The sequence below is a fragment of the Pseudarthrobacter sp. 01T43 genome (assembly GCF_056398665.1).
The window spans coordinates 114,227-169,139 of the sequence record NZ_JBFTPV010000001.1 but is presented as its reverse complement, the minus strand read 5'-3'; the positions used below and the strand labels follow the sequence as shown (position 1 = coordinate 169,139).

Below are 54,913 nucleotides of genomic sequence, written 5' to 3'. Positions count from 1 at the left end.
GCAGGCTCCCCGGATCTCGGGGTGCCTGTTGCGAAGGGCGTGCCTGCCCGGCGGACGGAAATCTGTGCGGCTTTAAGCTGCGGCGAGCTCTTCCTGGGTTGCCTTTTCGCGTGCTTCGGTGAGGTAGCGGGCGTACGCGGGGAGGGTTAGGAAGGAGGGGAAGTCCTGGCTGAGCGTGACTTCTTCGAAGATGTCGCGGGCATCCTCGAAGCGGTCGCCGTCGAAGCGTTCCAGGCGTGCGAACTCTTCGTCAAGCAGCTCCTCGATCCAGTGGTGGGTGATGATTTCGCCGTGGTCGGTGATGGCGGACGCGAACATCCACTGCCACAGCTGCGAGCGGGAGATCTCTGCGGTGGCCGCGTCTTCCATGAGGTTGTGGATGGCCACTGCGCCGTTCCCGCGGAGCCAGGACTCGATGTAGCGGATGCCCACCTCGATGTTGTTGCGGATGCCCTGCTCGGTGATGGTGCCTGTCGTGGCGGCCACGTTGATGAGGGCGCGGTCATCGGGGGTGACGTCCTCGCGGGTGCGGTCCAGCTGGTTGGGCTTTTCGCCCAGGATGGCGTCGAACACCTCGCGGCAGACCGGCACGAGGTCCGGGTGGGCCACCCAGGAACCGTCGAACCCGTCGTTGGCCTCGCGCGTCTTGTCGGCACGGACCTTCTCGAAGGCGTTGGCGTTGGCGGCTTCGTCCTTGCGGTTGGGCACGGCTGCTGCCATCCCGCCGATGGCCATGGCGCCGCGCTTGTGGCAGGCACGGACCAGCTGTTCGGTGTAGGCGCGCATGAACGGCTGGGTCATGGTCACCTGGGCGCGGTCCGGCAGGACGAACCGGGGGCCGCGGGTGCGGAAGTTCTTGATCAGGGAGAAGATGTAGTCCCAGCGGCCGGCGTTCAGGCCGGCGGCGTGGTCGCGCAGTTCGTAGAGGATCTCCTCCATTTCGAACGCCGCGGTGATGGTCTCGATCAGCACGGTGGCGCGGATGGTGCCCTGCGGGATGCCGAGCAGGTCCTGGGCGAGGATGAAGATGTCGTTCCAGAGGCGTGCTTCGAGGTGGTTCTCGATCTTGGGCAGGTAGAAGTACGGGCCCTTGCCCTGGGCCAGGAGGCGGCGGGCATTGTGGAAGAAGAACAGGCCGAAGTCCACGATGCCGCCCGCTACAGGGGCGCCGTCGATGATCATGTGCTTTTCGGGCAGGTGCCAGCCGCGGGGGCGGACCACGATGGTGGGCAGCTCACCGGCCGGGCGGAGCTTGTATTCCTTGCCCTCCGGACTCGTGAAGTCGATCCGGCGTTCCAGCGCACCCGTGAGGTTCAGCTGGCCCTTGATGACGTTCCGCCAGGTGGGGGTGGAGGAGTCTTCCATGTCCGCGAGCCAGACCTTTGCGCCGGAGTTCAGGGCGTTAATGGTCATCTTCTGGTCCACCGGGCCGGTGATTTCCACGCGGCGGTCCTCGAGGCCCGGGGCCGGGGGAGCGACACGCCACGACGGATCGTTGCGGATCCCTTCGGTCTCGCGGAGGAAGCGAGGGTCCTGGCCGGCTGCGATGTCGGCGCGGCGGGTCCGGCGTGCCTGCAGCAGCTCCTGCCGTCGCTCCGCGGTGGCCCGGTGTAGCCTTGCGACAAACTCCAAAGCATCCGGAGTAAGAACCTCGTCCTGCCGGCAAATGGGCTGCGCGGTGAGTGTAATTCCGTTAATAGTGAAGCTGTCAGTGAAGGTGTTCATGGGAGTTCTCCTTGAATACCCCGTTGCTCTATCACTTTTGGTCGTCAAAACAGTTGAATGGGGACCAAAAGTGATAGAGCAACGGGTGGGGAAGGGGGAAAGTTTTAGTGGAACTGGCCTTCTTCGGTCGATCCGACCAAGGCGAGGGTGGACGCGTTCGGGTTGAGCGCGGTAGCAATGTCGTCGAAGTAGCCGGTGCCGACTTCGCGCTGGTGCTTGGTCGCGGTGTAGCCGCGGGATTCGGAGGCGAATTCCTTTTCCTGRAGTTCGACGTAGGCGCTCATGCCTTCACGGGCGTAGCCGTGGGCGAGATCGAACATCGAGTAGTTCAGGGCGTGGAAGCCGGCCAGGGTGATGAACTGGAACGTGAAGCCCATGGCGCCGAGTTCACGCTGGAACTTCGCGATGGTKGCGTCGTCCAGGTGCTTGCGCCAGTTGAACGACGGSGAGCAGTTGTAGGAGAGCATCTGGTCCGGGAAGTCGGMCTTGACGGMYTCGGCGAACTTGCGGGCSAGTTCGAGGTCCGGGGTGCCCGTYTCCATCCAGATCAGGTCGGAGTACGGGGCGTAGGCCTTGGCGCGGGCGATGCAGGGTTCAATGCCGTTGCGGACCTTGTAGAAGCCTTCCGGGGTGCGAACTGGCTGTCCCCCTTCGCGGAGGAYGAATTCCTGGTCGCGSKSRTCGACGTCGGAGGTGATCAGGGTGGCTGCCTCGGCGTCGGTGCGGGCGATGAYYACSGACGGSGTGCCCGCGACGTCGGCYGCSAGRCGGGCGGCGTTCAGGGTSCGGACGTGCTGCTGGGTGGGGATGAGSACCTTGCCGCCGAGGTGGCCGCACTTCTTYTCGGASGCGAGCTGGTCTTCCCAGTGCACGCCCGCAGCGCCGGCCTGGATCATGGATTTCATGAGTTCGTAGGCGTTCAGCGGGCCGCCGAAGCCGGCCTCGGCGTCGGCGACGATCGGCACCATCCAGTCCTCGACCGTCTGGATGCCCTCGGAGAATTCGATCTGGTCCGCACGGAGCAGGGCGTTGTTGATCCGGCGGACAACGGTGGGAACCGAGTTGGCCGGGTACAACGACTGGTCCGGGTAGGTGTGGCCGGAGTTGTTGGCGTCCGCGGCGACCTGCCAGCCGGAGAGGTAGATGGCGCGGAGGCCGGCCTTGACCTGCTGCACGGCCTGGTTGCCGGTCAGGGCCCCCAGGGCGTTGGTGTACTTGCCGGTCTTGTGTTCTTCGGTGAGCTGCTTCCAGAGCTTCTCGGCACCGCGGCGGGCCAGCGTGTGCTCTTCGGAGACACGGCCGCGGAGCTTGACGACGTCGGAGGCTGAGTAATCACGGGTCACACCTTCCCAGCGGGGGTTGGCGGCCCACTCGAGCTCCAGGGCGGCGGCCTGCTGTGCGGGCGTCTGCTGGGTGGGCTCAAATGCTGCAGTCATCGTTGATCTCCTTGATTGAGCTCCGGATTCGGTAGGTAGGAACCGCGCCTTTGCGGTTCCTACCGGCTTCTCCGGTGCGGTGTTTCTTTCCGTGATCACTACTTTTCCGCACTTCGAAGCACTCCAATAGGGGAAAATGCTGGAAAGAAATGCACTTCTTCGCGTATCCTCAAGAAATGTCGCCTGGAAGCTGGAATCGCGAAGTTGCGTCGCCGCCGTCGTCCGCCGCTGCCCCGGAACTGGACGTCATCAGCCTGGGCCGCCGCGTGCGGCATCTGCGCAAGCAGGCCGGGTTCACGCTCGATGACCTGAGCGCCGCCGTCGGGACTGCGCCGAGCCAGCTGAGCCTGATCGAAAACGGCAAGCGGGAGCCGAAACTTTCGCTGCTGCAGGGCTTGGCCGTGGCTCTCAACGTGAGCATCGACCAGCTGCTGGGGGCCGAGCCGCCGAGCCGCCGCGCGGCCCTGGAAATTGAGCTCGAACGGTACCAGCGCGGGCCCCTCTACGAGTCCCTGAATCTGCCCAAAATCCGCGTCAGCTCGCGGCTGCCGCTGGATGTGCTCGAAGCCCAGGTGGGGCTGCTGCACGAGCTGGAACGCAAGCTCAACGAGCAGGTGGCCACGCCGGAAGAAGCCCGCCGCGCGAACGGTGAACTGCGTGCCATGATGCGCGAGCGCGGCAACTATTTTCCGGAGTACGAAGCCGAGGCGCAGAAGGTGCTTGGTTTGGTGGGTTACACCGCCGGACCGCTCAGCCAGCACGTGATCGCCGATATCGCCGAAAAGCTCGGGTTCACCCTCCACCACGTGGGCGATCTGCCGCATTCCACCCGTTCAGTGACCGATTTGAAGAACCGCAGAATTTACCTGACGCAGAGCCAGCGGCAGGACCACGACCCCCGTTCGGTCCTGCTGCAGGCTTTGGGGCACTACGTTTTGGGGCACGAGACGCCCAAGAACTACGGCGACTTTCTCGCCCAGCGGGTTGCCACCAACTACTTCGCGGCCGCGTTGTTGTTGCCGGAGCAGGCCACGGTGGATTTCCTGCAGAAGGCCAAGACGGCCAAGGAAATCGCCGTGGAGGACATCCGTGACGCTTTTGCCGTGTCCTACGAAACCGCTGCGCACCGCTTCACCAACCTGGCCACGAAGCACTTGGGGATCACCACCCACTTCCAGAAGACCCACCAGAGCGGCATCATCTACAAGGCCTACGAGAACGACGGCGTGACGTTCCCGATGGACCATACCGGCGCCATTGAAGGCCAGCCGTCGTGCAAGTCGTGGACCTCGCGGGCGGTGTTCGACGTGCCGGACAAGTTCAGCGCCTACAGCCAGTACACGGACACGCCGTCCGGCACGTTCTGGTGCACAGCCCGCACGGAGCGTTCGGCCAGCGGCGAGTTCTCGTTGTCGATCGGGGTGCCCTACCAGCATGTGAAATGGTTCCGCGGACGGGAAACCACGGCCCGCGAGAAGTCCACGTGCCCGGACCCGAACTGCTGCAAGCGGCCGCCGGCGTCGCTGGCGTCCGAATGGGCCGGCAACGCCTGGCCCTCGGCCCGCGCCCACTCGCACCTGCTGGCCGCGATGCCGCCGGGCGCGTTCCCGGGAGTGGACGAGACCGAGGTGTACAGCTTCCTGCAGGCGCACTCAGGCAGCTGAACCCAGGACGCTCTCTCACTTAACGCGGGTTTTTTCCGGAGGCTCTCTCACTTTCTTGGGGAAAGTGAGAGAGCCCTTCGGGTTTCTCCACCCTAAGTGATAGAGCGTCCTGTCCGGGTCAGCCGGGTCAGCCGTGCAGCTCCCGGTAGGCGGCCGCGGCTGCGGGGTGGAGCGCCAGGCCCGGGGTGTTGATCAGCGACTCGGGGCTGAGGAACTGGACGCCAAGGCTGGAACGCGGGACCAGTTCGTCCGCGTGGCCCACAAGGATCTCCACGGTCTTCTTCACCGTGCGGGCGTCCGCGTCGCTCCGGCACAGGAGGAGGTTCGCCACGCCCACCGTCCAGACCGCCGGAATGCCCGGGTAGGCGCCGGCCGGAATCAGTACGCGGTCGTAGAAAAGGCCATGTTTGGCACGCAGCGCCGGAAGCAGCGGGGAGAGGTCCAGTAGTCCCAGGCCGGCGGCTCTGTGAGCAGCCGCAATGGCCGCGGTGGGCACGCCGCCGGACCAGAACAGCGCATCAACCGAGCCGGCCTGCAGCGCCGCAAGGCCCTCGTTGAGGCCGAGATTAAGCACGGTGACTGTACCGGCGGCTGCGGGGCCCACTCCGCCGTCGGAGGATCTCAGTCCGGCAGCCTCAAGCAGCCGGGGAGTGGTCAGCGACGTCCCGGACCCGGGCTCCCCGACAGCCACAGTCCGGCCGGCCAGCCCCGCAATGTCCAGGATGCCGCTGTCCCGCCGGACAACGCAGTGGACATAGTTCTCATAGACCTTCCCGACGGCGGAAATTCCGACGGCGGTTCCGTCGCCTGATGCAGCGCGCTGGGCCGCCGAGTCAGAGAGGGCGACGGCGAAAGTTGCCTTGCCGGAGAGGAGGAAGTCAAGGTTATCCAGGCTGCCACCGGTGGTCAGAGCGGTGGCGTGGCCTGCTACATCGTGGCGTTGCAGGGATTCCGCCAGCAGCCCGGCGAACTCCAGGTAGAAGCCCCCGGGTTCGCCGCCGGCCACGGTCACGGTGTCCGGCCGGTCGTCAGGGGTGCACCCACTGAGCACCGGAAGCAGCAGGCCGGTCAGGCCGGCCGCGAGACCGGTCTTGAGGGCTGTTCGGCGCGGGAACGCGGGTGATTCGAAGCGGTCAGCCATGGGATTCCTCCGGCCCCGGACCGGTCGCCGCAAGCGGGAACTCGAGGCGCGCGACCAAGCCGTGAGGGGAGGCGGCGGCCAGTACCAGGCGGCCACCGTTGGCCGCCGCCAGCTTGTCCACGATGGTCATGCCCAGGCCATTGCCGCGGGCCCCGCGGTTGCGGGGTGAGCGCCAGAAGCGGCCGGTGGCGGCTGCCCGTTCGTCGGCGGAAAGCCCGGGACCGTCGTCGGCCACTTCGATGCCCACCGCACCCGGACGCACGCGAACAGCCACTGTGATGTGAGCGCCCGGCGCGTATTTGATCGCGTTGTTAATTAATTCAGCAACCATTTGGGCAACTTCGGCGGCGTTGCAAGCGATGCGCTGCGCGGGTTCTGGCCCGGGCTGCAGCAAGATTGCTGCTCCGCTGCGCCGTGCGGCTGGTTCTGCCCGTTCGGCCTCGTCCTGAAGGACCGGGTACGGATCGATGGGGGCCTGCGCCCGGTCTAGCGGAGCGGGGGAATCGCCCGCCGGGCGGGCCGAGTCTTCACTGGCCCTGTGCTCCGCCGCCGCAAGCTTCAGCACGCCCTCCAGAAGCCCTTCCACATGTTCAAGTTCCGCCAGGACGCCGGCCGCCGCATCCTTCTGCCGGGCTGTCTGCAGTTCCAGCTGGAGCAGGTCGATCCTCAGCCGGAGGGCGCCCACCGGATTGCGCAGCTCATGGGATGTGTCAGCGATCAGTTGCCGCTGCGAGTCCAGGCTCTGGCTGACCGTCCGGGCCATCCTGCTGAAGGAACGGCTCAGTTCGCGCAGTTCCGGGGGCCCGGCCTCCGGAAGCTGACCGGTCCGGCCAGTGGCCTCGAGCTCCCGCACCGCGGAGTTCAGCCGATGGACCGGACGCAGCACCCAGCCGGTCACCCTGGCTGCAGCAAGGAGAAGCACCGCAGCGAGTGCGGCCGCTGCCAGGCCGACCAGGAGCCACCGTTCGCGCAGCTTCTGCCGGGCCGGGTCCAGATTCACCTCCAGCACCACCGCGCCCAGGACCTGGCTGGCACTCCCGAAGGAGCGCGAGAGCACCTCCGTGCCCGGTCCGAACGGCTGGAGCGGCGAAAGGCTGATGTCGCTGAGGTTCAGGTTGGCCCGGACCAGCGCCCCACCCACATCGGCTCTGTCCTCGCCCAGGCCGCCCGAGCTCAAGGTGCCCTGCTGGAGGCGGATCAGGACCCCTTCGCCGTAGAGTTCGGAGTACCTGTCCATCTCTGTCTGGAGTCCCGCGGAATCGCCTGCGGTGGCGGCATCGAAGGCCACCTGCGCGAACCGGTTAAGCGCCGTCACCCGTTTGATCTGGAGTTCCTGGGTGAGTTCCCGGCTGACGGACGCCAGGATGGCGGTTGAGCCGAAGACCACCATGAGGATGGAAAGCAGGCTCAGGATACCCAGGACGCGCAGCTTCACGCGGGGTCCGCCTCGACCCGGTAGCCGACGCCGCGGACGTTGATAATGAATCCCGGCAGTTGAAGCTTTGCCCGCAGCCCGGTCAGGTGCACGTCAAGGGCGCGGGAGGACGCTACGAAAGCGTCCCCCCACAGCGCGTCCAGGATCTGCTCCCGCGTCACCACTGAGCCGGCGTGGCCGGCCAGCAGGGCGAGCAGGTCGAACTCGGTGGCCGTCAGTGGCAGCTCCTCGGGACCGCGGGTCGCTACCCGCCGTTCGAGGTCGATCTCCAGGTCCCGCAGCACGATGTTCCGCTGCGGTGTGTCGAAGTGGCGGCCCGCGCGGCGGGTGACCGCTTCGATGCGTGCAAGCAGTTCAACGAGCTTCACCGGCTTGACGAGGTAGTCGTCCGCTCCGGACCGCAGCCCGAGCACTACGCTGCGTTCGTCGTCGCGCGCTGTGAGGATCAAGATGGGAACCGGCGTAACCTGGCGCAGCTTCCGCAGCACCTCCAGGCCGTCCATGTCCGGGAGCCCAAGGTCCAGCAGGATCACGCCGAATTTCCGATGGAGAAGCAGGGCATCGGCCCCGCGGGCCACCCGGGTGGGATTGTGGCCAGCGGTCACCACTGCTGCGGCGAGCGCGGAAGCCATGGCGTCGTCGTCCTCGACGATCAGCAATTCCATGGCCCGTTCCCTTTTCGTTGACTGGGCACCTGAGGACTGCCCGCTTTGGAGATTACCCCTAGCCCCCGGCGAAACCTAAGGAAGTGTTAGGAAATGGCCTCCCACGTAGGTTGTGCCGTGCATCACGCATAACTTGGATGAGGCCCTCGGCGTGTGCGGGGGACCGTCAACGTCGAGGAGGAACCATGGGCAACGTTGCCATGGACAGCAGGAAATTAAGCCAGGAAGCCGCGGCGCCGCAGCTAAGGAAGGTTCAGCGATGAGCACTCAGCAGACCGAAGTCCCGAGCGAGGCAGCCCAGACGCGCAAGGCGGTGGGCAACATCCTGAAGGGCTCCGCGGGCAACCTCGTGGAGTGGTTTGACGTCTACATCTACACCGCGTTTTCGGCGTACTTCGCGTCCCACTTCTTCAGCTCCGCAGACCCCCTGCAGGCCAACCTGGAGGCCATGGCCGTTTTTGCCGTGACCTTCCTGATGCGCCCGATCGGCAGCTGGTTCTTCGGCCGCTATGCGGACAGGAACGGCCGCAAGGCGGCCCTGACACTCAGCGTGACCATGATGTCCGCAGGCTCGTTTGCCATTGCCGTGCTCCCCACCAAAGACGTGATCGGGACCTGGGCGCTGATCCTGCTCGTGCTCATCCGGCTCCTCCAGGGGTTCTCGGTGGGCGGCGAATACGGCACCAGCGCGACCTACATGTCCGAAGCGGCCACCGCCAAGCGCCGCGGCTTCTTCTCCAGCTTCCAGTACGTCACGCTGATCGGCGGACAGATGCTGGCACTGCTTACCCTGGTGATCCTGGAAAGCACGATGGGCAAGGAAGCCCTCGGTGAATGGGGCTGGCGTATCCCGTTCGCAATCGGCGGTGTGGCAGCCCTTGTGGTCCTGTGGCTCCGGCGTTCGATGGAGGAAACCATCTCCGCAGAGCAGGCAGCTGCTGCCCACGTCCGGGTCGAGGGCGAGGCCCAGCCGGGCACCCTGAAGCTGCTCTTCACGAAGCACTGGAAAGCACTGCTGATCTGCATCGGCGTCACCCTGGGCGGCACCATGGCCTTCTACACGTACACCAACTTCACGCTGTCCTTCATGCAGAACACCAGCGGAATCCCCAAGGAGCAGACCTCGGTCATCAGCTTCTGGGCACTGTTCATCTTTATGCTGCTGCAGCCCGTCTACGGCATCATTTCGGACAAGGTGGGCCGCAAGCCGCTGCTCCTGTGGTTCGGCATCACGGGCGTTCTCTTCACCTGGCCGCTGCTCTCCACGCTGGCCGGCACGAAGGACCCCTTCATGGCCTTCCTGCTTATGATGGGCGGCCTGCTGATCGTCGGCGGCTACACCTCGATTAACGCCCTGGTGAAGGCCGAACTGTTCCCGGCTTCCATCCGCGCCCTGGGCGTCGGTCTGGGCTACGCGATCGCCAACTCGCTCTTCGGCGGCACCACCCCGCTGGTAGGTGCCGCCCTGCAGAAAGCCGGGCAGGTGGAGGTCCTGTTCACCTACATCACCGTAGGTATCGCCATCTCGCTGGTGGTGTACATTTTCGCCCTGAAGAACAAGAAGGCCACCCACCTGGACCGGGAACAGGGCGACGCCTGGAACGGTCCGGCCAAGGATGCGGACAAGGACAGGGACTTCATCAGCGCCTAGCGGCCATTGGGGGGAGACCCCCGGTTGGAAGAGCTTTACGTGATGTACGACGGCGGGTGCCCACCCGCCGTCGTACGCTCACCCCCACAACCCCCGGATCGCTCTCTCACTTTCTTGGGGAAAGTGAGAGAGCGATCCGGGGTTTCCTGCGTTAACTGAGAGAGCGTCCGGGGTTGGGTCCTGACGCGGGTTCAGACGGTGGGACTATATTGGCCCTGTCGGCTAATCAACCAGCCAGCCATTAACCAGTCAGCCCATCAACCTGATCGCGGGAGTGTGCACCATGGCCAAGGAAATCGCCACCCAGCTCATCGAACAGCTCCAGGCTGCAGGCGTGCAGAGAATCTACGGGATTGTGGGCGACAGCCTGAACCCCATCGTCGATGCAGTGCGGAAAACGGGAGGCTCCAAGGCCGGCGGCATCGACTGGATCCACGTCCGGCACGAAGAGGCCGCCGCCTTCGCCGCCGCGGCCGAAGCCCAGCTGACCGGAAAACTGGCAGTCTGCGCAGGGTCCTGCGGGCCGGGCAACCTGCACCTGATCAACGGCCTGTACGACGCTAACCGGTCCGGGGCCCCCGTGCTCGCCATCGCCTCACACATCCCCAGCAAACAGATCGGCAGCAGCTTCTTCCAGGAAACCCATCCGGACCGGCTCTTCAACGAGTGCTCGGTCTACTCGGAAATGGTCAGCACTGCCGAGCAGGCACCGCGCGTGATGCACAGCGCCATCCAGCACGCCCTCGGGCTCGGCGGAGTCGCCGTCGTGACGCTTCCCGGCGATCTCGCAGGGCTGGAAGCGACCGCAGCGACGCCCCTGCCGGCCACGTTCCGGCGCGCCACACTGACCCCCGACCCCGCCAGCGTGCAGGAACTGGCCGACGCGATCAACGACGCCGGGAAGGTGGCGATCTTCGCCGGTGCCGGCGTGGAAGGAGCCCATGCCGAACTGATCTCCCTCGCTGAACTGATCAACGCGCCCATCGGCCACTCGCTGCGAGGCAAGGACTTCGTCCAGTACAACAACCCCTTCGACATCGGCATGACCGGCCTGCTGGGCTACGGTGCAGCAGCCGAAGGGATCGAGGACGCTGACCTGCTCATCCTGTTGGGAACGGATTTCCCCTACGACCAGTTCCTGCCGGAAACCCGAACCGCCCAGGTGGACCGGGCAGCCCACAGGCTGGGACGGCGGACCGACGTCGACGTCGCAGTCCACGGCGACGTGCTGCCCACCCTTGCCGCGCTGATGCCCTTGGTGAAGCCGAAAAAGAGCCGCCGGTTCCTTGACCAGATGCTGAAGAAGCACGACAGGCTGATGAACAAATCCGTAGGTGCCTACACCCGCAAGGTGGAGAAGAAGCAGCCCATCCACCCGGAATACGCGGCGTCGTTGCTGGACCAGGTTGCCGCCGAGGATGCCATCTTCACCGCGGACACCGGCATGTGCAACGTCTGGACGGCCCGGTACATCAACCCGCTGGGCACCCGACGGCTGATCGGTTCCTACCTGCACGGCTCCATGGCCAACGCCCTGCCGCACGCTATAGGCGCCCAGGTGGCCTATCCCGGGCGCCAGGTCATCTCAGTATCGGGCGACGGCGGGCTGTCGATGCTGCTGGGTGAACTCATCACGGTGGCCGCCCACAAACTGCCGGTCAACGTGGTGGTCTTCAACAACTCCACGCTGGGCATGGTCAAACTTGAGATGCTGGTGGACGGGCTGCCCGACTTTGGCGTGGACGTGCCCGACGCCGATTACGCCGGCGTCGCGCGGGCGCTGGGGTTCCACGCCGTACGGGTCGCCGATCCTGCCCAGATCGAAGGAGCCTACCGCGCCGCGTTCGCCCATCCGGGCCCCTCGCTGGTGGAACTGATCACCGATCCTCAGGCGCTCTCGCTTCCGCCGAAGATTTCCGGCACGCAGGTGCTTGGATTCGCGACGGCCATGTCCAAGGTGGTCCTGAACCGCGGTGCAGGTGAGGCCGTCAGCATGGCCAGGAGCAACCTGCGGAACATCCCGCGGCGCTAGGCTCCGCCGGTTCCGAGCGCCCGGTTGGTCACGCGGGACCAAACGCGAGACCAAATCGATCGCAAAGCGTGACCCTGCCGGCATCGTCTCGCGCCGCCGTCGCTGTTTGACTGGAGAGTGGGCGGGTTCCCGCCCTTGTGCGCCGCGGGAGGCAACTGAAGTGTTTCGTTTACAGCGGTCGATGGCGCTCGGAGCGGTGCTGGCAGTGGCAGGGTGTGCAGCGCCTGCCCCGGCCCCGCCTGAACTCCTAACGGCCGACGGCGTCGAACGGGTCTATGTGGACCGGGCGGCTTACGCCGCTGAACTGCGCTCCTTCCGTGCTTCCTCGTTCGTCCTCGGCGAGGCGCTGCTGACCGACGGTGGCGACGGATCCAAAGGGAACGTGGTGTCCTCGCCGGGGAGCCTGCTGATTGCCCTCGCCATGCTTCGTGCGGGAGCGTCCGGCGGAACGGCGGCCGAGATGGACAGCGTCCTGCAGTTCCCCGCAGAGAAGCGCGATGAGGCCATGAACTCGGTTCTCCGCTCGCTCGAAAAGTTCGACGGCGACCCCGGCGCAGTGGACGAGGACAACCCGCCACGAAAACCGGTCATGCACGCCGCCAACGGATTGTTCGTGGACAAGAGCGTCCCCACCGGGGAGTCCTTCCTGGACACCCTGGCCCGGCACTATGGAACCGGCGTGTATCCCGTGGATTTCAGCAATGAGGGGGCAACAAAGCCCGCCATTGATGCCTGGGTGAACCGGAACACCGGCGGCCGGATCAAGGAAGCCCCCGCCAAGTACGACCCGCGCAACACGTTCAGTCTGCTCAATTCCTTGTATTTTGCCGCCGCCTGGCGCGCACCGTTTGACCCACACGACACTTCCGACCTGCCCTTCACAACAGCCGCGGGCGAGGAAATCGACGCGCCGGCCATGCACAACGAACTTCAGATGAAGTATGCGGAAGGTGCTGGCTGGCAGGGTGTGGACCTTCCTTATGCCGACGGTTTTGTTATGCGGTTGGTCCTGCCCGACGTCGCGTCCGGTCCCGCGAGCCGACCCGCCTCTGCGGCCTTCAGCGCGCAGAAGCTCACGGAAATCGCCGACGCCTTTGACGCTGCCCGGCTCGCGTCAGTGCAGATCCAGCTGCCGCGGTGGGACCGCAGGAGCAGTTTTGACCTGCGCAAGGTCTTCGAATCGCTGGGCCTCCGGAAGGCGCTCAACACCACGGAGGACTTTAACAACATCCAGCCGCAGATGATGATCACTCAGGCCGCCCAGGCTGCCAACATCACGGTTGCCGAGAAGGGCACGATTGCGGCCGCGGTGACCCAGATCAACGGAACGGCCACGAGCGCCCCGCCGCAGCCCGAGCGGACCATCGACTTCGACCGGCCGTTCCATTACCAGATCGTGCACGTTGAAACGGGCCTGCCGCTGTTCATGGGAACTGTCGCAGACCCGCGGTAGGCTCTCCCACTTTCCTTAGGAAAGAGAGCGTCCGGGGGCCGGGGGAGGAGTCTAGCGGGGGCCGCCCTGCCAGAGGGCGTCGAACGGGGCGCCGGAGGCGACCCTGTTCCGGATCCCGGCGGTGACAAAGTCCTTGGCGGTTCGGGCAGCCTCCAGTGGCGTGGCGCCCTTGGCCAGTTCCGCAGTCACTGCCGCGGCGAGCGAGCAGCCGGCACCCGATACGGCCACCTCGCCCACCTTGGGAGCGCTGAGGACTTCGAGGGTCTCGCCGTCGTAGTAGACGTCGAGGGCGTCCGGGCCAGCCAGCCGCACACCGCCCTTGGCGAGCACGGCGGCGCCGCTGAGCTCATGGATGCGGATGGCCGCCGCTTTCAGGGATTCGACGTCGGTGATCGCGAGGCCGGACAGCGATTCCGCTTCGAAGTGGTTGGGCGTGACGAACGTGGCAAGCGGCAGGATCTGCGCTTTCAGGGCCTGGTCCGTATCCAGCGCATGGCCCGGTTCCTGGCCTTTGCAGATCAGCACCGGGTCCAGCACCACGTTGCGGAACCCGCCCGCTTGCAGGGCGGTTGCCACGGTGCCGATGGTGGCCGGGCTGCCCAGCATGCCGATCTTTACGGTGTCCAGGACCGGCCGCCCGGGTTCCGAAGCCTCTGCCGACGCCGGACCGTACGCCGCCGTCGTGGCCTCCAGCTGGTCTGCGATCACCTGCTGGTCCACCGGCACGAACCGGTGGTTCCAGCTGTCCTTCGGGTCGAAGGAGACGATGCAGGTGAGGTTGGCGATGCCGAAGACACCCAGTTCCTGGAACGTCTTCAGATCAGCCTGGGCGCCGGCGCCGCCGGTGGCTTCGGAGCCCGCGATCGTCAGGACGACGGCGGGAGCAGCGGCGGGGGACTGGGTGGCAGTTGAAGCGAAAGTCATGGTTCCATCCTGCCATCCGGCGCGGCGAGCCCGCCGGGGATGACGCCGCTCAAGGATTCCGCGCCGTCGTGCGTGGTCACGAGGCGGACCACCGCCAACCGTCCGGCTGCCGCGCAGCCGCCCGTCCACAGGATCAGGCCCCACATGGTGTACCAACTGCCGCCCGTCAGGACGAGGAGCGTGACTAGTCCGGTGACCAGCCCTGCCCCGGCGATGGCCACAACATGCAGCCACTGGTCACGGACTGGCCGCATCAGGATCCCGGTGGCGAGGGCCAGCGGCATGCCGATCAGGAGCGCCGCTGGAATTCCAAAAACGTAACCGGTCGCCCCGAACGGAACACCAAACAGCGCCACGGTGATTCCTGCGCCGAGGAGGAAGGCGCCGGGGCCGAACGTCACGCGAAGCGGCCGCTTCACGACTTACCCTTGGCGATCGTGAGAAGCGCGCGGCCCAGCTCCGGCTGCCGGAAAATGAACCCGGCGTCGATCAGCTTCTGTGGCTGGACCCACCGGCTCTTCAGCACCAGTTCGGTTTCGGTGCGGATCAGGACTGCGCCCAGACGAAGCAGCCACGCAGGCGTGGGGATGCCCAGCCTGGCTCCGTAGGCCCGCCGGACCAGGCGCATCAGCTCACGGTTGTCCACCACATCAGGAGACGCGACATTCACCGGGCCGGAAATATCAGTCCGCGCGTGCAGGAAGCGGACGGCGCGGTACAGGTCTTCCACATGGATCCAGCTGAACTTTTGGCTGCCGCGACCCATGTGCCCGCCCAAGCCGAACCGGGCCAGTACGGCGAAGGGCCGGAATGCACCGCCGCCCGGGCCCAGCACGATGGCGATCCGCAGCGGAATTTTCCGTGTGCCTGGTGTGTCGGCCGCATCCAGGGCGGCTTCCCAGGCGCGCGCTACGTCCACGGAAAAACCGCTGCCGAGTTCGCCGTCGGACTCTGTTTGGGGCCGGTCCTTCGCGTTCCTGTAGATGGTGCCGGTGCTGGCGTTGAGCCAGGACGACGGCGGCGCCTGGCAGCGTGCCAGGGCGCGGCCAAGTGCCGAGGTGGTGGCAACGCGGGAATCGAGGATTTCCGCTTTGTTCCGCGTGTTGTAGCGGCAGTGGACCGACCGTCCGGCGAGGTTCACCAGGAGATCGGTGCCGTCCAGCACCCGGGCGATGGCGCCGTCGTCGTTCCAGCCTGCGGCGGCCGCTGTGTCCGCGGCGACCCGGCGGCCTATGGTGCGCACCGTCCAGCCGTCCTGCTCGAAGCGCGCCCGGAGGTACGTGCCGATGAAGCCCGAGGCTCCGGCGAGGACCACGGTGTTGGTCTTGGTCATTTGTTCCCCCATGATGATCAGTTGCGGATGCTGCGGCTCAGGCCGAGGACATCGTCCAGTACCTTGTTGACGCCCGGAATCTTTGCGAGCGAGAGTCCCCGGGCGATCAGCGGGACGGCGCCGTCCACCAGTTTCCGGGTGCGGCGCTGGCCTTCCGAGGTGTCGTAAACCCAGAACAGCGCGATCCCCATGTAGCCCAGCCAGAGGAGTTCGGGCAGATCCGCGCGCAGCTTTTTTGGCGCCGGCGGACTGGCGCCGTCCACTGCCGTCCGGAAGATGCCCAGCGAGGCTTCGCGGGCCGCCGTCGACTCTCCCGCAAAGGGATTGACGGGCGACGTGGGCCGGATGGCCGTGGCCAAGAAGTCGGCACCGAAGCGGTGGTAGGGCGCCATGGCGTCCAGGCCGGCGTGCAGCGTGGCTTTCAGCCGGCTGGCCAGGTCCTTCAGGCCTTCGAGGGCCTCGTCCGCCTTGGCTGCATGCTCGGCCTGCACCTGGACGTAGAGCTCCTGGACCAGATCATCCTTGGAGGCGAAGTAGTAGTACGCGTTGCCCACCGAGACGCCGGCCTCCGCCGCGATGGCCCGCATGGTGGTCTTCTCAAAGCCAATCTCGCGGAACATGCGCAACGCCACGTCCGCCAGGTGTTGCCGGGTCTGCTCGCTCTTGGCTGCCACTGAAATCCTCTTTTTGAACATGTTCAGAAATGAGTCTATCTGAAACTGAACGTGTTCAAAACCCCGGGGTCTGCTCCGGATGGGAGAATGGCGTGACAGTGCTAATACAGCCGGTTCCCCGCGCAATCTTCGGACAGCGCGGAAACCCGAGCGAACCACTCTGAACGGACACCCCCATGCCTTCCCCCTCAGGCCCCGAGGCCTTACCCATCGCCGCGCCGACTCGCACCCCCGCGAAATACGCCTCCATCGGCTCGCCGTACTTCGGCATGATGCTGGCTTTTATGGCCGTGGTGCTGATCCTGTCCAACATTGGTGCGGCCAAGGGCGTGGCGATCGGCCCGATCATCACCGACGGCGGCTTCTTCCTCTTCCCGCTGGCCTACATCCTGGGCGACGTGATCAGCGAGGTGTATGGCTTCAAGGTGGCCCGCAAGGCAATTTTCACCACCTTCGCCCTCTCGGTGTTCGCCTCAATCTGCTACTGGGTGATCATCGCGCTGCCCGGCTTCGACGACGAGTTCGGCGCAAGCAAGCAAGCGGCACTGGAGGGCGCCCTGGGCCCGGTTCCGCAGATTGTGCTGGCCTCGCTGCTGGCGTTCCTGGCCGGGCAGACCATCAACTCCTGGATCTTGGTGAAGATGAAGGCCCGCTCCGGGGAGAAGTCCCTGTGGGCGCGGCTAATGGGCTCGTCCGGCGCTGGCGAGTTCGTGGACACCCTGATCTTCTGCAGCATCGCCGCCTCCGTCGTCGGCATCATGGACTTCGGCATGTTCGTGAACTACGTGGTGGTGGGCTTTGTCTACAAGACCCTCGTGGAGTTCCTGTTCGTCCCCGTGACGTCCCTGGTGATCGGCTGGATCAAGAAGCGCGAACCGAGCTACGGCGTCCCGAGCGCTACGGTGACGGACGCCGCGGTGACGGGCGCCGCGTAGCTGCCGCCCGGCGTCGTCATTACTGCATCCATTGTTCCGTAACCGCCGTTTTGAGCCTTCAAAAGGGCGGTTACGGAGCAATGGATGGTCTGGGTCAGCCCTTCAGCGTCCCGTCGAGGAGGGCGCGGAGCTCGGTGAAGTGCCGTTCGGTGGCCTCGGCATGGAACATGGACGTGTCCGCCATCGTGTAGCCGTGCGGTGCGCCGGCATAGATCTGGTTGGAAGCCTCGAGCCCCGCGGCGTCGAGCGCCTCGCCGAGACGCGCGACGGCGTCGGCATCCATGCTCTGGTCGTGGTCAGCGTGGCCGAAGACAAACCGCGCCCGTGCCTTACCGAGTTCCAGATGCGGGCTGTCCGGGGTGTCAGCGGCAAGGCCGCCGCCGTGGAAGCCGCCGCACGCGACGACGACCTCGGGGTGGGCGGTGGCGGTCCGCACCGCGAGCCGGGCGCCCATGCAGTAGCCGAACGTTCCGATCGGACCCCGCGCAACGCCGTCGAGCGCTGCCAGCGCGGCGACCCACGCATCAATGTCCGGCAGCGCCTTGTCGGCTGTCAGGTGCCCAACCCGCGGGAACGCTGCCTTGCCGGCGGTGGCGCGGCCCTCGGGAGTGGTCATGTCCGTGTCCGTCGCGAGTTCCGCGGCGGTCCCGTCCCGGTAGAAAACGTTCGGCGCCAGGACCACGTAGCCCCAGTCGGCGATGCGCTGCGCCATTTCCTCGATGCGCGGACGCAGACCGAAGGCGTCCATGTACAGGATGACGCCCGGGAACGGACCGGCCCCGGTGGAGGGGCGGACAACAAGGGCTTCGGCGGGGCCTGCTGCGGCCGGGATCTCAATGAGCATTTGGTCAGGATAGCCGAGGCAACTGTGATCCGTGCTCAGGAGTAGTACTGCGCCAGGGTCTCGGCTTTGAACTCAAAGAAGTTGCCCGCCTCGATGGCCAGCCGGGCATCGTCCACCATCTTCACCACAAAGCGTTCGTTATGGATGGAGATCAGCGTGGCCGAGACCATCTCCTTGGCCTTGAACAGGTGGTGGATGTAGGCGCGCGAGTAGTTGGCGCAGGCGTAGCAGTCGCAGCCGTCCTGCAGCGGCCCGAAGTCGCGCTTGTACTTAGCACCGGAGAGGTTGTACCGGCCGGTCGGGGTGTAGAACGCGGAGTTCCGGGCCACCCGGGTGGGGGAGACGCAGTCGAAGGTGTCGGCGCCGTTCTCGATCGCCGTGAAGATGTCGTCCGGCTCCGAGATGCCCAGCAGGTGCCGTGGCTTGTCCTCCGGCAGCTCCTCGTTGCACCAGCGAACAATCGTGCCCAGGTTCTCCTTTTCCAGCGCCCCGCCGATGCCGTAGCCGTCGAAGTCCATGGCGCCAAGGTCCCGGCAGGCCTTCCGGCGGAGGTCCTCATATTGGGCGCCCTGGATGACGCCGAACAAGGCCTGATAGGGCTTCCCTGCCCGCTCCTCCGTCAGCCGGAAATGCTCGTCCAGGCACCGGAGTGCCCACAATCGGGTGCGCTCCAGTGATTCCTCCTGGTAGCCGCGGGAGTTCTGCAGGGTGGTCAGCTCGTCGAAGGCGAACATGATGTCCGCGCCGATCTGATGCTGCACCTGCATGGAGATCTCGGGGGAGAACCGGTGCCGGTCGCCGTTCAGATGCGATTTGAACCAGACGCCGTCGTCGTCGATGTGGGCCAGGCGTTCCTTCCCGGGGGCGACGGCGTCGTCGGGGCCGGACTGGTCCACCGATTTCATGTCGATGACCTTTTTGAACCCGGACCCCAGGCTCATCACTTGGAACCCGCCGGAGTCCGTGAACGTGGGCCCGGACCAGTTCATAAACGCGCCCAGTCCGCCGGCTTCGTCCAGGATGTCCGCGCCCGGCTGGAGGTACAGGTGGTAGGCGTTGGCCAGCAGCGCCTGCGCCCCAAGCTCCGCCATGGACTCCGGCAGCACCGATTTGACGGTGGCTTTGGTCCCGACGGCGATGAAGGCCGGGGTGCGGATCTCGCCGTGCGGGGTGGTGATGGTCCCGGTGCGGCCCAGGAACTCGCCGCCGTTCTCAGCGTGCTGGGCGGCCGACGGCGAACAGCTGTCGGCCAGACGGCTCCCTACGGTGAAGGAGAACCGGGACTGCGTTGCGGCGGACTGACCCCAAAGGGCCGTGCCAGCGGTGGCGGCAACGGAGTCAACGGGCTTGGAGTCAGCGGGCAGGGCGGAGGCGGGGTTGGCTGGCACGGTTCCAGTGTGCCAGCAAACAACGCCGAACCATCAGCGGGCCGCCTTCTGTGTGGGGTAGTTCTCAGTCCGCCAGCCGTCCCAGGACGTCTGGATGGACTCCAGTTTGTGGGCACCCAGGTCATACGTCGAGGCAATCACTATGGCGCCGCCGTCGGGCCTGATCTCCTCGATCACAGGCTGGTCCGCAACGATCAGGAGCCCGTCCCCGTGCTCGGCATAGCCGTGGACGGTGAGCCCCACCTGATGGTTGCTGCGGTACCAGACCTTGCCGGAAATCTCCTCGCCGGTGGCCAAGGTCAGCTGGTACGGTTCCCCCGGTTTGGGAACATCAGACAACCCCAGCTTTTCGATGGCGGAACCCGGACCGCCCGGCAATTCGAAGAACAGGGTGTGCCGGGTGCCGTGCGGGTGGTGTTCCAGTGCGAACCGGAGTTGCTGGAGGAAGGTCAGCCACCCCTGGGTGATGTCTTCGTCCCACGCGGCCCACTCGGAATTGTGGTCCAGGGCCGCGCGGGTGATGCTGACCTGGGTACCTCCGGACACCGGTTTCAGGTCAAAGACGTCGCCGCCGTTGGTGGTCAGGCTCGTATGGTCCGGGGCTTCGGTGACGCCCTTGCCAAAGTAGATCTGGTTGATTTCGGCCTCCAGCTCGTCAGCCTCCCAGCCGTGCCACTGGGCCACCTTGGCGGGTTCGCGCAGCATGGTCCAGACCTGCGGCGCATCAGCATTAATGACCACGCTCAGATTGTTCGTCATAGCCCGAATCTACAGCGCCGGCGCAGCCCCGGGTAGGGGCACTTTGCTCAGGCGCGGACGGCCTCGAGTTCGTTGCTGATGCGGCGCTGCAGCTCGCCGAGGCCAATCGTTTCGGACCCGCCGTGCGCCCGCAGGAAAAGCAGCGACTCCAGGCGCAGCAGCCGCCACTCCCGCTCGGCCTCGTGGTTGGAGTTATCGATCGAGCGGAAAATCTCTTTGTCGTACAGGTTGGGTTCGTTGAGGGACCGCTGGCGCACTTTGGCGTTCATGCGCGCCTTGAAGGGGTCCGTTTCCTGGGTCTCCGGCGTGCGCAGCAGCTTTTCGTAGACCTCGGCACGGTCTTCCTGCCGGTCCTGGCGGCAGATGTAACTGGACAATGCCAGGGACGCCTCCACCGAGGCCCACCGGCCCGGGTTGCCGTCAAACGGCAGGACGTTGAGCAGGTCCGCTACCGCCAGCGCGCCCTCAGGGTCCTTCAGCGTGACGAACAGTTCATGGGCGAGGTCGCTGAGGTCCTTCAGGCAGCTGCCTGACTTGAAATTGATGCCTTTAGCCAGTTTGTCCGCCAGCAGCAGCACACCCACGGCGTCCGGGTGGGCTTCGGCGGCGGCCTCCACCACAGCTTCGGGCGTGCCCTGCGGCTCCGGAATCCGCGCGAGCTCTTCCGCGGAGGGGCCACTCACCGCGGGCGGGATGGCAGGCTGGGGAGGTACGACGACGGCGGGAGCTGCCGGCGCTGCGCCCCCGGCCGTTGGGGGCTGCTTTCCGGGCTGTTCGTCGCCGCGCGTTTGTGTATCGAGGGTGTCCACGTCGTTCGATGCGCCTTCGGGCGCCTGCCCTGCAGTTCTTTCCCCTTCAAGGCCCTGCGCTGCCGCCGGAAGCAAGGTGACGCCGTCCGGCGCTGACTGACGGGCGACGTCGCTGACAGAGGTGTCCAAAATTCTTACCGTGGAGCCGGCCGCGATGCGGATGGTGCCGCCGCCGGTGAGGTTTGCCAGGACCACTGCCGGTGTGCCGAAATCGTCGGATTCAAGCTCGACCCGCTGGATTTCGGCGGTGCGCCCGCCATCGGGCAGAAGGAGCTGATCRCCGGAAGTCAGAGATCCAGCCTGCTGTTCGCTGTATTGCCGTGCGGCTGGGGTTTCGGTCATGGGGGTCCTTAAATTCTCTTGCGGTCCGCCCTACAGTCTACAAAGGAGGGCGCGCCAAGTCCGGGACGCCGGGGATCCCGCGGGCGTCAGAAACCCACTCCGGCAAAGGCCAGCGCCTGCCGGACCAGGGCGCCGCGGCCGCCGCTGAATTCGAGCTGCACGCCGGGGCTCAGCACTTCTTCGGGGGTCATCCAGGTCAGTTCCAGGGCGTCCTGGCGGGGCTCACACTCGCCCGTGACGGGGATGACGTAGGCCAGGGACACGGCGTGTTGGCGGTCGTCGGTGAAGCCGGTGTGGGACGGAGCCGGGAAGTATTCGGCCACAGTGAACGGCACCGGGCTGATAGGGAGCTGCGGAAACGCGAGCGGGCCCAGATCCTTCTCCATGTGGCGCAGGAGCGCGCCGCGGATGGTCTCCCGATAGATCACCCGGCCGGACACCAGCGACCGGATCATGTTGCCGTCTTCATCCGCCTGCAGCAGCGTGCCCACCTCGTTCACGAACCCCAGAGGATCCAGCCTGACCGGAACGGCCTCCACGTAGATCATGGGAAGCCTCCCGCGGGCTTCGAAGAGGTCTTCCTCAGATAGCCAGCCGGGATTGGGGTCAGGAGTGCGAACATTCATGGTTAAGTTCTACCCCATCGACACGTGCCGGTCGGCGAGGGGTGAGCTCTCAGCGTAAAGCGGCGCCCTGAGCGCCGGGACGTCACCCCTCAGTGGACCGATGCGAGATCCAGAGGGTGGGCGGGACATGCTGGGTGGAATTGGGGCCCGGGGCGGTGGTTGCTGCGCCGGCTGCGTCCGGGTTGGGGGCGTCCGGGTTGGCCACGTGCAGGGTCCGGCCGAATGCCTCCTCCGTTTCGGTGACCTCAAGGCCGGCCGCCGAGAGCCGGGCACGCAGGGGGCCCAGATCGCCGTCGTACTCAAACCCCAGGCCCGAGCGCGGGCCGCCCGACGCCGGGCGCACCATCAGCACGCCGCCGTTCTTCGCGGTAAAGTCAGCGGTTTCGTCGGCGTCCGGGACCGGACGGAACCGGGCTCCAATGTCCTGCAGGGTCATGGCGGCCGCGCCCGGATCTGCGGTGAACCAGACGCCGACGACGGTCAGGGCAGGGTCTGCGTCAGCGCAGTTGGCGCCGTGGGCGGCTTTGTCCGCCAGAAAGGTGAATCCGTCAGCGCCGGTGATGCGGCACGACTCGCCGTGGTCCGCAGTGATGAGTTCCGCGGTGGTCTTCCCTGACTCCTCCGCAGCCAGGCCGGTGCGCCGGGCAAACTCGGCCAGGTCGCCCACCTCAACGCCCAGGGCCGTGGTGCCGTCGTCGGGGGAGCCGGGCTCGGTGGCGTGGAGGGCAAGCCGGCCCGAACCGGCGTCGAACTCCCGCCACGGGCCGTGGTCAACGGTCTTGGCCAGGCCCAGGGCGGCAAGGAGCTCTTCCCATTTTTCCGGGCGGGAGGTGAAGTGGACGGGCCTGACACGCAGCATGGTGACTCCTCGAATCCGGGACAGCGAAGTTACCGCCATCATGCCACCTCTTGAAACCGCTGGCACCGTGCAGAATAGGGCCATGGCCATTGAACTTGAGGAACTGCTGGTTAGAGATGCGGCCGCGTGGCGGGCATGGCTGGAAGCCAACCACAAGGCAAGCCCCGGCGTGTGGCTGGTCCTCCACAAGAAGGGCGGAAATACCACCGAACTGGACTACGACGCGGCGGTCGATGAGGCGCTCTGCTTCGGGTGGATTGATGGCCAGGTCATCAAGCGCGACGCCGGGAGCTACAGCCAGCGCATGACCCGCCGCGGTCCCAAGAGCGTTTGGTCGGCCCGGAATGTGGGGCATGTTGCCCGGCTGGAAGCCGCTGGCCGGATGACCGACGCCGGGCGCGCCGCCGTCGAAAGCGCCAAGTCTGACGGCCGCTGGGAGGTGGCCTATTCAGGCCAGGCAGCGGCGGAAGTTCCGCCCGACCTGGCCGCCGCGATCGCCGCCGTCCCCGATGCCCAGGCCATGTTCGACGTCCTTACAGCGGTGAACCGGTATGCCCTGATCTACCGGACGAATTCGGTGAAACAGGTGGCCACGCGGGAACGGAAGATTGCCGGTTTTGTGGAAATGCTGGCCCGCGGTGAGGCGCCCTATCCGCAGAAGAGAAAACCCGCCGCCCCGCCCAAGTAGGTCGCAGTTGATGTCGTATTGAGGGCTCATAACGACATCTACTGCGACCTAGTTGGGTCAGTCATCCATCGGAAACGCGACTGCTTCGCCCACCACGCGCAGGCAGAGCTCCATGCCCGGCCGGGCGATGGAGGCGTTCCAGTGCCGGATGGTGATGACCTCGCCCCCGCCGGGGTAGCGGTGGTCCTTGCCATCAGCCAGTTCGGGGGGAACCGAGAGTTTGAGCCGCACGGTGGTTTCGGGGCCGAAGTAGTCGGTGTCCACCACCACGCCGCGGATGGGGCCGTCCTCGGCGATGCGGATCTGCTCGGGCCGCAGCATCAGCTGCACACGTCCCTGGGACGGCGGCCGGCGGACCGGGATTCCGCCCAGGGAGCAGGTGGCCAGCGACCCTTCCATCCACGCGTCGAGGATGACGGCGTCGCCCAGGAATTCGGCCGTGGCCCGGTCGGCGGGGCGGGTGTACACCACGAACGGGTTGCCGATCTGGGCCAGTTTGCCGCCGCGCATCACGGCCACCTGGTCCGCGAAGGACAGCGCTTCTGCCTGGTCGTGGGTGACCAGGATGGTGGTGACTCCGGCTTCGCTGAGCACTTTGGCCACTGCCCGCCGGGTCGCGACCCGGAGGCCTGCGTCCAAGGCGGAGAACGGCTCGTCCAGCAGCATCAGTTCGGGTTCACGGGCCAGGGCCCGGGCCAGCGCAACACGCTGCTGCTGGCCGCCGGACAGCTGGTGCGGGCGCCGTTTGGCCATGGCGGGATCCAGGGACACCATCTGCAGCAGTTCATTGATCCGGCCGGCCACCGCCCGGCGGCCACCGGCCAGCTTGGCCGGGTCCAGGCCGAAGGCCACGTTCTGGCCCACCGTGAGGTGAGGGAAAAGGGCGCCGTCCTGGGCAACGTACCCTACGTGGCGCTTATGGGCCGGGAGCCAGACGCGGTCGCCCGCCACCTTGACGCCGTTCAGCGAGATGCTGCCCGTGGCGGGGTGTTCAAAACCCGCGATGAGCCGCAGCAGCGTTGTCTTGCCGGAGCCGGACGGGCCCACAATAGCTGTGGTGCCGCCCTTGGCCACGGACAGGTTGACGCCCTTCAGCACAGCCTGGGAACCGAAGTTCTTGGTGACATCCGTAATCTGAAGGTGGCTGTTGGTGGAAGGCTCCACGGACGGCGCGATCCGCGGTTCCGGGAGGCGGGAGGGGGATTGTTCGGTCACTGTCCGGCCACTTTCTTGGACTGCTGGAAAAGGAGATAGGTCATGGGTGCGGAGAGCAGGATCATCAGCAGGGCGTAGGGTGCCGCGCCTGCGTAGTCGATTTCGCTGCTCTTGCTCCAGAACTCGGTGGCCAGGGTCCTGGTCCCGTTGGGCGAGAGCAGGAGCGTGGCGGTCAGCTCGTTGGCGATGGCCAGGAACACCAGGGCAGCACCGCCGGCCGCGGCAGGGGCAGTGAGCCGCAGCGTCACCCGGATAAAGGACTGAAGCGGGGGTTTGCCCAGGGCCTGCGCGGCTTCATCGAGTTCCTTCGGAGCCTGGGCCAAACCCGCGCGCAGGTTCACCAGCGCACGCGGCAGGAACAGCAGGACGTAGGCGGCCAGCAGCACCCCGGTGCTCTGGTAGATGCCGGGGACCACCCGGATGCTGACCGTAACAAACGCCAGGCCCACCACAATCCCCGGCAGGGAACTGGTGACGTAGTTGGAGAGTTCCAAGGACTTGCTGAACCAACTGGGGTGCCGCACCGCCAGGAAGGCCATCGGAAAGGCCACCACGGTGGTCACCACGGCGCCGGCCAAGCCGTAGCCCAGTGTGGCAAGCAGCGCGGGGAGGAACTCGTCCGCAGCCCAGATCGCCGGACCGCCTGCCGTGACCCATCGCATGACCAGGAAGAGGGGCAAGCCGAAGGCCAGTGCCGTCAGGGCAAGGAGGGCAAGCTGGGCCGGCCCCTGATAGACGTGCAGGGGCAGGCGCAGGGCCTTTGCCTGTGCGCCGGAGCCAACCCGGGCATAGCGGGCGCTGCCGCGGCCGCGGACCTCCACCACCAGCAGGATCAGGCAGAAGAACACCAGCACGCTGGCCAGCATGTTGCCCGCCGTACCGTTGAAGGTGGACTGGTACTGGATCATGATTGCCGTGGTGAAGGTGTCGAAGCGGATCATCGCGAAGGCGCCGTATTCGGCCAGCAGGTGCAGGCCCACGAGCAGCGCACCGCCGGTCATGGCGATCCGCAGCTGCGGAAGCACCACCCTGAAGAAAACCCGCCAGTTACCCAGCCCCAACGCCGCGGCTGACTGTTCGATGGCAGGATCCAGGCGGCTGAGCGTCGCCGCCGCGGGAATGTAGACCAGCGGGAAGTAGGAGAGCGTGGCGATCAAAACACCGGAGCCCAGCCCTTCCAGGGACGGCACGGCCGACACCCACGCGTAGCTGTTCACAAACGCCGGAATGGCCAGCGGCGCTGCCAACAGCACCGCCCAGATCCTGTGGCCACGCAACCGCGTCCGTTCCACCAGCCAGGCGCCACCAACGCCGAGGATGAGGCAGAGCGGGACAGTGATGAGCATCAGCAGGATCGTGTTGAGCAGCAGTTCGCCTACCCGTGGCCGGAAGATGAGTTCGACGGCGGTGTCCCACCCGGTTGCGGCCGTCATGTAAACGACGTACCCGAGCGGGATCAGGGAGAACATGGCGATCAGTACGGCCAGGATGGACACCGTGGAAACGCCGAGAGGCGGGCGGGGGCGCTTGCCCCGGCCCGCCGTCGTCGTGCTCCCCGCTGTAGGGGGAGCCGATAGATCAGAAGTCACAGAATTACAGGAGTCCTGCCTTGGTCATCATCTCGGTGACCTTGGCGGAGTTGAGCTTGGCGGGGTCCACGGTAGGTGCCTGCAGGTCCGCGATGGGAACGAGTTTTTCGTTGGACGGCACATCCGAGCCGATGGCGTACTCGAATGAGGTGCCGTTCTTGAGGACTTCCTGGCCCTTCTTGCCGGTGATGAATTTCAGGAAGGCCTGCGCCGCCGCTGCGTTCTTGGAAGTCTTCAGCACACCGCCGCCTGAGACGGAGACGAACGCGCCCGGATCCTGGTTCTTGAAGTAGTACGGCGTGACCTTGTTGGAGTTCTCGCCGGTCTTCGCCTGGTCGCCGTAGTAGTAGTAGTGGTAGATCAGCGCGGCATCGACCTCGCCGGCGTTGACTGCCTTCATGGCGGTGCTGTTGCCCTTGTAGGCCTTGTAGTTGTCCTTCATGCCCTTGAGCCAGTCGTCAGCGGCAGCCTCGCCCTTGAGCTCCAACAGTGCCGCGACGATGGCCTGGAAGTCGGCGCCGGACGGTGAAGCGGCCCACTTGCCCTTCCACTCCGGCTTGGCCAGGTCCAGCATGGACTTCGGCAGCTGGTCTTCGCTGATCTTGGTCTTGTCGTAGACCAGGACTGTGGAGCGGGCGGCGATGCCGGTCCACTTGCCGGTGGACGGGCGGAACTCGGCCGGAACCTGCTCGAGGGTGGCTTTGTCCACGTCGGCGAACAGGCCGGCGTTCTCCACCTGCGCCATTGCGGGGGAATTTTCGGTGAGGAACACGTCCGCCGGTGAGGCTGCGCCTTCCTGGACGATCTGGTTGGACAGCTCGGTGTCCGAACCCTGGCGCATGGTCACCTTGACGCCGGTCTCAGCCGTGAAGGCGTCGACCCATTCCTGGGTCAGGCTTTCATGCTGGGCGTTGTAGACGGTGATTTCGCCGGAGGCGGAGCCGGCAGAACCGGACGCGGAGCCGGTGGCGGCCGGGGTGGTGGACCCGCCGCAGGCGGTCAGTCCGAGGGCTGCGGTGGCGGCGATCGCGATGCCTGCCAGGGCGCTTTTGCGGATCTTCATTGAGGGCTACTTTCTGGGGAAAAAGTCTGTGGACCTGGGGTCCTGGCGAGCCGGGAGATCGGTGGCTCACTCGAGAAACTGTAGGTTAGCCAAACCTAAGATTCCAAGCGCTGCAGGCCTTAAGTGATCAGGATCACATGCATTACGACACTATTGCATGACCTAATTGCTTCAGGTGAAGATTCCTTAGCGTCCCGAATTATGCAAACTTCGTGTGGCCTAATCGGCGAAACATGACGGGCGGCCCCGCTGGCTATGCTGGCTTCATGCCTGAGCTTGCGTATTTCCTGCCCACGCTTGCGGGCATAGGCCTGCTGATGGTCCTGGCAGTTGCCGTCTTGCTGGCCTTCCGTGTGCCGTCCGCTTTTTCTCCTGCGCTCGCGATCCTCAGGGGTGCGGTCCAGCTGGCCGCCGTCAGTTTTGTCCTCAGCGGCGTCATTACGAATCCGTGGTGGGTTGCCGTTGGGCTGCTGGTGATGTTCACGGTGGCGACGGTCAGCGCCACCCGGCGGCTGGGCTGGAGCTGGGCCCGCCTCGGCCTGGTGGGCGGCTCCATGGCAGCCGGCATCACGGCCACGCTGCTGATCATTTTCGGTACCGGCGCCATCGACTTCAGTCCCCGCTATGCCCTGGCCATTGGGGGAATAGTGATCGGGAACGCGATGACGGTAGCGGTCCTGGCCGGCCGGCGGTTCGCGGAGACGGTCCATGATCATTGGGATGAGGTGGAGGGCTGGCTGGCGCTGGGCGCGACGCCGCGGCGGTCAACCCTGGACCTCGCCCGCCGTTCAGTGCACGGAGCCTTGATTCCGGCCACTGACCAGACCAAGACCACCGGCCTGGTCACCCTCCCAGGGGCCTTTGTGGGTGCCATCTTCGGTGGGATTTCGCCCCTGGAAGCCGGCCGCTTCCAGATCGTGGTGCTCGCGGCGATCATGGCCGCCGGCGCCGTCACTGCCGTCCTGGTGGTCGCCCAGCTCGCGCCAGTCAGGGTGCAGCCGGCCCTGCCCCGGTAACTGCAGGCCGATTAAGGCTGGCGGCGGCTTCCAGCACCATCCAGGCCTGCAGCTGGGTGGAAAGTTCGACGCCGGTGCCCGCCGGGTAGGTGGCGTCTGCCGGCTGCGCTGCGTGGATGGAGAAGAGCGGCCCGCCTTGAGTGCGCCGGCCCGCCCAGAACGCCTCAGCGGTCGCGTTAACAAGTTCGGCAGCTGTGGTGCGGGCGCCCTCCGGGAGCCTGGCATCGAGGGCGGCGAGCGCCAGGTAGCGGCAGAGAATCCCGGTGAAGAGTCCGCCGTCGCCCGTTCCGTCGCACCGGAGGATGCTGGTGCGGGTGTCCGGGGGGCTTCCGGGGACCCCTGCAGGGGCCGGGACGGTCAGGTGCGAGTCGACTGCCCGGATGACGGCGGCAGCCCGACTGAGGTTGGCCTCGCCGCCAAGCTCCAGCAGGGCGCCCAGGACCGGGCCTTGGTTGTATGTGTAAATGGTGTTCTCCACGCTAATTTCGCCGACAGCGTTGAGGCGTGCCCCGTCAACGTAGAGGCCTTGCGCCTGATCAAACAGAACGGTGTTGAGCCAGTCCACCAACCGCTGCGCCTTGGCCTGCTGTCCGGTCCGGGCGTAGTAGAGCGCCACCGGTGCAGTGGCCGGCGTGTTTTTGAAGTCCCGCTTCTTACTCCAGAAGGTCCCGCCGCCCAGGTCATTCGTGGAGGCGGCATCGAACTGCAGGGTCAGCGTTTTGCGGACGCGGGCATTGCGCCGGCTGCCCGGTTTCTGCGTCTCCTCGGCCAGGTTCTGCAGGCGGAGGGTGGCCAGTGCCAGCCAGGCCATGTCGTCGTAATAGCTGTTGACGATCGTGTTGGCGTTGCGGAGCCGGATGCCCGTGACCAGCCTGGACGCAAGCTTGCCGGCGCTGGGGTTGGCGGGGCCGTTGAACCTGGCCGCCGGCGTGGCTCCGTTGCCAAGTTCGCGGCGCCCGGCGTCCACCAGGCAGTCCAGGTAGTGCGCCTGCCACCAGTAGTGCCAGGGACCGAACAGGTTCTGAAGCCGGTTTGACGGCCAGCGGACCGCCCCGAGGTGGGTTCCCGGCAGGAACAGCAGCCGCTGGCCAAAGTGCGATGTCACCGAGCGGGCCGCCTCGTTCGCGCGGGCCTGCCAGACGGTGGGTGCCCGGCCGTCGGGTGCTGGGCTGGTGTCCGGCGAAGTCATGCGTACACCCTAGCGGGCGTTCACGGCGGCCTCCCTGGGCCCGTGCGAGAGTGCGGCAAGCCCGGGAAGGGGTGCGGCGCACGGGTATTTCAGTTAACATGCACTAACTAATGGTCGCCGCCGGCACGCCTGCGGGGCCGCATCAAGGAGGATGTATGGACGTCAAGGGTACGGTCGCGCTGATTACGGGCGGGGCATCCGGCCTGGGGGCTGCCACCGCGAAGCGACTGTTCGACGGCGGCGCCTCGGTGGTGCTGGTTGACCTTCCGTCGTCTGCCGGCGCGGCTTACGCGGCAGAGTTGAATGCCGGGGGTGCCACCGCCGCGGGCGGCGTCAACGGCGCCGGGCCACGGGCGGTCTTTGCTCCCGCGGATGTTACCAACGAAGCGGAAGTCCAGGCCGCCGTCGATGCCGCCGTGAACGTCGGTCCGCTGCGGATCGTGGTCAACTGCGCGGGCATTGCCACGCCCGGGAAGGTGCTGGGCCGTGACGGAGTCCTTCCCCTGGACGTCTTCAACCGCGTTATCCAAGTGAACCTTATCGGGACTTTCAACGTCCTCCGCCTCGCGGCCGCGGCCATGGTTGCCACCGAGCCGGTCAGTACGGACCTGGGCGGCCCGGAGCGGGGCGTCATTGTGAACACCGCTTCCGTGGCGGCCTTCGACGGGCAGATCGGCCAGCCAGCCTACGCAGCTTCGAAGGGGGCCGTCGCCGCCATGACCCTGCCGCTGGCCCGTGAGCTGGCGCGTTCGCTGGTGCGCGTAGTGACCATCGCCCCGGGCATCTTCGAAACGCCCATGATGGCAACCCTGCCGCAGGACGCGCAGGATTCGCTGGGCCGGCAGGTGCCGCACCCGTCGCGCCTTGGCAGGCCGGCCGAATATGCCAGCCTGGTGGCGCACATCGTCGACAACGCCATGATCAACGGCGAAACCATCCGGCTTGACGGCGCCATCCGGATGGGCCCGAAGTGAACGGGCTGCCAACCGCCGACTATTTCGCTTTTGAGTCCCTCCTCAGTCCGAAGGAACAGGCCAAACTGGCCGAGCTGCGCGAATTCCTCGCCACGGAGATCGCACCCTTCGCCTCGGACTGGTGGAACAAGGCCGAGTTTCCGGCGCACATCCTGCCCAAACTCGCCGCGCTGGAGCTGAGCACACCTGCCCAACGCGGCTACAGCAACCTCTTCGCGGGCCTGGTCATTGCCGAGATGACGCGCGTGGATACGTCGATCGCCACGTTTTTCCTGGTCCACCATGACTTGTTCGTGGAGTCGCTCTACGGCTTCGGCTCGGAGGGCCAACAGGAGCGGCTGCTTGCGGACGCCGCAAACCTGCGCATCACCGGCGCTTTCGCCCTCACCGAACCCGGCCACGGTTCCGACGTTGCCGGCGGGATGGAGACCCGCGCGCGGCGCATCTCCAGCGCCACCGGAAAGCCCGACGACGACGGCGACACCTGGGTGCTCAACGGCGCCAAGCGCTGGATCGGGAACGGGACGTTCTGCGACTACATGCTGGTGTGGGCCAAGGACGAATCCGGTGGCCCCGACGGGCTGCCCGGCGCGGTGCGTGGATTCATTGTGGACGCGTCCCTGCCGGGGGTGAGCCGGACCCGGATCGAAAACAAAATTGCGCTGCGGACCGTGCAGAACGCGGACATCGTGTTTGAGGACGTCCAGGTTGCCGAGGCCGACCGTTTCGCCGGCATCAACAGTTTCGAGGACACCAACCAGCTCCTGCGCGGCTCGCGGATCATGGTCGCATGGCAGGCGGTGGGGCAGCAGCTTGCGGCGTTCGACGTCGCCCGGCAGTACGCCGTCGAACGCCAACAGTTCGGCCGGCCGCTGGCCAGGTTCCAGCTCATCCAGCAGCAGCTGGTCACCATGCTGGGCAACGCCGTGGCCAGCATGGGAATGATGGCCCGGCTTGCCCAGCTGCAGGACGCCGGTGCCGCAGACATGCCCCAGGTGGCCCTCGCCAAGTCCTACACCAGTGCCCGGATGCGCGAGACGGTGGCCCTGGGCCGGTCCATCCTGGGCGGCAACGGCATCGTGACTGACTATCGGATGGCCAAGATTTTCGCCGACGCCGAGGCCATTTTCACGTACGAGGGCTCCTACGAAATCAACACCCTCATCGTGGGCCGGGCCGTCACGGGCGTGTCCGCGATCGTGTGACGCCCCGGCCGGCGGGGCGGGATCGGTATTCACGGTCAATCCCCGGGAGACGGAAAACGGCCTCGCCCATCAAGTAATGCACGCTGTCGACCAAGGGATTGGCCACCGCTCGGAGTACGGCTCATAGGCGAGTAACGTCTGACTTAAGGGACCACCACTAGCCGGACTGGAGTGACCATGAAGATTGCAGTACTGGGAACCGGAAGCGTGGGCCCAGCCCTCGCAGCGGCACTGTCCGGACTCGGCCACGAGGTGGTGATTGGAACCCGTGACCCGGAGGCCACGCTGGCCCGCACCGAACCCGGCACCACGGGCGGACCGCCGTTTTCCCGGTGGCACGCATCCCACCAGGAGATAGCCGTCGCCACGCTCGCGGACGCCGCTGCGGCCAGCGAACTGGTGGTCAACGCGACGAATGGCACGGCCTCCGTTCAAGCCCTGGCTGAAGCCGGCGCAGCGAACCTGGCCGGGAAGATCGTGATGGACGTCGCCAACCCCCTCGACTTCTCCCAGGGTTTCCCGCCGTCCCTGAACCCGGTGAATACGGACAGCCTGGGGGAACAGATCCAACGGGCCTTCCCGGAAACGAAGGTGGTCAAGACGCTGAACACCATGACCAACAGCGTGATGGTTGATCCCCGGCACGTAGCCGGCGGGGACCACACCGTGTTTGTCTCCGGCAATGATGCCGGGGCCAAGGCGGCAGTCACTGAAATCCTGAGGGCCCTTGGCCATGCAGACGTACTCGACCTCGGCGACATCACCACCGCCCGCGGCGCGGAAATGATCATGCCCCTCTGGTTGCGGGTCTGGGGTGCACTGGGGACTGGCGAGTTCAATTTCAAAGTAGCCCGCTGAGCCCCGTTCATCGGAGCCGGTCCTGCGGCGGAAGTCAAGGGCACGGACATCAGCTGAGACGGATTCCCGCTTCGCCATCGGGTGCGGGTAGCATCGAAAGGTAGTAACGCGGCTCACAGTATCCAGCGCAGTGTACGAGCCAAGTCCCGAACCCTCGAAAGACAGTTTCCATGGCTAACACTGCAGTGAATCCCACAACCGATCTCGCCTCAGAACTGAGGGCCGACGTCCGGCGCGTCTCCACCCTGCTGGGCGAATCCCTGGTCCGCCAGCACGGCCCCGAGCTCCTAAACCTCGTGGAGCAAGTCCGCCTCCTCACCAAGGAATCCAAGGAAGCCGCCCGCGGCGGCGCCGATGCCACCGGTCCGTGGAGCGCGCACGACGTCGTCGAGCAGGTCCGCGAACTGCTGGGCTCCCTGCCCATTGAGCAGGCAACCGACCTGGTACGTGCCTTCGCCTTCTTCTTCCACCTCGCCAACGCCGCCGAACAGGTCCACCGTGTCCGCACCCTGCGGACCAGGCAGGAAAAAGACGGCTGGCTGGCCAAGGCTGTCACCGAAATCGCCGCCCAGGCAGGGCCCGAAAGGCTCCAGGAAGTGGTCAACGGACTGGACGTCCGCCCCATTTTCACCGCCCACCCCACCGAAGCCTCGCGCCGTTCGGTGCTGGACAAAATCCGCAAGCTCTCCGATGTGCTGGCCCAGCCCACCAAGGAAGGCACGTCCGCGCGCCGCAGGCAGGACCGCCAGCTGTCCGAGGTCATCGACCAGATGTGGCAGACCGACGAGCTGCGCCAGGTGCGTCCCACCCCGGTGGACGAGGCCCGCAACGCGATCTACTACCTCGGCGGCATCCTGACCGACGCCATGCCGGAGATACTGTCGGACTTCTCGGAATTGCTCGGAGAGCACGGCGTCAGCCTCGCGTCCCAGGACGCCCCCATCCGATTCGGTTCCTGGATCGGCGGCGACCGCGACGGTAACCCCAACGTGACGGCAGCCGTCACCCGGGAAATCCTGCAGATCCAGAACCAGCACGCGGTCCGCATCAGCATCGGCATGATGGACGAGTTGATCTCCATCCTGTCCAACTCCACAGCCTTGTCCGGCGCGGACCAGGGCCTGCTGGATTCGATCGAGGTGGACCTGAAGAAGCTCCCGGGCCTGGACCGCCGCGTCCTGGAGCTCAACGCCCAGGAGCCTTACCGCCTCAAGCTCACGTGCATCAAGGCCAAGCTCATCAACACGGGCAAGCGGGTGGCCGTGGACTCAACCCACGAACACGGCCGCGACTACCGCTCCACTGGCGAACTCCTGGCGGATCTGGAACTGCTGGAACTGTCCCTCCGCAACCACTCGGCGTCGCTCGTTGCTGACGGCGCGCTGGCCCGGGTCCGTCGCGCCGTCGCATCGTTCGGCCTGCATCTGGCCACCCTGGACATCCGCGAGCACGCGGACCACCACCACGACGCCGTGGGCCAGCTCATGGACCGGCTCGGCGGCCCGGGCCTCCGCTACGCCGAACTGAGCCGCACTGAGCGCTTCGAGGTGCTGGGATCCGAGCTTGCCTCCCGCCGCCCGCTGTCCGGCCACCCCATCAAGCTCGACGGCGTCGCGGACGGAACGTACGACGTCTTCCGTGAAATCCGCCGCGCCCTGCGCACTTACGGCCCGGACGTCATCGAGACCTACATCATTTCAATGACCCGCGGCGCGGACGACGTCCTGGCCGCGGCGGTCTTGGCCAGGGAAGCCGGCCTGATCAACCTGTTCGGGGAATCGCCGTACGCCAAGATCGGCTTCGCGCCGCTGCTGGAAACCGTGGAGGAGCTGCGCGCCTCGGCGGAGATCGTGGACCAGCTGCTGTCCGTCCCGTCCTACCGGGACCTGGTCAGGCTCCGCGGCGACGTCCAGGAAATCATGCTGGGGTACTCGGACTCCAACAAGGAATCCGGGGTCATGACCAGCCAGTGGGAGATCCACAAAACCCAGCGGAACCTGCGCGACGTCGCGGCCAAGCACGGCGTCCGGGTCCGGCTGTTCCACGGCCGCGGAGGTTCCGTTGGCCGCGGCGGCGGACCCACCTACGACGCCATCATGGCCCAGCCGAACGGCGTGCTGGAAGGCGAGATCAAGTTCACCGAACAGGGCGAGGTCATCGCGGACAAATATTCGCTCCCGGAGCTGGCCCGGGAAAACCTGGAGCTCTCGCTCGCGGCTGTCCTCCAGGGCTCGGCGCTGCACCGCGATCCGCGGACCTCTGACGACCAGCGCGAACGCTACGGGCACGTCATGGAAACCATTTCCGATGGTGCTTTTGAGCGGTACCGGTATCTCATCGACGATCCTGACCTGCCCGCCTACTTCCTGGCCTCCACGCCGGTGGAGCAGCTGGGCTCGCTGAACATTGGCTCCCGCCCGTCCAAGCGCCCGGATTCCGGGGCCGGCCTCGGCGGCCTCCGCGCCATCCCGTGGGTGTTCGGCTGGACCCAGTCCAGGCAGATCGTGCCGGGCTGGTTCGGCGTGGGGTCGGGCCTGAAGGCGGCCCGCGAGGCAGGCCACTCCGCCCAGCTTGTGGAGATGATGGAGCAGTGGCACTTCTTCCGGTCCGTGCTCTCCAACGTGGAGATGACCCTGGCCAAGACCGACCTGGACATCGCCGGTTACTACGTGGCCACGCTGGTACCGGAGGATCTGCACCGCATCTTCCGCGCCATCCGGGAGGAGTACGACCTCACGGTCAGGGAAATCCAGAACCTTACCGGCGAGAACGTCCTCCTGGACGCCCAGCCCACGCTTAAGCGTTCGCTGGAAATCCGCGACCAGTACCTGGACCCCATCAGCTACCTCCAGGTGGAGCTTCTCCGGCGTATCAGGGCTGCCCAGGGCGCCGAAGGCGTCCAAGGCTCAGAGGGCGAAAGCATGAGCAACGCGGAGATCGACGAAAGGCTCCAGCGGGCCATGCTGATCACGGTCAACGGGGTGGCGGCCGGCCTGCGCAACACCGGCTAACCGGCCCCCCGGGACGCTGTCTCACCGGTCGCCGTAGTGCACCACCACGGTCCGGCGCGTGCTGGGCCCATCTGCGTACGGCATGGTGCTGACGCCCACGCCATACAGCGCCGTAAGCTCCGTCTCGCTCAATAGTTCCCGGGCGTCGCCGGTCCGGGGTCCACCGGGGGAGAGCAGGACTGCACGGTCCGCGAGGTAGAGGGCGTGGTCCGGGTGGTGGGTGCTGAGGAGCACCGCCATACCGTCCGTCATCAGTTCGCGCAGGAGCCGCAGGACGCGGACCTGGTTCTTCAGGTCCAAGCCGGTGGCGGGCTCGTCCAGTACCAGGACCGGACAGCCGGCGGCGATGGCCCGCGCGATCAGGACCAGCTGCTGCTCGCCGCCGCTGAGCGTGGGAAAGAACCTGGTGCGGAGGCCGGCGATGCCTACCCGGTCCATTGCCTCGAGCGAAGCAGCCCGGTCCGCTGCTCCCGGGGAACGGAACAGACCGATCTGGCGGGCCCGTCCCATCAGCACCATGTCCAGGGCCCGGTACGCGAACGTACTGCCGTGGGCCTGCGGGACGTACCCGGCCCTGGCCGCCCGCATGACGCTTCCCTCTACTGGCGCGAGGAGTCCGGCGGCGCAGCGCACCAGCGTGGTCTTGCCGCTGCCATTCGGGCCCAGGACGGCGGTGGCAGTCCCCGGGAGCACCTGGAAGCTGACATCCCGGAACACCCAATCCGCCCGCCCATAGCCGAAGCCCACGCCCTCCAGCTCAAGCACTTTCCCAGATCCTGTCCCGGTTTCGGCGCAGCAGGACAAAAAACACGGGCGCGCCGATCAGCGCCGTCAGCACGCCGAGCGGGATCTCGCCCGCCGTCGCGGTACGCGCCACGGTATCCACGAGCATGATGTAGGCGCCACCGAGGAGGAAGGACACCGGCAGGAGCACCCGGTGGTCCGGCCCCACCCACATCCTCGCCAGGTGGGGGATCACCAGGCCCACCCAGCTGACCACACCGCTGACAGCCACCGCCCCGGCCACAATCAGTGCTACCGAAACCAACACCACCCACCGCAGCGGCCGGGGCCGGATCCCGAGGGCGGCGGCATCGTCGTCGCCCAGCGAGAGCACGTTGATGCGCCAGCGCAGCGCCAGAAGCACCAATGCGCCACCAACGACCGGGATCAGCGCCACTGCCACCTTGCCGAAGGTGGCAGTGGCCACGCTGCCCAACAGCCAAAACACGATGGCCGGCAACGTGGTGTTCGGATCAGCGATGTACGTGACCAGGGCAACCAGCGCGGAAAAGAAGGATCCCGTGACCACGCCGCCCAGCACGATCATCAGCAGGGGAGTCCCGCCGCGCCCGGAGGTGATCAGGAACAATGCGGCCAGGGCAACCAGACCGAACGCGAAAGAACCCGTGATCAGCGCAAAAGTCCCCAGACCCAGGAGCAGCGCGAGGGACCCGCCGAAGGATGCGCCCGCGGATACACCGATGATGTCCGGGCTCACCAGGGGATTATGGAAGATGGCCTGCAACGCCGCACCGCCGATGGCCAGGCCGCCGCCCACCAGAAACGCCAGCAGCACGCGCGGCAGCCTGACCAGAAGCACCACACTGGATTCCGTGCCGGTCGCCTCGACCGGGATCGGGACGACCTGCCCCACGAGGATCTGCACAACATGCCACAGCGGAACGTTGTACCGGCCAACGGCCAGGGCCACCAAGGTCACGGCGACGAGGAAGGCTGTACTGATGGTGATGGGCTTCAGGGCGGATGGTCCCGACCGCCTGGTTTCGTCGGGCTCAAGCGGTGACCCGCCGCGTTTCCCACGCGAGCTGCCGGCGGCGTGAACGGCGCCGTCTTTCCGGTCCGGGCCACCGGATGCCCGCACACGGCCGGCGTCAAGCCGTTCGTCGCTGGCGTCATGCAGCATTGAACTGCCGGTAGTGGTCGGAGCCGGCGTTGGCCGTGATCCACAGGATCTTGTCCAGCTCGGTCGCGGTGGGCTTGTGGCCATACAGGAAATCGAAGTACTCGACGACCTTGTTCCGGAGCGGGGACTGCTGCAAGGGGAACGCGATGTCGCTCAGCCAATGCCACATCAGGGGTGATTCCTGCCCGGGCGGATCCCACCGGTATCCACCCAGCGGCACCTTGTAGACGCGTCGGTTCCTGACCGCGGAGACGGTCTGCCAGACGGGGTCTGCATAGAGATCCTGCGGCATGGCGTTATCGAAATTCCCCAGCAGGATGATCTCCGGATCCCAGCGCAGTACCTGCTCCACGTCCAGGCCCACCATCCCCGAGCCCTTCAGCGGATCGTCCCCGGTGGCGGGATTCGTGCCACCCACCAGCTTGATGTAGAAATCGTTGTAACTGTTGGCCGCGGCCACCTTCAGGCCGCCGGTGAAGCGGTTGAAGTACAGGATGCTGGGCCGGGCTGAGTCCCTGCCGGCCGCCAGATCCTTGATGGCGGCCAGTTCCACATCGCTCCGGGCCTTGATATCCGCGGCGCGTTCAGGCTTCCCCAGCATTGCGGCGAACATGGCCACCCACGCGTCCACATCCTCCTGCTTGCCCGTGTTGGTCAGCCCGATGACGTTCAGGCCGGCCTTTTCCAGCGGGTCGATGAGCTGCGCGTCGGACCACTGGATCACCACGTCAGGGTCCAGGGCGCGCACGCTTTCCACATTGGCGGTGAAGTCCTGCGTGGCGATGTCGTGCGGCAGCTCCAGTGCTTTGGGAAAGATGGTGCCCATGATGCCGTCGCGCATGGCCACCCAGGACGCGTTGTGCATGGCGGCGAGGTGGTCCGCCGTCCGGTCCACCGCCACCAGCAGCGACGCCGCCGGCATGGGGATGGTCACCACCCGCGTCACCGGCCGCGCAAAGGTGAGGGTTTTGCCACGCTGGTCGGTGACGCTGATCGCGCCGCTGCCGCCGCTTCCGCCGTTTGTCGCAGGGCCCGACGACGGCGGCGAACCGGGGGTGCCGGCGCATCCGGCCAGTAGGGCTGCGGATCCTCCAGCCACCAGAAGTTGAAGGRCGGCGCGGCGGTTCAGATCAGTGGTTGCCATGGTGTGTGACCCCTGTGCTTCGGTCTTCACAGCATCCGCTCGCGTGCGGAAGCTGTCAACGGTTGTTGGGGTGGCCTGGCGAGCGCCGCGCTCTTGTCCGGGGAAGGCCGCGGTGCTACGTTCAAATGACCCTCGGAGAAGGTGGCCACGCCATGGTTGTCGATGGTGCCCAGATGTTTGTCCGGTACGCGTACCCGCCCAATTCCCGAGGCAGCTGCGGCCCTCCCGACAGTGACGCCCTGCTGCACTACGGCCAGTCCGGAGTCACCGACCAGGGCCTGCGGGAACTCGCGAAGGGTTTTGCCGGCGCCTTCCCCTACCTGGAACTCATTGCCGGCTCCCACGGCATCCACGATCCGCTCGACGCCCGTGTGGTGGAGGCGTACTGGGTGGGAAACAGCCTCCTGGACACCGTGGGCATCAGCACCATGGGCAACTCGATGGAAGACCGGTTCCGGGCCCGCACCGGCAGGCAGTTTCCGCACCTCGTGGAAGGAGTGCTGGCTGGCGGCGTGCCGCACCACAGCTTCCACGTCTTCGAAATCTATCCCTGGCTGGGGCTGCTGCGTGATGACCGCCGCTACGCCACCGCGCTGAACGTCCTGGACCGCTGCCGGATCCGGTGGGGCGAAGTCATGGCCGTCACGGGCGACGAAGCCGTGGTGAAATCCCGTCCCCTGACCTGGGACGGGAGATCCCTGGCCGTGGGTGAACCCGTGGTGGAAACTGCGAAGTATGCCGTTAACGGGACAGGCTTCATTGCCGGGCTCGCTGCGGGTGATGTGGTGTCGCTCCATTGGGACTGGGTCTGCGACCGGCTGACACCGCACCAGCTGCAGCAGTTGAAGCTCTTCACCGGCAGGCACCTCAGGATCGCCAACAGCGGCGTGGAGCACCGCGGGGCGGCCATCGCCCTCGAACACTGAAGAGTGGAGCGCTAACCGCCGGCGCACCCGCCTACCCGCCTTGGCCGACGTCGCCGGGTTGCCGCGGCTGGCCCATCAGTTCCAGGCCGCTCATCGCCCGTTCGGCGCCCGCAGGATCCACCCGTTCAAGCGCGAAGCCCATGTGGATCAGGACCCAGCTGCCCGGTGGCAGGGGACCGTCGTCCAGGAGCCCTATGTTGATTTTCCGCTGCACGCCAGCCACGTCCACCAGCGCGAGCTGATCGCCGTAGCCATCAATCGGGCCGATGACCTGGCCGGGAATTCCGAGGCACATGGTGAGTCCGCCTTAGCTCGTTGTGGGGGTGGGCCGGGAGGTGTGCTGGCTGAGGAGATTGACGACGGCGGCCATCGCCCCCGGCAGGGCGGCGGCCACGAGCGGTGACAGGCCGACGCCCTCGGTGACGTCGGCCGGAACACAGCCCACCACGTAGGTCTCGGGGACCTCGCCACCCAGCGTGCGGAGTCTGCCCAGGACGGCGGCCGGGTCCATGCCGTGGGGGTCCAGAGCGGTGCCGCCGTCGAGATCCTCGCCGCGGATCCGGAGCACCCGAAGGCTGCCCGGAACTGACGGTCCGGAGCCGTCGCCCGCTGGTCCGCGGTCCGGGGGCACGGCATCCACCAGCACCAGCACGTCCACACCGGCCAGGAGGTCATACGCCAGGTGCATGCCGCGGATGCCGTAGTCCACCACCTCCACACCGGACGGAAGGCCTCCGTCCGTGGCCAGCCGGCGGGCCACCTCGGGCCCGAATCCGTCATCGCGCAGGAACATATTGCCCACGCCCGCAACCAGCACAGTCATGCCCGGCTCACATCCGCCGTACCTTCAGATAGCGCTGGATATCGGGAACAGACCGGATCCCCACGTAGATGGCGCCGAGTCCCAACCCAACCAGCAACGCTACGGCGGCCATTCCGATGATTCTCATGGCGTGCCTTCCTTTCCATCCGGACCTAGTGGTTCAAGCTCTTCGGGCGAGTAGTAGAAGGACCGGCCGTAGCCCTCGTGGAGGTCCGCGGCCGGGTCCTGGTCGAGGACCAGGCCGACATGGGTGCTGCCGTCAACATCGAAGTGGACGTTGGTGACGCGGCCCGTCTGCCCGGCGAAGAACAGGTCCTGGGCGTCGGCGCGCCTGCTCGGATTCACCCTGACCCTGCTGCCCCGGGCCACCGGAACCCCGTTGATCAGGACGGCATCCACGTGCGGGTGGACCAGGGCTTCGGCCTCGGGTGTCCACCATGCGGCGTCGTCGGCGTCTGAAGCGTTGGGTTCCGCAATGTCCATGGCACGGGGATTGCGCAGGATGCCGTGCAGTTGCTGCAGCTCCTCGGGGGACATGGCCTCGCACCGGTCAATAATGGCCGCCGCCCGCGGATCCGTGGCGCGGGCCTCGGCCTTTTCCTCTTCGGTGAGGGTCAGCACGCGCAGGGTGAGGATTTCGTCGATTTCGGTGGAGTCGTACAGTGCCACCGAGCTTTCGGGGGCAACAGCGGGATGGTCGTACAGAATGATCGGGGACACCAGCAGCACGTCCGACTGTCCCTCCGGACCGGCCAGGACGGGCCAGCACCGGTGCTGCTCGCAGGCGGCTGCCGCGGCCGCCGCGTGAGGTGGGGGCTCCAGCAGGGAGACGAAGTCGGCGTCCTGAAGGCTCAAAAGCAGGTGAGTGCCGATGAAGGATTCGGCGATGGCATCCGGCCTGCTCCAGTCAGCTGCCCCGCCCGGGGCAACGTTCGCGGCCGTGTTCACCGCGTTATTGGCAACGCAGACGCGCAGTCTGACCGGGGCACCGGACGCTGACACCGCCGCCAGCCTCACCTCACCGTGAAGCGGACGACGACGGCGGACCAGCCTCCCAGCCAGCCGCCCCGAAGCGTCGCAGAGTTCCTCGGTGTCCTCGCCGCCGGGCACCTCAACCGGCAGAACAGTCTCCTGCCCGCTGAGCCCGGCCACGGCGAAGGGCCCCAGGGTGACTTCCCGTTCCACGGCCTCGTCCCAGCTCAGCCAGCGGGCGGCACCCACCGTGAGCTCATCCACCGCCGTGAACCCGCCGTCGTCGTCCGCTTTTTCCGTGGTCCGGCCCTGCAACTGCAGGAAACGCACGTGAATTTCGACGGCGGCCTGCGGGCCGGGGGTAAGCAGGCAGTCGGCGAACATGTCCGCTTCCTCGCCGGTACCGGAAGCGGCGGCGCCCGAGGGCCCGAGGATGCCGAACTGCCACCGGGCCTGGTTCTTTTGCGAGGACGCCCGGTATGGGTAGAGCAGGTAGCCCTCGTACAGGACGGCGTCTGCGACGGCGCGGGCGAGGCTCAGGCTCATGTTCATGGCAGCGGGTCTCCTGACAGCGTCGACGAGGACAGCGTCGACGAGGACAGCGTTGCCGGAGAGGTTGCCGGCAGGGCTGCAGGGGACTCCGCCGCAGGGGCCAGCCCGGCCGGAAACACCGCCGCAGCATTCGCCAGCAGGCTCTCCACGGTGGCATCCCACGAGGTCAGGCCCCGGGCCGCTTTGTAATGCGACAGGGCCGCGAGCACGTCCCGGTCCAGTCGTAGCCAGCCGGTGTTGGGAAAGTACTGGTCCATCAGCCTGCGCCATGCATCGACCGGAAGCCGGTAGGAGGCTTCGAGGTCCCACGGCACCTGCTCGACGCCAAAGCCGGCCTCGCCCCGGGTAAAGACAGTGCCGGAGAACAGCAGTTCCAGCGGGACCAGTCCGTCACGCAGGGACTGCAGGTACTTGGCGGCGGAAACGTCGAAGTCGAACGTACAGGGCAGCGGAAGCCGCACCTCGGTTTCGCCGCTGAAGCCCTGGACCATGGTGCTGCATTGCAGCCAGAGGAAGGACTTGAGTGTGGTGGGCCAGCGGCCGCGCTCGCCAAAGAGGTCCAACAGGCCGGCCTCCTCGTCTGGCGTATAGCCGCGGCGCTGCGGCAGGATCCGGACCTGTGACCGCAACGCGATGGCGTGCACAGCGGCCCCGGTGGACTCGGTCACCCGCAGCGTCGCCGTGAGCTGGGGCGCTGCCGCGTACGGTTCCGGCTGGATGTCCAGCACTTCGAAGGCCAGCGCGATCACGGCTGGCCTCCGGACGCGGGGTCCCCGGCGGCATCGGGTACCTGACCGCCATCGGGTACCCGGGCAGCATCGTGCACCGGCCTGCTGCGGCTGCTGACCTTTTCGAAGAAGACGGTGAGCTGGTCGCGGGCCTCCTGGCCGCCGTCGAACCCGCGCCACAGGCGCCGCAGATACCCCACCAGTTCGTAGCAGGCATCCACCGGGACCAGGTGGCAGTCGGCCTGGAGACGGTCCTGGCCGGGTCCACGGATCAGGAGGGCCTCGGTGTCCGGGGCTGCTATGGACAGGGCAGGATTCCGCGCCATCACGGCGTCCCAGGCGTCCAGCGGCAGCTCGGACTCGGTGGCCCCGGCAGGGCCCGGATAGAACGCCACCGTCCGCTCCATCCTGGAACTGCGGAAGAAGAACGCCAGCCCCACGGGGATCTCCAGCTCGTCCCACTGGCCCGGGCCCAGCTCGAAATCGGGGAAGGACAGGTACCGCTCCGGCACCGACCGGTACCTCAGGTGGGCGCTGCTGTCCGTGAAGAGGAGGTAGCAGGGCCGGCACGTGCACATCATGGCGTGGCTCTCCAGGTCCACCACGTGCTGATGTTCGGCGGCGATGGGCTCCCCGCACATTTCGCAGCGCTCGCCGGCGGGTGCGGCCGGCGGGGCCGCGGCGATCCGGCGCAGCAGCGCTACGGGCAGGCCGGGCTGCTCCATCTCAGCCGCCCTTCGCGGCGGCAACCGGCACTGCAACGGACATCACGCCACCCCGGACGAGCAAGGGGAGCGGGTCCAGGTGCAGGCTCCGGTCCTCCAGGCAGGAACCGGCCTGGCGGACGTCGAAATGCGAGCGGCAGGTGGGACAGCGCAGCAGGCCGCCGCCGGCAGGGGCAGCCAAGGCGCGCTGCAGGGCGGCGCCTGCCAGGGAGCCCTCGCACCGCGGGCAGAAGTCCCGGTAGGCGTAGACGCCCTGCCCGGTCCGGCAGGCCAGGAGCGAATAGCCGCCCACCTGGAACCCGGCCACGTCGCCGGGTTCCAAGTCGGCGACGCCCGGGACCGGCTCCCAGGCCCCTTCCGGCTGGTCTGTGTGGTTCATCCGGACCAGCAGGGAGTCCACGGGGATGAACGCGGGGGTGGGGGCGTGCTTTTCGGCTTCCACCACTTCGATGGCGCTGACCTCCGGGGCAGCCGTTTCGATCGCTTCTTCGACGGCGAACTTCAACGTAACGGACGACGACGGGCAGCCTTGGCAGGTGCCGAGCAGCTTCAGCCGCACCACGCCCTCCGGGCTGATGTCCAGCAGCTCCACGTCGCCGCCATGGGAGCCCAGATAGGGCCGGACGCTGTCGAGGGCGCCGGCCACTCGCGTCTCCATCGACTCCGGGTGAAGGCCGTGGATGATGAGCAGGCCGGACACCAGCTCGTCGGACGCGAGCGCCGCCAGCGTGCCGTCGTCGAGCTTTCCCTGCTCAGCCAGGATTTCCAGGATGCGTTCCAGCCCGGAACCGTACATGTCCGTGACCTGGCGGACCAAGTCTTCGGCACGGCCGCGGGCCACCGCCCCGCCGGCTCCGAGGGCGTCCAGGAGCGTGCTTATCCGTTCCCCGGTCCGCCGTTCGCCGGTCTGCCGTTCGCCGGTCTGCAGCGGCCGCTCCCCGCCGGGCATGGCAGGTTACTCTCCGGTGAGGGTCTGGGTGGGGGAGTGCAGCTGCTCCAGGGTCTGGCCGTTGCCCAGATACATGTGGACACCACACGGCAGGCACGGATCGAAGCTCCGGACCGTCCGCATGATGTCGATGCCCTTGAAATGCTCGCGGTCGTTCTCCTCGAAGATCGGCTGGCCCTGCACCGCGTCCTCATAGGGGCCGGGCGTCCCGGACGAGTCCGTAGGGCTCGCGTTCCAGGGCGTGGGCGGGTACGGGTGGTAGTTGGCGATCTTGCCGTCCCGGATCACCATGTGGTGGGACAGGACCCCGCGGACGGCTTCAGTGAAGCCGCAGCTGATGGCTTCGTCCGGAACGGTGAACGACTCCCAGGTCTTGGTCCGGCCGGCCCGGATTTCTTCCAGCGCCTTCTCCGCGAAGTGAAGCGCAGCGGCTGCCGCGTAGGCCTGGAAGTAGGTGCGGGCCCGGTTGCGTTCCAAGGTGTTGCTCCATCGTGGGATGTTCCATTCAAAGGAGACAGGACCCTTGAGCGCCGTCTTGGGGAGGTTGATTTGCACGCTGCTGCCGGTGGCCTTGAGGTAGCCGATGTCCACCAGACCGGCCAGGGCCGTGGCCCACAGCCGTGCCAGCGGGCCGCCGCCGGTGTCCAGGGCCAGGTTGTTCTCGCCATCGAACCAGCGCGGCGACATCACCCAGCTGTACTTCTCCTTCAGGTCCCTCTTCTGCGGCCGCGGATTGGTGTGCTGGTTCCAGGGATGGCGGCGGTCCACCGGGTTACCCAGTGGATCGTGGGTCACAAACATCTCCTGGTCTTCCCAGTCTTCGTAGTAGGAGGACCCCAGCATGATCCGCAGGCCAAGGTTGATGCGGACCAGGTCCGTGGTGACCAGTTTGCCGTCCACTACCACGCCGGGGGTGACGAACATCTTCCGGCCCCACTCGGTCATGTCCTTGTACTCAAAGTTGCAGTAGTCAGGATCCTGGAGGGAACCCCAGCAGCCCAGCAGCGTACGGCGCAGGCCCACCTGCTCGTAGCCGGGCAGTGCCTCGTAGAAGAAATCGAAAAGATCGTCATGCATGGGGACGACCTTCTTCATAAATTCCACGTAGCGCATCAGCCTGGTGATGTAGTCCGTCATGAGCTGGATGGTGGCCACGGTTCCCACCCCGCCCGGGTAGAGCGTGGACGGGTGCACGTGGCGGCCTTCCATGAGGCAGAACATCTCGCGGGTGGCGCGGCTGACCTGCAGCGCCTCGCGGTAGAACTCCCCGGTGAACGGGTTGAGCGAGCGCATAATGTCCGCGATGGTCCGGTAGCCGTGGTCGCCCTCGTGCGGGGCCCGGGTGTTCTCAGCCTTGGCCAGGACGCCGGGGTTGGTTTCGGAGACCATCTTTTCGCAGTAGTCCACGCCCACCAGGTTTTCCTGGAAGATGTTGTGGTCGAACATGTACTCCGCGGCCTCGCCCAGGTTGACGATCCACTCACCCAGGTTCGGCGGCTTCACGCCGTAGGCCATGTTCTGCGCGTAGCAGGAGCAGGTGGCGTGATTGTCGCCGCAGATCCCGCAGATGCGGCTGGTGATGAAGTGGGCGTCCCGCGGGTCCTTGCCCTTCATAAAGATGGAATAGCCGCGGAAGATCGAGGAGGTGCTCTTGCACTCCACCACCTGGTTGTTCGCGAAATCGATCTTGGTGTAGATGCCCAGGCTGCCGACGATCCTGGTGATCGGGTCCCAGTTCATCTCCACGAGGTTGCTGTTCTCCGTCCCGCTTCCGGACGGCATTGGAATCGTTGAGGTCATGTTCTTCACCTGTCTGGAAATGGGGGATTTACCAGGTGCGCCGTGCGCCGGTCAGCAGCTCGGTTCCGGGCCGGCGCCACTTGGGCTCCTGGTCCAGGGTGTGGGTGGTGATGCCGCGCAGCGCCCTGATGGCCGCGCCGTAAGGGCGGATACTGTTCGTTGAGAGCTTGCCGCCGGGTGGCTCATCCATAAACGGCATGAACTTGTCCGGGAAGCCCGGCATGGTGCAACCGATGCAGATGCCGCCAACGTTGGGGCAGCCGCCGATCCCGTTCATCCAGCCGCGCTTGGGCACGTTGCACTTGACTACCGGCCCCCAGCAGCCGAGCTTGACGATGCATTTGGGGGAGCCGTACTCCGTGGCGAAGTCGCCCTGTTCGTAGTACCCCGCCCGGTCGCAGCCTTCGTGGACTGTCTTGCCGAACAGCCACGTGGGCCGCAGTGCATCATCCAGCGGGATCATCGGGGCCTGTCCGGTGGCCTGGTACAGGAGGTAGGTCATCGTTTCGGAGAGGTTGTCCGGCTGGATGGGACAGCCGGGCACACAGACGATGGGGATGCCGGCCTTGGATTTCCAGTCGTAGCCCAGGTAGTCCGGGACCCCCATGGCGCCGGTGGGGTTTCCCGCCATGGCATGGATGCCGCCGTACGTTGCGCACGTGCCGGCAGCGATGATGGCTGTGGCTTTGGGTGCGAGGCGGTCCAGCCACTCACTGGTGGTGATCGGCTGGCCCGTGGCCAGGTCGTTGCCGAACCCGCACCAGTAGCCGCCCTCGTCGTGCAGTTTTTCGTTGGGGATGGACCCCTCAACCACCAGGACAAACGGTTCCAGTTCTCCGCGGTCCGCCTTGCGGAACCATTCCAGGAAATCGTCGGCCCCTTCCTGCGGGCCGCATTCGAAGTCGATCAGGGGCCAGTGCATGGCAATGCGGGGCAATCCGGGGAGGGCGCCGAGGGCGATCTCCTCCACGCTGGGCTGGGTAGCCGCGGTCAGGGCGACGGAATCGCCGTCGCAGCTCAGCCCCGCGTTGATCCACAGCACGTGGATCAGGGTTTCTTCGGCCTTAAGGGAAGTTTCGGTAGGCATTGTTGCCTCTTTCCGCGGCCCGCGAGGGGCTCAGAATGCATCTGTCAGGGACCCGGTCAGAGACCCTGTCCGGGTCTCTGGCTGGGAAGTGCGGCCTTCCAGCCAGCCGTACCAGGCGGCAATGCCGTCTCCGGTGGTGGCTGAGAGGACCAGGAATTGTGCGTGGGCGTTGAGGTGGCGGATGCGGCGCAGGCATTCGTCGACGTCGAACTCGACGTAGGGGAGCAGGTCCGACTTGTTGATGATCACCAGGTCAGCTGCGGTGAACATGTGCGGGTACTTCAGCGGTTTGTCATCACCTTCCGTCACTGAGACGACTACTACTTTGGCTGCTTCGCCCAGGTCGAAGAGGGCGGGGCAGACGAGATTGCCCACGTTCTCGATGAAAACTGTTGAACCCACCGAGGGATCGAGCGTGTCGAGTCCGCGGCGGAGCATGTCGGCGTCGAGGTGGCAGCCCGCCCCCGTGTTGATCTGCACCACGGGCCGGCCTGCGGCACGGATGCGGTCGGCGTCGAGGGAGGTTTCCTGGTCCCCTTCAATGACCCCCGCCTGCAGCCGGTCGCCCAGTTCCGTGAGCGTCCGGACAAGGAGCGTGGTCTTTCCGGCGCCCGGGGAACTCATCATGTTCAGCGCCCGGACCTTCCGTCCCGCGAGCCAGCCACGGTTCCGTTCCGCGAGGAGGTCGTTCTTGGCCAGCAGGTTCTGCTCCAGGGAGATCAGTTCGGGTGCGTGGCTGTGGCCCTCGCCGTGTTCGTGGGGGTGGGTGTGAGCGTCTCCGTGGGAGTGTCCGGATCCGTGCTCGTGGCCGTTCGGGTGATCATGCGCCTGCGCACTGGGGACATCCACGGCATAAACCCGGGGTGTCGCGTCCTCGCCGCAGCCGCATGTTGCGCACATGGCCTATGCCACCTCCACCGAAATGAGCTGGAGTTCGCGTCCGGTCACCACGTGGACGTCGGCGCTGCCGCACGGACAGAGGAGGAACATGTCAGTCAGCGCAAAGTCGTTGCCGCACGTGCGGCACAGCCCCCGGCCCTGCGGCTCATCGATCCGCAGCCGCGCCCCTGCGAGGGTGGTTCCCGCCGAGGCAACGTCAAAACAGAAACGGAGGGCATCCGGGAGCACCCCGGACAATGGTCCGATCCGAAGGTTGACGCCAGTAACCGCCCGGCTGCCTGTCCTGTCCAGAACCGCGTCGATGAGGCTTTGTACGATCGAGAGTTCGTGCATCGGCTGTGCCTCCCTCCCTGCCAAGATAGGCTCGTCCCGGCCATAACGCAACCCAATTATTTGACAGCTGCTTGTTCATCGAGTAAGCGCGTATAGTCATGTCATTGTCCGGCAGTGGCGCGGAAGCCGGGGGCGCGGACGTGAAGCACCCGGAAGCTGAAAACAGCACGCAGCCCGAGGCCCGGACGGGCCGGTCCGCCATAGCCGGACTCGGTGATGCCCGCGATAGTGTTGACGGCATGCCTTCGTTCCAGACCCGCCTGAAGATCACCGGCCTGAAGCCCGGCAATGCGCCCGAAGCGGTGATGGCCGCCGCGGTGGAGGCCCTGGAGACCCGTCACCATGTTGAGTCCAACCAGCTGGAGCTCGCCGGCGGTGTCCCGCAACTGAACCTCCGCTTCCTTGTGGAGGCCACCGAATACAACGGCGAGAACCATCAGGCGCGCGAATCGGCAGCCATGATGCGCGACGCCGTCGAACGCGTTGCGCTGACCGGCTCGCTGATGGTGCTGCGCCGCAACCGCGGCCGCTGGGCACCTGTGTAGGTCAAGTGCCTGAAGATCAGGTTCCCGGCGGTCAGTCGCCGGGAGTTGGCTCATCCACCGGGGAGCGTGTGCCCCGGCGCCGCGTGACAATGACTCCGACGGCGGCACCGATCACCAGCCCCACTCCTACGCCGATGAGGGAGCTGGCCCAGAACGGCAGCCTGGTTGCCGAACCCGTGAAGTAGCCCAGACCCACCAGCCAGCTGGCCCACAGGACTGCCCCGAGCCCGGCGCAGAGGCTGAAACCGCGGACCGAGACATCGGCGATTCCTGCTGCGGCCGATGTCGCCAGCCGTCCGCCCGGGATGAAGCGGGCACCGATGATGGTGCCGTAAGTGGATGAGCGGCCGGCCTTGGCGATCGCTTCATGGATGCCGTGGTGGACCTTCCTGCCCCACCGCCACCGGTCAAGCACGTGGCTGAGCCGGCGTTTGAAGAGCTGGAACACCACCATGTCGCCGAGCCAGGACGCCAGCGCGGCCAGGGCCGCCACGAGTAGAACGTTGGCCCGCCCGTCCGCCGAAAGGGCGCCGCCGGTGATCACCACCATCTCCGACGGGATGGGCGGGAAGATGGCATCGCCGAGAACCAGGGGGAAGATCCAGAAGTAGATCGCCGCACCCCAGCTGTCGGCGTTGCCAAAGTCCATGGCCACAAAGTACCGCACTTCGGGCGGCGGGACGGGAGTCAGTGCACGGCTGGACGGAACGCCGCGACGAGATCACTCAACTGCCCCGAGGGTTTGACGCCAAGTTCGCTTTCAAGTCTGCCCGCGAACATGGTGTAGGCGCGGACTGCAGCCGCCCTGTTCCCGGCGGCAAGATGGGCTTGAACAAGAAGGAGATGTGCCGATTCCCTAAGCGGTTCGATGCTCACTGCTGAAATGGCCGCGATTACGGCCTTGCCGGGTTCGTCAGCCGCCAGATGCTGCCGGGCCATGAGCTCCAGCGCGCTGAGGCGCATCTGCCGCAGGCGTTCCTGTTCGAAGATCACCCAGTCGTCATACCAGCCGGGCAGCAGTTCGGCCCTGCACAGGTGGTCCAGGTAGCCGTCGGGAACGTGGGCTCCGGGCTGGGCGTGCATCCTGGCGACGTGCAGCTGCAGGGCTGCCACGTCCACGCGGACCGATTCTTCCAGCTCCAGCGTGTCTGCCCCTGTATGGAGTAGGTGCGGAAAAGAGTGGGAGATGCACCAGACGGTGGTGCGAAGGTTGCCGGCGGCCTGCGTTTCGCTGCTTTTCGGCCACAGCAGGCCGGCCAGAAAACTTCGGTGTCGGCGACCGAGGAGTCCCACGCAGGCGATCAGCCGCTGCTCACGGGTGGCTACCGTCACTGCATTGCCGCCGCAGCGCAACTGCCAAGCCCCCAGCAGACTCAGGTGCCAATCCTGTGCGAGAGCCACCGTCATGCTTTTCCCTCTCAAGCGGCCGGATTCCACGCATCCCCAGCTACCATCGTGGCACTCACCCGAATCATGTCAAGTGATTTTAGTAACGGGGGTAGGGCGGATGGCTAAGTGGGGTAGGGCTGCCTGGCCTGCCCGGTTTCGGGTCCACATGCTGAGCCAGGACGTGGGCTTGCGGGGTCAGTAAAACCCCCTGCTGGGCGGGAGCCCGTTAGCGGCTGACGGGGTCCGGTGCACCCGCGGGGCGGTCCTCCGGGTGCAGTGAATCGAGCCAGCGCCGGACTGCCAAAAGGATTTGGTCGGCGTCGGCCGCGGTTTCCACGAACTCCCGCTCGTGCCCAGGGCGGCTGGAGATCAAACGAGCCCGGATCTGGTTGTTTTGGGCAGGCTCCGCCCACGCACGGATAACCATGGTGCCTTCAATGTCCGCCATGAGCGGGCGCCCTGCTTTCGTTGTCTGCATTTCGCAATTATCCAGGGACATTACTGCCCGGTATGACCATCCTAGGCATAGATTATGGGCCGCCCAAGTCAAATGATGTCACGACATAGTTTCCCGAAATAACGCAAAAATAACGCGGCTGTAACGGGGTCACTACGGCCGGGCGCGTTGACTGATCGGGAGACTTCGAAAGGGGGTGATTGATATGAAGAAGGAACTCACAATGCAGGAGCTGGAAAGCGAGCAGGTGGAGCTGTTGCCTTCGCGGGAAACCCTGTTTCTGGACACCAACTGGGCAAGCGTGGTCGCGAGCAACACCTCGCTTGCATTGAACGCCGGCTCACTGCTCGCATCGGCTAACAGCGCAGCCGTTCAGACAATCCTGGTAGCCCAGTAGCCAGGGTGAGTCCGCCTGTTATCCGATGTCTGACCCCGGGGCTGCCTGGGGGAGAGAGGTGAGGTGCTATGACGGCATCAAACGAGCTGTCACCGGTGGAACTCGACGCCGAGGTTTTGGAACTGCTTCCCGTTCGGGAAACGCTGTTCTTCGACATCAACGTCGCTCCCATAGTCGCCGTGAATCTTTCGATGGCCGTCAATGCGGCTTCAATAGGTTCGGTGGCGAATTCGGAGGCCTGGCAGACCCTGTTCGTAGCTCAATAGTAGGCCTGCAGGATCCTTGCAACCTGGTGGGCATGCTCCAGTGTCGGGGCGTGCCCACCATTCCTAGTGGCTGCGCCCTTTGAGGGGAACATGACAAGTTGGCGGGGAAAGTGACAGCAACACCTGATGCTGCATTTCTAGGTCGCTGGGTGCCGGCGCCGGGCATTGTTTTTCTGGGCCCGGTGGAAGGCTCGGGACTTAAGGACCACAGCTACCTGCTGCAGCGTGGAGACGGGCAGATAGTCCAACTTTCCGAGCTTCTCCACCTAGTGATGATTTCCCTCTCGGCGGAGAAATCCCTCGATGACGCGGCACGTGACATCAGCGAAGCCTACGGCCGCGAGCTCGGTGTGAGCGGGCTGCGCCACCTGATTGACACCAGACTCGCGCCGATGGGGCTGGTATGGGACAACTCCGCCGACCCGGCCGATGCCACTGCCGCGCCACGGGCCGACCCGCTGCTGGCACTGCGGCTGAAAGGCACGCTTCTTCCGGAGAAGGCAGTCAATGCCGTGGCCGCGATCCTTGCGCCGCTGTATTGGGGTCCCGTTGTGGCGACCGTCCTGGCGGCGCTGGTGCTGGTCGATGCCCTGGTGATTGCCAGGAGCGACTTGATGGCTTCACTGGAACAGATACTCCTCACCCCGGCGCTGCTGCTGGGCATCTTTGCGCTCCTGACGCTGGCCGCAGTGGTCCACGAACTGGGGCATGCCACAGCGTGCCGGTACGGGGGCGCACGGCCGGGGGTGATCGGCGTCGGCGTTTATCTTGTCTTTCCCGCGTTCTTCACCAACGTCACTGACTCGTACCGCCTGGGCCGGGCAGGCCGGATCCGTACCGACCTCGGCGGGCTGTACTTCAACTGCCTCTGCCTGATCGGTTTGGGCGGAGCGTACCTCCTGACAGAACAGGGGTTCTTCCTGCTCGCGGCCGGTCTGATGCATTTCCAGATGATCCAGCAACTGGTGCCGACGCTGCGTTTCGACGGCTACTTCGTGCTGGCCGATGTCGCCGGCGTCCCGGACCTGTTCAACCGGATCCGCCCGGTCCTGCTCAGCCTCATTCCGGGCCGCCCCGTGGATCCGCTCGTCACCCAGCTCCGCCCGTTCGCCCGCCGCATCGTCACGGTGTGGGTCGTCACCGTAGTGCCGCTCCTGGTTTTGTCGCTCGGCTGGATGCTGGTCAACCTGCCCGCGATTGTCGAGCAAACGGTCACCGCCATCCGGCGTCACGCGGGGCTCGCCGCCGCCGCCGTTGAAACTGGCGATCCGCCCGCTGCGGCGCTCGCCATGCTGTCCATCCTCATGTTGTCCTTGCCGTTAATCGGCCTGGCCATCCTGCTGTACCGGCTGCTGTCCGGTCTGCTCGTTCTCGTCCGGCGTCTTGGCAGGCGCCTGTTGCGTTCGACGGCGGAGCCGGAGGCCGTGGTGCCACGGCACCTCCGGGCCCTGAAGCCCGGGGCAGGGAAGCCACTGCAGATGGGGAAGCCACTACAGAAAGGAAGGTCCGCCATGGCTATTGCAGTCCCTCCCGCGGCCATGCCCGACGACGACGTCCCCCCGGCCCCGCTGCGCCCCCCGTCGCATTTTCAGGCTCCGGCGTCCCCTCAGGCTTCCGGGTCCCTGCCAGGGTCCCTGCCCGGGCCCCTGGCCTGGCCCCAAGCCGACGGCGACGTCCCCACCCTGCAGGATTTCCTCGCCGACAGGCCGACGCCACCCTCAGCCCTGGCCGTCGCCGGCTGGCAGGGTGCCGTCCGGCGGCTCACCGGCAATTCAATCAGCCCCGCACCCGGGCGCCGGGAACGCGCCCACCTGCAGGCTGTCGAAGATGTCCAGCGCCGGCTTGATGGCCCCAGGACCGTGGTTGTGGTCAACCCGAAGGGCGGTGCGCATAAGACCACCGCAACGCTGCTTCTCGCGGCAACGCTAGGCATCCAGCGCGGCGGTTACACCCTCGCGTGGGACAACAACGAGACCCGCGGCACGCTGGGGTGGCGGGCACCGATGGCCGGGCACACCGCCACAGCCGTTGACCTCCTTCAGGAGGTGGACCGCTTCGAGGATCCTGTGCTGGGCCGGATCGGGGATCTGGACCGGTTCGTCCGCTACCAGGGGTCCGCGCAGTTCGATGTGCTGGCCTCGGACGAGGACGCTGCGGGTGCCGCCACCATCGGAAGCCGCGAGTTCGACCGGCTGCACTCGGCGCTCCGCCGTTTCTACCGGATCATCATGGTGGACACCGGCAACAACATGCGGTCCTCCAACTGGGAAGCAGCCGTGGCTGCGGCGGACGAGCTGGTGATCGTCTCCACGCTGCGCGAAGACACCGTGGCCAGTGCCGTCTGGCTGGTGGACGGACTGCGCGAGCGCGGCTACCAGGCCAAGGTCAGCAACGCCGTGACCCTGCTCGCCGCACCATCACGGCAGACCGACGCGCAGCTTCATCAGCGCACGCGGGCACACTTCGAGAGCCTCACCAGGGAAGTCCTCGACGTTCCCTATGACAGCTCCCTGGTGTCAGGCGGACCGCTCAGTTATCAGTCGCTGCAGCCGGAAACGCGGGAGGCCTGGCTGCGTGCCTCGGCTGCGGTGATGCAGGGCCTTTGAGCCGCTGCCACGGACCAGCCACCCATTTATCCGGGGGTCAGTACGTGGGAAACTGGCCGCATGCGGATCAGCATCCTCCAGGCCGACATCACCACCCGCACCGTGGACGCGATCGTCAACGCGGCAAACTCCTCGCTCCTGGGCGGCGGCGGGGTTGACGGGGCCATCCATCGGGCAGCAGGGCCCGAACTCCTGGCCGCCTGCCGTGTACTCCGCGCCGCCGACCTGCCGCACGGGCTGGCCGTGGGTGCCGCCGTCGCCACCCCGGGTTTCCGGCTTCCGGCCCGCTGGGTCATCCACACCGTGGGGCCGAACCGGCGTGCCGGCCAGACCAACCGGGCGCTGCTGGTTTCGTGCTTCAGCGAAAGCCTGCGGCTGGCGGATTCGCTCAGCGCCGCCTCCGTCGCGTTTCCGGCGGTGGGCGGCGGCGTCTACGGCTGGGCGGGGCGCCAGGTGGCAGAGGCAGCGTACGACGCCGTCACAGGGTTTGGTGCTGCGCATCCGGGGAGCGCACTTGAGCATGTGGAGTTCGTGCTGTTCAACTCCGAGATGGAGGACTCGTTCAGCGCAGTGTTTGAGCAGTCTCGCTGAGTTCCAGCCTGCTGCGGTATTCCACGGGCTGCTTGCTGATGGGATCAATAAAGCGGATGCCGCGGGCCAGGAGCTGCAGCGGTTTGGTGTAGTCGTCCGGGGCCTTGTCCAGCAGGTCGGGGTAGAACGCGTCGTTCACGATGCCGAGGCCCAGCGACGCCATGTGCACCCTGAGCTGGTGCGTCTTCCCGGAGTGCGGCTCGAGACGGTAACGCGCAAGGCGGTGGGTACCACGGTTGCCGGCTTCGCTGCCGGGGGCTGAAGCAGCCGCGGCGGTGACGGCCGCGTGTGAG

54 protein-coding genes (1 of these 54 only partly in view) are annotated in these 54,913 nt (G+C 66.3%); 17 read left to right on the top strand and 37 right to left on the bottom strand.

Annotation, left to right across the window (positions count from 1 at the left end):
• Nucleotides 1-72 precede the first annotated feature (72 nt).
• Together aceB and aceA are read right to left on the bottom strand one after the other, a co-directional pair.
• Nucleotides 73-1,725, bottom strand: a complete 1,653-nt coding sequence (gene aceB / locus AC1DIM_RS00765) for a malate synthase A (protein WP_477708592.1) — start codon at nucleotides 1,723-1,725, stop codon at nucleotides 73-75.
• A gap of 104 nt (nucleotides 1,726-1,829) precedes the next feature.
• Nucleotides 1,830-3,161, bottom strand: coding sequence for an isocitrate lyase (aceA, locus tag AC1DIM_RS00760; protein WP_477708591.1), 1,332 nt, complete (start codon nucleotides 3,159-3,161; stop codon nucleotides 1,830-1,832).
• 149 nt (nucleotides 3,162-3,310) lie between these two features.
• Here aceA and AC1DIM_RS00755 point away from each other — a divergent pair, with 149 nt between their 5' ends.
• Nucleotides 3,311-4,825, top strand: coding sequence for a helix-turn-helix domain-containing protein (locus AC1DIM_RS00755; RefSeq protein ID WP_477708590.1), 1,515 nt, complete (start codon nucleotides 3,311-3,313; stop codon nucleotides 4,823-4,825).
• Nucleotides 4,826-4,952: 127 nt separating this feature from the next.
• Here AC1DIM_RS00755 and AC1DIM_RS00750 read toward each other — a convergent pair whose 3' ends face one another.
• The 3 genes from AC1DIM_RS00750 to AC1DIM_RS00740 are packed head-to-tail and all read right to left on the bottom strand — an operon-like array spanning nucleotide 4,953 to nucleotide 8,066.
• Nucleotides 4,953-5,966, bottom strand: a complete 1,014-nt coding sequence (locus tag AC1DIM_RS00750; protein WP_477708589.1) for a TAXI family TRAP transporter solute-binding subunit — start codon at nucleotides 5,964-5,966, stop codon at nucleotides 4,953-4,955.
• Entirely contained in the window at nucleotides 5,959-7,401 is a 1,443-nt protein-coding gene (locus AC1DIM_RS00745; protein WP_477708588.1) for a sensor histidine kinase, read from the bottom strand. The genes AC1DIM_RS00750 and AC1DIM_RS00745 overlap by 8 nt, the downstream gene beginning before the upstream one ends.
• Complete coding sequence (locus AC1DIM_RS00740; RefSeq protein ID WP_477708587.1) at nucleotides 7,398-8,066, bottom strand: response regulator transcription factor; 669 nt, start codon at nucleotides 8,064-8,066, stop codon at nucleotides 7,398-7,400. Before AC1DIM_RS00740 ends, AC1DIM_RS00745 begins: the two co-directional genes overlap by 4 nt.
• A 259-nt stretch (nucleotides 8,067-8,325) precedes the next feature.
• Here AC1DIM_RS00740 and AC1DIM_RS00735 point away from each other — a divergent pair, with 259 nt between their 5' ends.
• From AC1DIM_RS00735 to AC1DIM_RS00725, 3 genes are all read left to right on the top strand, one after another.
• Entirely contained in the window at nucleotides 8,326-9,717 is a 1,392-nt protein-coding gene (locus tag AC1DIM_RS00735) for an MFS transporter (protein ID WP_477708586.1), read from the top strand.
• A gap of 283 nt (nucleotides 9,718-10,000) precedes the next feature.
• Complete coding sequence (locus AC1DIM_RS00730; RefSeq protein ID WP_477708585.1) at nucleotides 10,001-11,749, top strand: pyruvate dehydrogenase; 1,749 nt, start codon at nucleotides 10,001-10,003, stop codon at nucleotides 11,747-11,749.
• A 181-nt stretch (nucleotides 11,750-11,930) separates the two neighbouring features.
• On the top strand, nucleotides 11,931-13,202 hold the full coding sequence (locus AC1DIM_RS00725; protein ID WP_477708584.1) for a serpin family protein: 1,272 nt from the start codon (nucleotides 11,931-11,933) through the stop codon (nucleotides 13,200-13,202).
• A gap of 51 nt (nucleotides 13,203-13,253) precedes the next feature.
• Here the strand turns inward: AC1DIM_RS00725 and AC1DIM_RS00720 are convergent, their stop codons facing one another.
• From AC1DIM_RS00720 to AC1DIM_RS00705, 4 genes are read right to left on the bottom strand one after another with little or no spacing between them, the layout of a single operon-like run.
• Nucleotides 13,254-14,126: a hydroxymethylpyrimidine/phosphomethylpyrimidine kinase gene (locus tag AC1DIM_RS00720; RefSeq protein ID WP_477708583.1), complete on the bottom strand. Its 873-nt coding sequence runs from the start codon at nucleotides 14,124-14,126 to the stop codon at nucleotides 13,254-13,256.
• A complete protein-coding gene (locus AC1DIM_RS00715) occupies nucleotides 14,123-14,545 on the bottom strand; it encodes a hypothetical protein (protein ID WP_477708582.1) in 423 nt (140 codons plus the stop codon). The genes AC1DIM_RS00720 and AC1DIM_RS00715 overlap by 4 nt, the downstream gene beginning before the upstream one ends.
• Nucleotides 14,542-15,459, bottom strand: coding sequence for a TIGR01777 family oxidoreductase (locus AC1DIM_RS00710; RefSeq protein ID WP_477708581.1), 918 nt, complete (start codon nucleotides 15,457-15,459; stop codon nucleotides 14,542-14,544). The genes AC1DIM_RS00715 and AC1DIM_RS00710 overlap by 4 nt, the downstream gene beginning before the upstream one ends.
• A 17-nt stretch (nucleotides 15,460-15,476) precedes the next feature.
• Nucleotides 15,477-16,133 carry a TetR/AcrR family transcriptional regulator gene (locus AC1DIM_RS00705; RefSeq protein WP_477708580.1) on the bottom strand — a complete coding sequence of 219 codons (657 nt, stop codon included), beginning with the start codon at nucleotides 16,131-16,133 and terminating at the stop codon, nucleotides 15,477-15,479.
• A 176-nt stretch (nucleotides 16,134-16,309) separates the two neighbouring features.
• On the opposite strand from AC1DIM_RS00705, the gene AC1DIM_RS00700 reads away from it, so the two are divergent.
• Nucleotides 16,310-17,068 (top strand): queuosine precursor transporter, encoded by a 759-nt coding sequence (locus AC1DIM_RS00700; protein WP_477708579.1) that lies wholly within the window; start codon nucleotides 16,310-16,312, stop codon nucleotides 17,066-17,068.
• A 94-nt stretch (nucleotides 17,069-17,162) separates the two neighbouring features.
• Here the strand turns inward: AC1DIM_RS00700 and AC1DIM_RS00695 are convergent, their stop codons facing one another.
• From AC1DIM_RS00695 to AC1DIM_RS00670, 6 genes are all read right to left on the bottom strand, one after another.
• Nucleotides 17,163-17,912 (bottom strand): dienelactone hydrolase family protein, encoded by a 750-nt coding sequence (locus tag AC1DIM_RS00695; RefSeq protein ID WP_477708578.1) that lies wholly within the window; start codon nucleotides 17,910-17,912, stop codon nucleotides 17,163-17,165.
• Nucleotides 17,913-17,947: 35 nt separating this feature from the next.
• Nucleotides 17,948-19,300, bottom strand: a complete 1,353-nt coding sequence (tgt, locus tag AC1DIM_RS00690) for a tRNA guanosine(34) transglycosylase Tgt (protein WP_477708577.1) — start codon at nucleotides 19,298-19,300, stop codon at nucleotides 17,948-17,950.
• 33 nt (nucleotides 19,301-19,333) lie between these two features.
• Nucleotides 19,334-20,059 carry an SRPBCC family protein gene (locus tag AC1DIM_RS00685; protein WP_477708576.1) on the bottom strand — a complete coding sequence of 242 codons (726 nt, stop codon included), beginning with the start codon at nucleotides 20,057-20,059 and terminating at the stop codon, nucleotides 19,334-19,336.
• A gap of 47 nt (nucleotides 20,060-20,106) precedes the next feature.
• A complete protein-coding gene (locus AC1DIM_RS00680) occupies nucleotides 20,107-21,210 on the bottom strand; it encodes a DUF6707 family protein (RefSeq protein ID WP_477708575.1) in 1,104 nt (367 codons plus the stop codon).
• Nucleotides 21,211-21,296: 86 nt separating this feature from the next.
• Nucleotides 21,297-21,836 (bottom strand): NUDIX hydrolase family protein, encoded by a 540-nt coding sequence (locus AC1DIM_RS00675; RefSeq protein WP_164202427.1) that lies wholly within the window; start codon nucleotides 21,834-21,836, stop codon nucleotides 21,297-21,299.
• 82 nt (nucleotides 21,837-21,918) lie between these two features.
• A complete protein-coding gene (locus AC1DIM_RS00670) occupies nucleotides 21,919-22,695 on the bottom strand; it encodes a VOC family protein (RefSeq protein WP_477708574.1) in 777 nt (258 codons plus the stop codon).
• A gap of 82 nt (nucleotides 22,696-22,777) precedes the next feature.
• Between AC1DIM_RS00670 and AC1DIM_RS00665 the strand changes: the two genes are divergently transcribed.
• A complete protein-coding gene (locus AC1DIM_RS00665) occupies nucleotides 22,778-23,383 on the top strand; it encodes a YdeI/OmpD-associated family protein (protein WP_477708573.1) in 606 nt (201 codons plus the stop codon).
• Between the two features lie 57 nt (nucleotides 23,384-23,440).
• Here AC1DIM_RS00665 and AC1DIM_RS00660 read toward each other — a convergent pair whose 3' ends face one another.
• Genes AC1DIM_RS00660 through AC1DIM_RS00650 form a run of 3 tightly spaced genes read right to left on the bottom strand, consistent with a single transcriptional unit; the run spans nucleotide 23,441 to nucleotide 27,250 of the window.
• Nucleotides 23,441-24,598 carry an ABC transporter ATP-binding protein gene (locus AC1DIM_RS00660; RefSeq protein WP_477708572.1) on the bottom strand — a complete coding sequence of 386 codons (1,158 nt, stop codon included), beginning with the start codon at nucleotides 24,596-24,598 and terminating at the stop codon, nucleotides 23,441-23,443.
• The gene (locus AC1DIM_RS00655; protein WP_477708571.1) at nucleotides 24,595-26,187 is read right to left on the bottom strand and encodes an ABC transporter permease; all 1,593 of its coding nucleotides are present in this window, start codon (nucleotides 26,185-26,187) and stop codon (nucleotides 24,595-24,597) included. The genes AC1DIM_RS00660 and AC1DIM_RS00655 overlap by 4 nt, the downstream gene beginning before the upstream one ends.
• A 4-nt stretch (nucleotides 26,188-26,191) precedes the next feature.
• A complete protein-coding gene (locus AC1DIM_RS00650; protein WP_477708570.1) occupies nucleotides 26,192-27,250 on the bottom strand; it encodes an iron ABC transporter substrate-binding protein in 1,059 nt (352 codons plus the stop codon).
• 266 nt (nucleotides 27,251-27,516) lie between these two features.
• On the opposite strand from AC1DIM_RS00650, the gene AC1DIM_RS00645 reads away from it, so the two are divergent.
• Complete coding sequence (locus tag AC1DIM_RS00645; protein WP_477708569.1) at nucleotides 27,517-28,266, top strand: ABC transporter permease; 750 nt, start codon at nucleotides 27,517-27,519, stop codon at nucleotides 28,264-28,266.
• Here AC1DIM_RS00645 and AC1DIM_RS00640 read toward each other — a convergent pair.
• A complete protein-coding gene (locus AC1DIM_RS00640; protein WP_477708568.1) occupies nucleotides 28,238-29,455 on the bottom strand; it encodes a glycoside hydrolase family 76 protein in 1,218 nt (405 codons plus the stop codon). The two genes, AC1DIM_RS00645 and AC1DIM_RS00640, sit on opposite strands and share 29 nt — an antisense overlap.
• Before the next feature lie 155 nt (nucleotides 29,456-29,610).
• Here AC1DIM_RS00640 and AC1DIM_RS00635 point away from each other — a divergent pair, with 155 nt between their 5' ends.
• The 4 genes from AC1DIM_RS00635 to ppc all read left to right on the top strand — a co-directional run bounded on the left by AC1DIM_RS00635 (nucleotide 29,611) and on the right by ppc (nucleotide 35,503).
• Complete coding sequence (locus AC1DIM_RS00635) at nucleotides 29,611-30,429, top strand: SDR family NAD(P)-dependent oxidoreductase (RefSeq protein WP_477708567.1); 819 nt, start codon at nucleotides 29,611-29,613, stop codon at nucleotides 30,427-30,429.
• Nucleotides 30,426-31,634, top strand: coding sequence for an acyl-CoA dehydrogenase family protein (locus AC1DIM_RS00630; RefSeq protein WP_477708566.1), 1,209 nt, complete (start codon nucleotides 30,426-30,428; stop codon nucleotides 31,632-31,634). The genes AC1DIM_RS00635 and AC1DIM_RS00630 overlap by 4 nt, the downstream gene beginning before the upstream one ends.
• 177 nt (nucleotides 31,635-31,811) lie before the next feature.
• Nucleotides 31,812-32,492, top strand: coding sequence for an NADPH-dependent F420 reductase (locus AC1DIM_RS00625; protein ID WP_477708565.1), 681 nt, complete (start codon nucleotides 31,812-31,814; stop codon nucleotides 32,490-32,492).
• A 170-nt stretch (nucleotides 32,493-32,662) separates the two neighbouring features.
• Nucleotides 32,663-35,503, top strand: coding sequence for a phosphoenolpyruvate carboxylase (gene ppc / locus AC1DIM_RS00620; RefSeq protein WP_477708564.1), 2,841 nt, complete (start codon nucleotides 32,663-32,665; stop codon nucleotides 35,501-35,503).
• Nucleotides 35,504-35,524: 21 nt separating this feature from the next.
• On the opposite strand, the gene AC1DIM_RS00615 is transcribed toward ppc, so the two are convergent.
• The 3 genes from AC1DIM_RS00615 to AC1DIM_RS00605 are packed head-to-tail and all read right to left on the bottom strand — an operon-like array spanning nucleotide 35,525 to nucleotide 38,574.
• A complete protein-coding gene (locus AC1DIM_RS00615) occupies nucleotides 35,525-36,268 on the bottom strand; it encodes an ABC transporter ATP-binding protein (RefSeq protein ID WP_477708563.1) in 744 nt (247 codons plus the stop codon).
• Nucleotides 36,261-37,430: a FecCD family ABC transporter permease gene (locus AC1DIM_RS00610; protein WP_477708562.1), complete on the bottom strand. Its 1,170-nt coding sequence runs from the start codon at nucleotides 37,428-37,430 to the stop codon at nucleotides 36,261-36,263. The genes AC1DIM_RS00615 and AC1DIM_RS00610 overlap by 8 nt, the downstream gene beginning before the upstream one ends.
• Entirely contained in the window at nucleotides 37,420-38,574 is a 1,155-nt protein-coding gene (locus AC1DIM_RS00605; protein WP_477708561.1) for an ABC transporter substrate-binding protein, read from the bottom strand. Before AC1DIM_RS00605 ends, AC1DIM_RS00610 begins: the two co-directional genes overlap by 11 nt.
• 152 nt (nucleotides 38,575-38,726) lie before the next feature.
• Between AC1DIM_RS00605 and AC1DIM_RS00600 the strand changes: the two genes are divergently transcribed.
• Entirely contained in the window at nucleotides 38,727-39,500 is a 774-nt protein-coding gene (locus tag AC1DIM_RS00600; protein WP_477708560.1) for a DUF6390 family protein, read from the top strand.
• Between the two features lie 31 nt (nucleotides 39,501-39,531).
• On the opposite strand, the gene AC1DIM_RS00595 is transcribed toward AC1DIM_RS00600, so the two are convergent.
• Genes AC1DIM_RS00595 through AC1DIM_RS00545 form a run of 11 tightly spaced genes read right to left on the bottom strand, consistent with a single transcriptional unit; the run spans nucleotide 39,532 to nucleotide 48,369 of the window.
• Entirely contained in the window at nucleotides 39,532-39,795 is a 264-nt protein-coding gene (locus AC1DIM_RS00595; protein WP_477708559.1) for a HypC/HybG/HupF family hydrogenase formation chaperone, read from the bottom strand.
• A gap of 12 nt (nucleotides 39,796-39,807) precedes the next feature.
• Nucleotides 39,808-40,323, bottom strand: coding sequence for a hydrogenase maturation protease (locus tag AC1DIM_RS00590; protein WP_477708558.1), 516 nt, complete (start codon nucleotides 40,321-40,323; stop codon nucleotides 39,808-39,810).
• 7 nt (nucleotides 40,324-40,330) lie between these two features.
• Complete coding sequence (locus AC1DIM_RS00585) at nucleotides 40,331-40,450, bottom strand: DUF6893 family small protein (protein ID WP_477708557.1); 120 nt, start codon at nucleotides 40,448-40,450, stop codon at nucleotides 40,331-40,333.
• On the bottom strand, nucleotides 40,447-41,847 hold the full coding sequence (locus AC1DIM_RS00580) for a hypothetical protein (RefSeq protein WP_477708556.1): 1,401 nt from the start codon (nucleotides 41,845-41,847) through the stop codon (nucleotides 40,447-40,449). The genes AC1DIM_RS00585 and AC1DIM_RS00580 overlap by 4 nt, the downstream gene beginning before the upstream one ends.
• Nucleotides 41,844-42,596 carry a DUF6084 family protein gene (locus tag AC1DIM_RS00575; RefSeq protein WP_477708555.1) on the bottom strand — a complete coding sequence of 251 codons (753 nt, stop codon included), beginning with the start codon at nucleotides 42,594-42,596 and terminating at the stop codon, nucleotides 41,844-41,846. The genes AC1DIM_RS00580 and AC1DIM_RS00575 overlap by 4 nt, the downstream gene beginning before the upstream one ends.
• On the bottom strand, nucleotides 42,593-43,300 hold the full coding sequence (locus tag AC1DIM_RS00570) for a DUF5947 family protein (RefSeq protein WP_477708554.1): 708 nt from the start codon (nucleotides 43,298-43,300) through the stop codon (nucleotides 42,593-42,595). The genes AC1DIM_RS00575 and AC1DIM_RS00570 overlap by 4 nt, the downstream gene beginning before the upstream one ends.
• A 1-nt stretch (nucleotide 43,301) precedes the next feature.
• Entirely contained in the window at nucleotides 43,302-44,249 is a 948-nt protein-coding gene (locus tag AC1DIM_RS00565) for a NifU family protein (RefSeq protein ID WP_477708553.1), read from the bottom strand.
• A gap of 6 nt (nucleotides 44,250-44,255) precedes the next feature.
• Nucleotides 44,256-46,049 carry a nickel-dependent hydrogenase large subunit gene (locus AC1DIM_RS00560; protein ID WP_477708552.1) on the bottom strand — a complete coding sequence of 598 codons (1,794 nt, stop codon included), beginning with the start codon at nucleotides 46,047-46,049 and terminating at the stop codon, nucleotides 44,256-44,258.
• A gap of 28 nt (nucleotides 46,050-46,077) precedes the next feature.
• The gene (locus AC1DIM_RS00555; protein ID WP_477708551.1) at nucleotides 46,078-47,136 is read right to left on the bottom strand and encodes an NADH-quinone oxidoreductase subunit B family protein; all 1,059 of its coding nucleotides are present in this window, start codon (nucleotides 47,134-47,136) and stop codon (nucleotides 46,078-46,080) included.
• 30 nt (nucleotides 47,137-47,166) lie between these two features.
• Nucleotides 47,167-48,036, bottom strand: coding sequence for a hydrogenase nickel incorporation protein HypB (gene hypB / locus AC1DIM_RS00550; RefSeq protein WP_477708550.1), 870 nt, complete (start codon nucleotides 48,034-48,036; stop codon nucleotides 47,167-47,169).
• Between the two features lie 3 nt (nucleotides 48,037-48,039).
• Entirely contained in the window at nucleotides 48,040-48,369 is a 330-nt protein-coding gene (locus AC1DIM_RS00545) for a hydrogenase maturation nickel metallochaperone HypA/HybF (protein ID WP_477708549.1), read from the bottom strand.
• 239 nt (nucleotides 48,370-48,608) lie between these two features.
• On the opposite strand from AC1DIM_RS00545, the gene AC1DIM_RS00540 reads away from it, so the two are divergent.
• The gene (locus tag AC1DIM_RS00540) at nucleotides 48,609-48,914 is read left to right on the top strand and encodes a hypothetical protein (protein ID WP_477708737.1); all 306 of its coding nucleotides are present in this window, start codon (nucleotides 48,609-48,611) and stop codon (nucleotides 48,912-48,914) included.
• Nucleotides 48,915-48,945: 31 nt separating this feature from the next.
• Here the strand turns inward: AC1DIM_RS00540 and AC1DIM_RS00535 are convergent, their stop codons facing one another.
• From AC1DIM_RS00535 to AC1DIM_RS00525, 3 genes are all read right to left on the bottom strand, one after another.
• A complete protein-coding gene (locus AC1DIM_RS00535; protein ID WP_477708548.1) occupies nucleotides 48,946-49,563 on the bottom strand; it encodes a DedA family protein in 618 nt (205 codons plus the stop codon).
• A 38-nt stretch (nucleotides 49,564-49,601) separates the two neighbouring features.
• On the bottom strand, nucleotides 49,602-50,321 hold the full coding sequence (locus tag AC1DIM_RS00530; RefSeq protein ID WP_477708547.1) for an AfsR/SARP family transcriptional regulator: 720 nt from the start codon (nucleotides 50,319-50,321) through the stop codon (nucleotides 49,602-49,604).
• A gap of 208 nt (nucleotides 50,322-50,529) precedes the next feature.
• Nucleotides 50,530-50,781: a hypothetical protein gene (locus tag AC1DIM_RS00525; RefSeq protein ID WP_477708546.1), complete on the bottom strand. Its 252-nt coding sequence runs from the start codon at nucleotides 50,779-50,781 to the stop codon at nucleotides 50,530-50,532.
• Nucleotides 50,782-50,965: 184 nt separating this feature from the next.
• On the opposite strand from AC1DIM_RS00525, the gene AC1DIM_RS00520 reads away from it, so the two are divergent.
• From AC1DIM_RS00520 to AC1DIM_RS00505, 4 genes are all read left to right on the top strand, one after another.
• Complete coding sequence (locus tag AC1DIM_RS00520; RefSeq protein ID WP_477708545.1) at nucleotides 50,966-51,157, top strand: hypothetical protein; 192 nt, start codon at nucleotides 50,966-50,968, stop codon at nucleotides 51,155-51,157.
• A gap of 68 nt (nucleotides 51,158-51,225) precedes the next feature.
• Nucleotides 51,226-51,423: a hypothetical protein gene (locus AC1DIM_RS00515; RefSeq protein WP_477708544.1), complete on the top strand. Its 198-nt coding sequence runs from the start codon at nucleotides 51,226-51,228 to the stop codon at nucleotides 51,421-51,423.
• Nucleotides 51,424-51,533: 110 nt separating this feature from the next.
• Nucleotides 51,534-54,029, top strand: coding sequence for a hypothetical protein (locus tag AC1DIM_RS00510; RefSeq protein ID WP_477708543.1), 2,496 nt, complete (start codon nucleotides 51,534-51,536; stop codon nucleotides 54,027-54,029).
• Between the two features lie 60 nt (nucleotides 54,030-54,089).
• The gene (locus tag AC1DIM_RS00505) at nucleotides 54,090-54,620 is read left to right on the top strand and encodes an O-acetyl-ADP-ribose deacetylase (protein WP_477708542.1); all 531 of its coding nucleotides are present in this window, start codon (nucleotides 54,090-54,092) and stop codon (nucleotides 54,618-54,620) included.
• Here the strand turns inward: AC1DIM_RS00505 and AC1DIM_RS00500 are convergent.
• Nucleotides 54,592-54,913: the 3' portion of an RluA family pseudouridine synthase gene (locus AC1DIM_RS00500; protein ID WP_477708736.1), read on the bottom strand. The gene runs 686 nt beyond the window's last position; 322 of the gene's 1,008 nt are visible here — the last part of the coding sequence; its start codon lies off the right edge, out of view; it ends in the stop codon at nucleotides 54,592-54,594. The two genes, AC1DIM_RS00505 and AC1DIM_RS00500, sit on opposite strands and share 29 nt — an antisense overlap.

What these genes read in the sequence shown, in the direction of transcription:
- AC1DIM_RS00540 (WP_477708737.1), top strand. Translation starts at nt 48,609, where the DNA reads ATGCCTTCGTTCCAGACCCGCCTGAAGATCACCGGCCTGAAGCCCGGC.
- AC1DIM_RS00695 (WP_477708578.1), bottom strand. Translation starts at nt 17,912, where the DNA reads ATGCTCATTGAGATCCCGGCCGCAGCAGGCCCCGCCGAAGCCCTTGTT.
- AC1DIM_RS00710 (WP_477708581.1), bottom strand. Translation starts at nt 15,459, where the DNA reads ATGACCAAGACCAACACCGTGGTCCTCGCCGGAGCCTCGGGCTTCATC.
- hypB (WP_477708550.1), bottom strand. Translation starts at nt 48,036, where the DNA reads ATGTGCGCAACATGCGGCTGCGGCGAGGACGCGACACCCCGGGTTTAT.
- ppc (WP_477708564.1), top strand. Translation starts at nt 32,663, where the DNA reads ATGGCTAACACTGCAGTGAATCCCACAACCGATCTCGCCTCAGAACTG.
- AC1DIM_RS00595 (WP_477708559.1), bottom strand. Translation starts at nt 39,795, where the DNA reads ATGTGCCTCGGAATTCCCGGCCAGGTCATCGGCCCGATTGATGGCTAC.
- AC1DIM_RS00635 (WP_477708567.1), top strand. Translation starts at nt 29,611, where the DNA reads ATGGACGTCAAGGGTACGGTCGCGCTGATTACGGGCGGGGCATCCGGC.
- AC1DIM_RS00725 (WP_477708584.1), top strand. Translation starts at nt 11,931, where the DNA reads ATGGCGCTCGGAGCGGTGCTGGCAGTGGCAGGGTGTGCAGCGCCTGCC.
- AC1DIM_RS00610 (WP_477708562.1), bottom strand. Translation starts at nt 37,430, where the DNA reads ATGCTGCATGACGCCAGCGACGAACGGCTTGACGCCGGCCGTGTGCGG.
- AC1DIM_RS00750 (WP_477708589.1), bottom strand. Translation starts at nt 5,966, where the DNA reads ATGGCTGACCGCTTCGAATCACCCGCGTTCCCGCGCCGAACAGCCCTC.
- AC1DIM_RS00525 (WP_477708546.1), bottom strand. Translation starts at nt 50,781, where the DNA reads ATGCAGACAACGAAAGCAGGGCGCCCGCTCATGGCGGACATTGAAGGC.
- AC1DIM_RS00740 (WP_477708587.1), bottom strand. Translation starts at nt 8,066, where the DNA reads ATGGAATTGCTGATCGTCGAGGACGACGACGCCATGGCTTCCGCGCTC.
- AC1DIM_RS00640 (WP_477708568.1), bottom strand. Translation starts at nt 29,455, where the DNA reads ATGACTTCGCCGGACACCAGCCCAGCACCCGACGGCCGGGCACCCACC.
- AC1DIM_RS00645 (WP_477708569.1), top strand. Translation starts at nt 27,517, where the DNA reads ATGCCTGAGCTTGCGTATTTCCTGCCCACGCTTGCGGGCATAGGCCTG.
- AC1DIM_RS00625 (WP_477708565.1), top strand. Translation starts at nt 31,812, where the DNA reads ATGAAGATTGCAGTACTGGGAACCGGAAGCGTGGGCCCAGCCCTCGCA.
- AC1DIM_RS00520 (WP_477708545.1), top strand. Translation starts at nt 50,966, where the DNA reads ATGAAGAAGGAACTCACAATGCAGGAGCTGGAAAGCGAGCAGGTGGAG.
- AC1DIM_RS00720 (WP_477708583.1), bottom strand. Translation starts at nt 14,126, where the DNA reads ATGACTTTCGCTTCAACTGCCACCCAGTCCCCCGCCGCTGCTCCCGCC.
- AC1DIM_RS00685 (WP_477708576.1), bottom strand. Translation starts at nt 20,059, where the DNA reads ATGACGAACAATCTGAGCGTGGTCATTAATGCTGATGCGCCGCAGGTC.
- AC1DIM_RS00555 (WP_477708551.1), bottom strand. Translation starts at nt 47,136, where the DNA reads ATGCCTACCGAAACTTCCCTTAAGGCCGAAGAAACCCTGATCCACGTG.
- AC1DIM_RS00700 (WP_477708579.1), top strand. Translation starts at nt 16,310, where the DNA reads ATGCCTTCCCCCTCAGGCCCCGAGGCCTTACCCATCGCCGCGCCGACT.
- AC1DIM_RS00675 (WP_164202427.1), bottom strand. Translation starts at nt 21,836, where the DNA reads ATGAATGTTCGCACTCCTGACCCCAATCCCGGCTGGCTATCTGAGGAA.
- AC1DIM_RS00560 (WP_477708552.1), bottom strand. Translation starts at nt 46,049, where the DNA reads ATGACCTCAACGATTCCAATGCCGTCCGGAAGCGGGACGGAGAACAGC.
- aceB (WP_477708592.1), bottom strand. Translation starts at nt 1,725, where the DNA reads ATGAACACCTTCACTGACAGCTTCACTATTAACGGAATTACACTCACC.
- AC1DIM_RS00580 (WP_477708556.1), bottom strand. Translation starts at nt 41,847, where the DNA reads ATGAACATGAGCCTGAGCCTCGCCCGCGCCGTCGCAGACGCCGTCCTG.
- AC1DIM_RS00735 (WP_477708586.1), top strand. Translation starts at nt 8,326, where the DNA reads ATGAGCACTCAGCAGACCGAAGTCCCGAGCGAGGCAGCCCAGACGCGC.
- AC1DIM_RS00755 (WP_477708590.1), top strand. Translation starts at nt 3,311, where the DNA reads ATGCACTTCTTCGCGTATCCTCAAGAAATGTCGCCTGGAAGCTGGAAT.
- AC1DIM_RS00565 (WP_477708553.1), bottom strand. Translation starts at nt 44,249, where the DNA reads ATGCCCGGCGGGGAGCGGCCGCTGCAGACCGGCGAACGGCAGACCGGC.
- AC1DIM_RS00585 (WP_477708557.1), bottom strand. Translation starts at nt 40,450, where the DNA reads ATGAGAATCATCGGAATGGCCGCCGTAGCGTTGCTGGTTGGGTTGGGA.
- AC1DIM_RS00505 (WP_477708542.1), top strand. Translation starts at nt 54,090, where the DNA reads ATGCGGATCAGCATCCTCCAGGCCGACATCACCACCCGCACCGTGGAC.
- AC1DIM_RS00730 (WP_477708585.1), top strand. Translation starts at nt 10,001, where the DNA reads ATGGCCAAGGAAATCGCCACCCAGCTCATCGAACAGCTCCAGGCTGCA.
- AC1DIM_RS00545 (WP_477708549.1), bottom strand. Translation starts at nt 48,369, where the DNA reads ATGCACGAACTCTCGATCGTACAAAGCCTCATCGACGCGGTTCTGGAC.
- AC1DIM_RS00535 (WP_477708548.1), bottom strand. Translation starts at nt 49,563, where the DNA reads ATGGACTTTGGCAACGCCGACAGCTGGGGTGCGGCGATCTACTTCTGG.
- AC1DIM_RS00590 (WP_477708558.1), bottom strand. Translation starts at nt 40,323, where the DNA reads ATGACTGTGCTGGTTGCGGGCGTGGGCAATATGTTCCTGCGCGATGAC.
- AC1DIM_RS00600 (WP_477708560.1), top strand. Translation starts at nt 38,727, where the DNA reads ATGGTTGTCGATGGTGCCCAGATGTTTGTCCGGTACGCGTACCCGCCC.
- AC1DIM_RS00530 (WP_477708547.1), bottom strand. Translation starts at nt 50,321, where the DNA reads ATGACGGTGGCTCTCGCACAGGATTGGCACCTGAGTCTGCTGGGGGCT.
- AC1DIM_RS00570 (WP_477708554.1), bottom strand. Translation starts at nt 43,300, where the DNA reads ATGGAGCAGCCCGGCCTGCCCGTAGCGCTGCTGCGCCGGATCGCCGCG.
- AC1DIM_RS00670 (WP_477708574.1), bottom strand. Translation starts at nt 22,695, where the DNA reads ATGCTGCGTGTCAGGCCCGTCCACTTCACCTCCCGCCCGGAAAAATGG.
- AC1DIM_RS00515 (WP_477708544.1), top strand. Translation starts at nt 51,226, where the DNA reads ATGACGGCATCAAACGAGCTGTCACCGGTGGAACTCGACGCCGAGGTT.
- AC1DIM_RS00650 (WP_477708570.1), bottom strand. Translation starts at nt 27,250, where the DNA reads ATGAAGATCCGCAAAAGCGCCCTGGCAGGCATCGCGATCGCCGCCACC.
- AC1DIM_RS00665 (WP_477708573.1), top strand. Translation starts at nt 22,778, where the DNA reads ATGGCCATTGAACTTGAGGAACTGCTGGTTAGAGATGCGGCCGCGTGG.